The organism is Deinococcus sp. AJ005, from assembly GCF_009017495.1.
Lineage (GTDB): Bacteria > Deinococcota > Deinococci > Deinococcales > Deinococcaceae > Deinococcus.
Genome location: NZ_CP044990.1, coordinates 2670227 through 2724818 on the forward strand (window position 1 = coordinate 2670227; position 54592 = coordinate 2724818).

The 54592-nt window shown below is 63.2% G+C and carries 62 protein-coding genes (2 of these 62 cut by a window edge); 29 read left to right on the plus strand and 33 right to left on the minus strand.

The genetic code is table 11. The features are described 5' to 3' along the window. A protein-coding gene (locus DAAJ005_RS14820; RefSeq protein ID WP_192930789.1) for an alpha/beta fold hydrolase crosses the window boundary here: on the plus strand, positions 1-25 show its end. Its footprint begins 992 nt before the window's first position; 25 of the gene's 1017 nt are visible here — the last part of the coding sequence; its start codon lies beyond the left edge, outside the window; it ends in the stop codon at positions 23-25. 110 nt (positions 26-135) lie between these two features. Here the strand turns inward: DAAJ005_RS14820 and DAAJ005_RS14825 are convergent, their stop codons facing one another. Continuing rightward, positions 136-858: a metal-dependent transcriptional regulator gene (locus DAAJ005_RS14825; protein WP_151847782.1), complete on the minus strand. Its 723-nt coding sequence runs from the start codon at positions 856-858 to the stop codon at positions 136-138. Between the two features lie 79 nt (positions 859-937). Here DAAJ005_RS14825 and DAAJ005_RS14830 point away from each other — a divergent pair, with 79 nt between their 5' ends. The 7 genes from DAAJ005_RS14830 to DAAJ005_RS14860 all read left to right on the plus strand — a co-directional run bounded on the left by DAAJ005_RS14830 (position 938) and on the right by DAAJ005_RS14860 (position 6948). Beyond that, positions 938-1549: an RNA polymerase sigma factor gene (locus DAAJ005_RS14830; RefSeq protein ID WP_370519726.1), complete on the plus strand. Its 612-nt coding sequence runs from the start codon at positions 938-940 to the stop codon at positions 1547-1549. A gap of 34 nt (positions 1550-1583) precedes the next feature. Beyond that, positions 1584-1841 carry a hypothetical protein gene (locus tag DAAJ005_RS14835; protein WP_151847783.1) on the plus strand — a complete coding sequence of 86 codons (258 nt, stop codon included), beginning with the start codon at positions 1584-1586 and terminating at the stop codon, positions 1839-1841. Positions 1842-1849: 8 nt separating this feature from the next. Continuing rightward, entirely contained in the window at positions 1850-2638 is a 789-nt protein-coding gene (locus DAAJ005_RS14840; protein ID WP_226342455.1) for a transcriptional regulator, read from the plus strand. Then, positions 2635-3942: a DUF1800 family protein gene (locus DAAJ005_RS14845; RefSeq protein ID WP_151847784.1), complete on the plus strand. Its 1308-nt coding sequence runs from the start codon at positions 2635-2637 to the stop codon at positions 3940-3942. Before DAAJ005_RS14840 ends, DAAJ005_RS14845 begins: the two co-directional genes overlap by 4 nt. Positions 3943-4048: 106 nt before the next feature. Then, positions 4049-5221: a DUF1501 domain-containing protein gene (locus DAAJ005_RS14850; protein ID WP_151847785.1), complete on the plus strand. Its 1173-nt coding sequence runs from the start codon at positions 4049-4051 to the stop codon at positions 5219-5221. Continuing rightward, positions 5209-5709, plus strand: a complete 501-nt coding sequence (locus DAAJ005_RS14855) for a hypothetical protein (protein WP_226342456.1) — start codon at positions 5209-5211, stop codon at positions 5707-5709. Before DAAJ005_RS14850 ends, DAAJ005_RS14855 begins: the two co-directional genes overlap by 13 nt. 231 nt (positions 5710-5940) lie before the next feature. Continuing rightward, positions 5941-6948: a LacI family DNA-binding transcriptional regulator gene (locus tag DAAJ005_RS14860; RefSeq protein WP_151847786.1), complete on the plus strand. Its 1008-nt coding sequence runs from the start codon at positions 5941-5943 to the stop codon at positions 6946-6948. Between the two features lie 29 nt (positions 6949-6977). Here the strand turns inward: DAAJ005_RS14860 and dinB are convergent, their stop codons facing one another. Continuing rightward, positions 6978-8048 (minus strand): DNA polymerase IV, encoded by a 1071-nt coding sequence (gene dinB, locus DAAJ005_RS14865; protein ID WP_151847787.1) that lies wholly within the window; start codon positions 8046-8048, stop codon positions 6978-6980. Positions 8049-8218: 170 nt separating this feature from the next. Between dinB and DAAJ005_RS14870 the strand changes: the two genes are divergently transcribed. Both DAAJ005_RS14870 and DAAJ005_RS14875 read left to right on the plus strand, forming a co-directional pair. Continuing rightward, positions 8219-8599 carry a helix-turn-helix transcriptional regulator gene (locus DAAJ005_RS14870; RefSeq protein ID WP_151847788.1) on the plus strand — a complete coding sequence of 127 codons (381 nt, stop codon included), beginning with the start codon at positions 8219-8221 and terminating at the stop codon, positions 8597-8599. Next, a complete protein-coding gene (locus DAAJ005_RS14875; RefSeq protein ID WP_151847789.1) occupies positions 8596-9021 on the plus strand; it encodes a type II toxin-antitoxin system VapC family toxin in 426 nt (141 codons plus the stop codon). Before DAAJ005_RS14870 ends, DAAJ005_RS14875 begins: the two co-directional genes overlap by 4 nt. Before the next feature lie 98 nt (positions 9022-9119). On the opposite strand, the gene DAAJ005_RS14880 is transcribed toward DAAJ005_RS14875, so the two are convergent. The 9 genes from DAAJ005_RS14880 to DAAJ005_RS14920 form a co-directional block, all read right to left on the minus strand. Further along, positions 9120-9473, minus strand: a complete 354-nt coding sequence (locus DAAJ005_RS14880) for a PIN domain-containing protein (protein ID WP_151847790.1) — start codon at positions 9471-9473, stop codon at positions 9120-9122. 50 nt (positions 9474-9523) lie between these two features. Continuing rightward, positions 9524-9733, minus strand: a complete 210-nt coding sequence (locus DAAJ005_RS14885) for a type II toxin-antitoxin system VapB family antitoxin (RefSeq protein ID WP_151847791.1) — start codon at positions 9731-9733, stop codon at positions 9524-9526. 118 nt (positions 9734-9851) lie between these two features. Then, positions 9852-10244 (minus strand): PIN domain-containing protein, encoded by a 393-nt coding sequence (locus DAAJ005_RS14890; protein ID WP_151847792.1) that lies wholly within the window; start codon positions 10242-10244, stop codon positions 9852-9854. After that, entirely contained in the window at positions 10244-10501 is a 258-nt protein-coding gene (locus DAAJ005_RS14895; protein WP_151847793.1) for an AbrB/MazE/SpoVT family DNA-binding domain-containing protein, read from the minus strand. The genes DAAJ005_RS14890 and DAAJ005_RS14895 overlap by 1 nt, the downstream gene beginning before the upstream one ends. 128 nt (positions 10502-10629) lie before the next feature. After that, a complete protein-coding gene (locus DAAJ005_RS14900; protein ID WP_151847794.1) occupies positions 10630-11802 on the minus strand; it encodes a DGQHR domain-containing protein in 1173 nt (390 codons plus the stop codon). Next, entirely contained in the window at positions 11802-12335 is a 534-nt protein-coding gene (locus DAAJ005_RS14905) for a hypothetical protein (RefSeq protein WP_151847795.1), read from the minus strand. Before DAAJ005_RS14905 ends, DAAJ005_RS14900 begins: the two co-directional genes overlap by 1 nt. A gap of 74 nt (positions 12336-12409) precedes the next feature. Further along, entirely contained in the window at positions 12410-13204 is a 795-nt protein-coding gene (locus DAAJ005_RS14910) for a Dam family site-specific DNA-(adenine-N6)-methyltransferase (protein ID WP_192930790.1), read from the minus strand. 57 nt (positions 13205-13261) lie between these two features. After that, a complete protein-coding gene (gene carB, locus DAAJ005_RS14915; RefSeq protein WP_151847797.1) occupies positions 13262-16336 on the minus strand; it encodes a carbamoyl-phosphate synthase large subunit in 3075 nt (1024 codons plus the stop codon). A 68-nt stretch (positions 16337-16404) separates the two neighbouring features. Then, positions 16405-16731 carry a hypothetical protein gene (locus tag DAAJ005_RS14920; RefSeq protein ID WP_151847798.1) on the minus strand — a complete coding sequence of 109 codons (327 nt, stop codon included), beginning with the start codon at positions 16729-16731 and terminating at the stop codon, positions 16405-16407. Between the two features lie 94 nt (positions 16732-16825). On the opposite strand from DAAJ005_RS14920, the gene DAAJ005_RS19455 reads away from it, so the two are divergent. Beyond that, entirely contained in the window at positions 16826-17119 is a 294-nt protein-coding gene (locus tag DAAJ005_RS19455) for a PIN domain-containing protein (RefSeq protein ID WP_370519826.1), read from the plus strand. Between the two features lie 13 nt (positions 17120-17132). Here DAAJ005_RS19455 and DAAJ005_RS14925 read toward each other — a convergent pair whose 3' ends face one another. From DAAJ005_RS14925 to DAAJ005_RS14940, 4 genes are all read right to left on the minus strand, one after another. Further along, on the minus strand, positions 17133-18140 hold the full coding sequence (locus DAAJ005_RS14925) for an alpha-ketoacid dehydrogenase subunit beta (RefSeq protein ID WP_151847799.1): 1008 nt from the start codon (positions 18138-18140) through the stop codon (positions 17133-17135). Further along, positions 18137-19186: a pyruvate dehydrogenase (acetyl-transferring) E1 component subunit alpha gene (gene pdhA, locus DAAJ005_RS14930; protein ID WP_151848594.1), complete on the minus strand. Its 1050-nt coding sequence runs from the start codon at positions 19184-19186 to the stop codon at positions 18137-18139. The genes DAAJ005_RS14925 and pdhA overlap by 4 nt, the downstream gene beginning before the upstream one ends. Before the next feature lie 429 nt (positions 19187-19615). After that, entirely contained in the window at positions 19616-20512 is an 897-nt protein-coding gene (locus tag DAAJ005_RS14935) for a DUF4384 domain-containing protein (protein WP_151847800.1), read from the minus strand. 444 nt (positions 20513-20956) lie between these two features. After that, entirely contained in the window at positions 20957-21562 is a 606-nt protein-coding gene (locus tag DAAJ005_RS14940; RefSeq protein ID WP_192930969.1) for a sigma-70 family RNA polymerase sigma factor, read from the minus strand. Positions 21563-21689: 127 nt separating this feature from the next. Here DAAJ005_RS14940 and DAAJ005_RS14945 point away from each other — a divergent pair, with 127 nt between their 5' ends. Further along, positions 21690-22049, plus strand: a complete 360-nt coding sequence (locus tag DAAJ005_RS14945; protein ID WP_151847802.1) for an FUN14 domain-containing protein — start codon at positions 21690-21692, stop codon at positions 22047-22049. 58 nt (positions 22050-22107) lie between these two features. Here the strand turns inward: DAAJ005_RS14945 and pgi are convergent, their stop codons facing one another. Then, complete coding sequence (gene pgi, locus DAAJ005_RS14950; protein ID WP_151847803.1) at positions 22108-23745, minus strand: glucose-6-phosphate isomerase; 1638 nt, start codon at positions 23743-23745, stop codon at positions 22108-22110. 223 nt (positions 23746-23968) lie between these two features. Here pgi and DAAJ005_RS14955 point away from each other — a divergent pair, with 223 nt between their 5' ends. From DAAJ005_RS14955 to DAAJ005_RS14965, 3 genes are all read left to right on the plus strand, one after another. Then, positions 23969-24193: a hypothetical protein gene (locus DAAJ005_RS14955; protein ID WP_151847804.1), complete on the plus strand. Its 225-nt coding sequence runs from the start codon at positions 23969-23971 to the stop codon at positions 24191-24193. A 62-nt stretch (positions 24194-24255) separates the two neighbouring features. Next, entirely contained in the window at positions 24256-24768 is a 513-nt protein-coding gene (locus DAAJ005_RS14960) for an NfeD family protein (protein WP_151847805.1), read from the plus strand. 48 nt (positions 24769-24816) lie between these two features. Beyond that, a complete protein-coding gene (locus DAAJ005_RS14965) occupies positions 24817-26355 on the plus strand; it encodes a carboxypeptidase M32 (RefSeq protein WP_151847806.1) in 1539 nt (512 codons plus the stop codon). Positions 26356-26412: 57 nt separating this feature from the next. Here DAAJ005_RS14965 and DAAJ005_RS14970 read toward each other — a convergent pair whose 3' ends face one another. Then, on the minus strand, positions 26413-26664 hold the full coding sequence (locus DAAJ005_RS14970) for a hypothetical protein (RefSeq protein WP_029477987.1): 252 nt from the start codon (positions 26662-26664) through the stop codon (positions 26413-26415). 347 nt (positions 26665-27011) lie between these two features. On the opposite strand from DAAJ005_RS14970, the gene DAAJ005_RS14975 reads away from it, so the two are divergent. The 3 genes from DAAJ005_RS14975 (at position 27012) to DAAJ005_RS14985 (ending at position 28220) form a co-directional block, all read left to right on the plus strand. Continuing rightward, a complete protein-coding gene (locus DAAJ005_RS14975) occupies positions 27012-27401 on the plus strand; it encodes a helix-turn-helix domain-containing protein (protein WP_029477988.1) in 390 nt (129 codons plus the stop codon). A 113-nt stretch (positions 27402-27514) separates the two neighbouring features. Continuing rightward, on the plus strand, positions 27515-27757 hold the full coding sequence (locus DAAJ005_RS14980) for a hypothetical protein (protein WP_151847807.1): 243 nt from the start codon (positions 27515-27517) through the stop codon (positions 27755-27757). Positions 27758-27866: 109 nt separating this feature from the next. After that, positions 27867-28220: a type II toxin-antitoxin system PemK/MazF family toxin gene (locus DAAJ005_RS14985; RefSeq protein ID WP_151847808.1), complete on the plus strand. Its 354-nt coding sequence runs from the start codon at positions 27867-27869 to the stop codon at positions 28218-28220. A 69-nt stretch (positions 28221-28289) separates the two neighbouring features. Here DAAJ005_RS14985 and DAAJ005_RS14990 read toward each other — a convergent pair whose 3' ends face one another. From DAAJ005_RS14990 to DAAJ005_RS15010, 5 genes are all read right to left on the minus strand, one after another. Further along, positions 28290-29933 (minus strand): polymer-forming cytoskeletal protein, encoded by a 1644-nt coding sequence (locus DAAJ005_RS14990; RefSeq protein WP_226342457.1) that lies wholly within the window; start codon positions 29931-29933, stop codon positions 28290-28292. 68 nt (positions 29934-30001) lie between these two features. Then, a complete protein-coding gene (moaC, locus tag DAAJ005_RS14995) occupies positions 30002-30493 on the minus strand; it encodes a cyclic pyranopterin monophosphate synthase MoaC (RefSeq protein WP_151847810.1) in 492 nt (163 codons plus the stop codon). Between the two features lie 2 nt (positions 30494-30495). Next, positions 30496-31098 (minus strand): DUF177 domain-containing protein, encoded by a 603-nt coding sequence (locus DAAJ005_RS15000; protein ID WP_151847811.1) that lies wholly within the window; start codon positions 31096-31098, stop codon positions 30496-30498. A gap of 70 nt (positions 31099-31168) precedes the next feature. Next, on the minus strand, positions 31169-31759 hold the full coding sequence (locus DAAJ005_RS15005) for a peroxiredoxin (RefSeq protein ID WP_226342458.1): 591 nt from the start codon (positions 31757-31759) through the stop codon (positions 31169-31171). Beyond that, the gene (locus DAAJ005_RS15010) at positions 31756-32814 is read right to left on the minus strand and encodes a glucose-1-phosphate thymidylyltransferase (protein WP_151847812.1); all 1059 of its coding nucleotides are present in this window, start codon (positions 32812-32814) and stop codon (positions 31756-31758) included. The genes DAAJ005_RS15005 and DAAJ005_RS15010 overlap by 4 nt, the downstream gene beginning before the upstream one ends. A 220-nt stretch (positions 32815-33034) precedes the next feature. On the opposite strand from DAAJ005_RS15010, the gene DAAJ005_RS15015 reads away from it, so the two are divergent. Beyond that, the gene (locus tag DAAJ005_RS15015) at positions 33035-34186 is read left to right on the plus strand and encodes a mannose-1-phosphate guanylyltransferase (RefSeq protein ID WP_151847813.1); all 1152 of its coding nucleotides are present in this window, start codon (positions 33035-33037) and stop codon (positions 34184-34186) included. A gap of 9 nt (positions 34187-34195) precedes the next feature. On the opposite strand, the gene DAAJ005_RS15020 is transcribed toward DAAJ005_RS15015, so the two are convergent. The 4 genes from DAAJ005_RS15020 to DAAJ005_RS15035 all read right to left on the minus strand — a co-directional run bounded on the left by DAAJ005_RS15020 (position 34196) and on the right by DAAJ005_RS15035 (position 38130). Continuing rightward, the gene (locus DAAJ005_RS15020) at positions 34196-34975 is read right to left on the minus strand and encodes an HAD family hydrolase (RefSeq protein WP_151847814.1); all 780 of its coding nucleotides are present in this window, start codon (positions 34973-34975) and stop codon (positions 34196-34198) included. After that, positions 34948-36063: a phosphoribosyltransferase domain-containing protein gene (locus tag DAAJ005_RS15025; protein ID WP_151847815.1), complete on the minus strand. Its 1116-nt coding sequence runs from the start codon at positions 36061-36063 to the stop codon at positions 34948-34950. Before DAAJ005_RS15025 ends, DAAJ005_RS15020 begins: the two co-directional genes overlap by 28 nt. After that, a complete protein-coding gene (locus DAAJ005_RS15030) occupies positions 36060-37088 on the minus strand; it encodes an ATP-grasp domain-containing protein (protein WP_151847816.1) in 1029 nt (342 codons plus the stop codon). Before DAAJ005_RS15030 ends, DAAJ005_RS15025 begins: the two co-directional genes overlap by 4 nt. A 301-nt stretch (positions 37089-37389) precedes the next feature. Next, a complete protein-coding gene (locus DAAJ005_RS15035) occupies positions 37390-38130 on the minus strand; it encodes a hypothetical protein (protein WP_226342459.1) in 741 nt (246 codons plus the stop codon). A gap of 396 nt (positions 38131-38526) precedes the next feature. Here DAAJ005_RS15035 and DAAJ005_RS15040 point away from each other — a divergent pair, with 396 nt between their 5' ends. Genes DAAJ005_RS15040 through DAAJ005_RS15055 form a run of 4 tightly spaced genes read left to right on the plus strand, consistent with a single transcriptional unit; the run spans position 38527 to position 41490 of the window. After that, entirely contained in the window at positions 38527-39984 is a 1458-nt protein-coding gene (locus DAAJ005_RS15040; RefSeq protein WP_151847817.1) for a VWA domain-containing protein, read from the plus strand. Position 39985: 1 nt separating this feature from the next. After that, positions 39986-40756 (plus strand): DUF2259 domain-containing protein, encoded by a 771-nt coding sequence (locus tag DAAJ005_RS15045; protein WP_151847818.1) that lies wholly within the window; start codon positions 39986-39988, stop codon positions 40754-40756. Positions 40757-40772: 16 nt separating this feature from the next. Further along, entirely contained in the window at positions 40773-41135 is a 363-nt protein-coding gene (locus DAAJ005_RS15050) for a VOC family protein (protein ID WP_151847819.1), read from the plus strand. Positions 41136-41181: 46 nt separating this feature from the next. Next, complete coding sequence (locus tag DAAJ005_RS15055) at positions 41182-41490, plus strand: hypothetical protein (RefSeq protein ID WP_151847820.1); 309 nt, start codon at positions 41182-41184, stop codon at positions 41488-41490. Positions 41491-41507: 17 nt separating this feature from the next. On the opposite strand, the gene DAAJ005_RS15060 is transcribed toward DAAJ005_RS15055, so the two are convergent. Next, a complete protein-coding gene (locus tag DAAJ005_RS15060) occupies positions 41508-42032 on the minus strand; it encodes a GNAT family N-acetyltransferase (protein ID WP_226342460.1) in 525 nt (174 codons plus the stop codon). 190 nt (positions 42033-42222) lie between these two features. Here DAAJ005_RS15060 and DAAJ005_RS15065 point away from each other — a divergent pair, with 190 nt between their 5' ends. Genes DAAJ005_RS15065 through DAAJ005_RS15075 form a run of 3 tightly spaced genes read left to right on the plus strand, consistent with a single transcriptional unit; the run spans position 42223 to position 43450 of the window. Next, on the plus strand, positions 42223-42717 hold the full coding sequence (locus DAAJ005_RS15065) for a hypothetical protein (RefSeq protein ID WP_226342461.1): 495 nt from the start codon (positions 42223-42225) through the stop codon (positions 42715-42717). Continuing rightward, positions 42714-43109: a DinB family protein gene (locus DAAJ005_RS15070; protein ID WP_151847822.1), complete on the plus strand. Its 396-nt coding sequence runs from the start codon at positions 42714-42716 to the stop codon at positions 43107-43109. The genes DAAJ005_RS15065 and DAAJ005_RS15070 overlap by 4 nt, the downstream gene beginning before the upstream one ends. 26 nt (positions 43110-43135) lie before the next feature. Beyond that, positions 43136-43450 carry a hypothetical protein gene (locus tag DAAJ005_RS15075; RefSeq protein ID WP_151847823.1) on the plus strand — a complete coding sequence of 105 codons (315 nt, stop codon included), beginning with the start codon at positions 43136-43138 and terminating at the stop codon, positions 43448-43450. An 83-nt stretch (positions 43451-43533) separates the two neighbouring features. Here the strand turns inward: DAAJ005_RS15075 and DAAJ005_RS15080 are convergent, their stop codons facing one another. Beyond that, positions 43534-45141 (minus strand): E3 binding domain-containing protein, encoded by a 1608-nt coding sequence (locus tag DAAJ005_RS15080; RefSeq protein WP_151847824.1) that lies wholly within the window; start codon positions 45139-45141, stop codon positions 43534-43536. 356 nt (positions 45142-45497) lie between these two features. Between DAAJ005_RS15080 and DAAJ005_RS15085 the strand changes: the two genes are divergently transcribed. Both DAAJ005_RS15085 and udk read left to right on the plus strand, forming a co-directional pair. After that, positions 45498-46529 (plus strand): Glu/Leu/Phe/Val dehydrogenase dimerization domain-containing protein, encoded by a 1032-nt coding sequence (locus DAAJ005_RS15085; protein ID WP_151847825.1) that lies wholly within the window; start codon positions 45498-45500, stop codon positions 46527-46529. A gap of 40 nt (positions 46530-46569) precedes the next feature. Continuing rightward, positions 46570-47184, plus strand: a complete 615-nt coding sequence (udk, locus tag DAAJ005_RS15090; RefSeq protein ID WP_151847826.1) for a uridine kinase — start codon at positions 46570-46572, stop codon at positions 47182-47184. A 259-nt stretch (positions 47185-47443) separates the two neighbouring features. On the opposite strand, the gene trmFO is transcribed toward udk, so the two are convergent. The 3 genes from trmFO to DAAJ005_RS15105 all read right to left on the minus strand — a co-directional run bounded on the left by trmFO (position 47444) and on the right by DAAJ005_RS15105 (position 50895). Then, positions 47444-48856 (minus strand): methylenetetrahydrofolate--tRNA-(uracil(54)-C(5))-methyltransferase (FADH(2)-oxidizing) TrmFO, encoded by a 1413-nt coding sequence (trmFO, locus tag DAAJ005_RS15095; protein ID WP_151847827.1) that lies wholly within the window; start codon positions 48854-48856, stop codon positions 47444-47446. A gap of 66 nt (positions 48857-48922) precedes the next feature. Continuing rightward, positions 48923-49747, minus strand: coding sequence for a YdcF family protein (locus DAAJ005_RS15100; RefSeq protein WP_370519728.1), 825 nt, complete (start codon positions 49745-49747; stop codon positions 48923-48925). Next, positions 49744-50895: a mechanosensitive ion channel family protein gene (locus DAAJ005_RS15105; protein ID WP_151847828.1), complete on the minus strand. Its 1152-nt coding sequence runs from the start codon at positions 50893-50895 to the stop codon at positions 49744-49746. The genes DAAJ005_RS15100 and DAAJ005_RS15105 overlap by 4 nt, the downstream gene beginning before the upstream one ends. Positions 50896-50954: 59 nt before the next feature. Between DAAJ005_RS15105 and DAAJ005_RS15110 the strand changes: the two genes are divergently transcribed. Then, positions 50955-51590, plus strand: a complete 636-nt coding sequence (locus DAAJ005_RS15110; protein ID WP_192930791.1) for a DUF305 domain-containing protein — start codon at positions 50955-50957, stop codon at positions 51588-51590. 44 nt (positions 51591-51634) lie between these two features. Here DAAJ005_RS15110 and DAAJ005_RS15115 read toward each other — a convergent pair whose 3' ends face one another. Continuing rightward, positions 51635-52444, minus strand: a complete 810-nt coding sequence (locus DAAJ005_RS15115) for a hypothetical protein (protein ID WP_151847829.1) — start codon at positions 52442-52444, stop codon at positions 51635-51637. A 67-nt stretch (positions 52445-52511) separates the two neighbouring features. Then, positions 52512-54592, minus strand: partial view of a DEAD/DEAH box helicase gene (locus DAAJ005_RS15120; RefSeq protein ID WP_151847830.1) — the 3' portion only. 1288 nt of this gene lie beyond the right edge of the window; only the last 2081 of its 3369 coding nucleotides appear in the window; its start codon lies beyond the right edge, outside the window; the stop codon is at positions 52512-52514.

Sequence of the window (54592 nt, forward strand, 5' to 3'; positions counted from 1 at the left end):
GCGGGGCGCGGCAGTAGAGGGCTGAGGCTGGCCAGAACGCCCCTCTCTGGTTCAAGCCCGCTCAGTGTCGGCATTCTCTGAGAAGGGCCTTCTATTTTTTATGACGCCTTCCTGACAGGTTCTACAAAGCAGATTCTATTTCGCCGTGTCGACGGCATGAGCGTGGACACCCACCTGCGCAGCCACACTCAGCGACAGGGTCAGCGCCCTGCCGCCCACCCTCATTCCCAGGGTGCCCAGGGCGACGTCCACGGCCTCCACCACCACCCCCGCGCCGGGGGTCAGGCCCGCGCCAACCAGGGCACGCAGTTGGGCAGCATCGGCATCGGGCACGCGCGCGACCACGCCGCTGTCCCCGGCAGCCAGTTGCGACAGGCGGCGCTCGGCGCGGGCAGGCAGATCGCCGTCCAGCGTGGGAATGGGGTCGCCGTGCGGATCGTGCGTGGGATCCCCCAGCCACGCGGCAATGCGGGCCTCCAGACGCTCGCTCAGGGCATGTTCCAGCCGCTCGGCCTCCTCGTGGACCTCGTCCAGCGGCACGCCCAGGGCGCGGTGGAGGAACAGTTCCAGCAGGCGGTGGTGCCTCAGCACTTCCAGCGCCACACGCTCGCCCTCGGCGGTCAGGGCCGCGCCCTGGTACGGCGCGTGCGACACCAGCCCCTGCTCGGTCAGCTTGCGGAGCATTCCGGTCACGCTGGCGGGGGCCACTTCCAACGCGTCAGCCAGGGCCTGGGTGCTGACTTTCTGGGTGCTGAACTTCTGGCCGCCCTTGCCCAGAACTTTATCGGCGTGGCCCAGCATATAAAGCTGCTTGAGATAATCCTCGGCAGAGCGCGAGAGGGGGGCGCGGGCAGTCATGGCCACAGTGTAACGGGCAGACCCTGGGAAGGGCCGGGAACTTTTTTTCATCTCGCGCCCTCTAAGGTACGAGGTGAGCTTGAATGACCCCCCGGCCTCTAACCCATTCGCCGTCCGCCCGTCCGTACAGGACACGCCGGAATCTTCTGAGCTGCACCCCACCGATCTCCAGCTTGTCCGTCAGGCCGTGCGCGACGACCACGCCTTCGAGGCGCTGGTGAGGCGGCACGCGGCGGGCGTTCACCGGCTGGCTGCCGGAATGGTGGGGCCAGGGGCGGCGGACGATGTGGTACAGGACGTGTTCATCGCCGTCCACAAAGGGCTGAAGGGATTTCGGGGAGATGCGGCCTTCAGCACCTGGCTGCACCGGATCACGCTGAACGCCTGCCATAAAGCGCTGAAAGGCAAGGGCCACCCCACCGTTTCGTTTGCCCAGACTCCCGAACCCGCCGCCCCCCACAATCCCGTCCAGGCTGGGGAACAGGCCGATCTGCGCGCCCGACTGGCCCACGCCCTGCAAACCCTGCCCGAAGACCAGTGCGAGGCCGTTTCATTGCGCGAACTGTCGGGTCTGGAGTACGCCGAGATCGCCGCCATCACGGGGGCCGAACTGGGCACGGTCAAGAGCCGCATCAACCGGGGCCGCGCCGCACTGCGGGAATACCTGATGAAAGTGGGGATCGTGCCGTGAACCCTACTCAACTTTTTCAACCAAGGACACTTCCATGAATGACCACGATCTGGACACGCTGTTTGCCCAGGCCCGCACCCCGACGCCCGCCGACGAGGGGGCCGCCGGGCGGTTTCTGAGCGGGCATCGGCAGAGACGCACCCGGCAACGCCACATCCGCGCGGGCTGGATCAGTACGCTGCTGGCCTCAGCGGCGGCGGTGGCCGGACTGACCGTGCTGCGGCCCGCACCGGAATTGCCCGCCAGCGCGGCGTATGGGGTGTACCAGAGCGCCTGGGGAGACGGCTGGTGAGGGCGCTGGTGCTGGGTCTCCTGGCCCTGTCTGGCATGGCAGGGGCCTCCGACATGGACGATCTGCTCTCGGCGCTGAAGCAGGCGCAGAGGCTGGAAGCGCGCGGCGTGGTAGAGGTCACGGTGCTGTTTCCGCCGCGCGAGTTGCCCACCAAATCAGCAAAAGCACTGCCGCGCGTGCCCTTTCGCCCCGGTCTGCTGGCACGCAATTTTGGCGTCAGCCGGGCCACCGGGGAAGCCGTAGCGGGCCGCCCCACCACCCGATTCGAGCTAACCCCGAACAACACGCAGGCCGCGCACTGGACCCTGTGGATCGATCAGGAGTGGAACATTCCGCTGGGCTACCAGGAAAGTTTCCCGGACGGTACCCTCGCCCGCCGCGCCGTGTTCCAGAAGGTGAATACGCAGCCTGCCCGGATTCAGGTTTCTCTGCCCACCCCTCCTGAGGGTCTGCGCGCCGCGCTCCTATCAGCCCTACCCGGCCTGCGCCTGTCCGCCGGGGTGCAACCGACGGCAGTCAGGAGCAGGCCGAACGGCGGACTGGAAATCAGTCTGACCGACGGCGTGAATGTCTTTGCCCTGGTCACCTCTCCCCGAGGCGTGCGCTCTGCGCCGGGCATCGCCTCACGCCGGGTGGGCACGGGCTTCGTATGGCTGGTGGGCAACCTGCCGCAAAGCGTTCTGGATCAGGCGCTGGCAAAGGTCAGCCGGGTCAATACGGCGGGGCTGGGAACTTTCCTGAAGGTGGACGCCTCTAACGCTCAGAACACCCCCACTTTGCACAAGGAGACCCCGTGAGCCTGCCCCCCTATACCCAGAAACTCAGCCCCGAAGACGCCGCGCATTTCCTGCGGCGCACCGCCTTCGGGGCCACCGACGCACAGATTCGCGCCCTGGTGGGCCAGGACGCCCGCGCCGTGGCCCAAGCTGCGCTGAAGTTCGATGCCCGCACCGCGCCTGCTCATCCTGTTCCGGGCAACCCTTTCGATCCCTCGTCCGGGGCCACGCCCGGCGCGATGCTGCAACTCACGCGCGCCGCGTGGCTGTTTGAACTGATGTACAGCCCGAATCCGCTGCGCGAGAAGCTGGCCCTGACCTGGAGTAACCACTTTGTCATCGGCACCGAGAAGGTCAAGAACCACCCGGCCCTTTCCGCCTATCTGGGGCTGCTGAGGAAGCACGCCGCCGCGCCCAGCTTCGAGGAGTTCACGCTGGCCGTCGCGCAGACCCCGGCCATGCTGCACTACCTGGACAACGACAAGAACAGGAAGGGCAAGCCCAACGAGAACTTTGCCCGCGAACTGATGGAACTGTTCACCCTGGGCATCGGTGCACCCGGCAAGCCCAATTACACCGAGCAGGATGTCCACGAGGGCGCGCGGGCGCTGACCGGCTGGTCCCTGGAGGGTGGGCGCGGTAACCCCAAAAACACCTATCTGGAAGCGGTTAAGGCCAGCTACAACCCCAAGCAGCACGACGACGGCCCGAAAACCTACCTGGGACAGACGGGCAAACTGAGCTTCGAGGACGTGATCCACACCGCCGCCACACACCCGCAGACCGCCGTCTTCGTGTCGCGCAAGCTGCACCGCGCCTTCATGGCTGACGTGCCCAACGAGAAAGGTGTGCAGGGCAGCGCCGAGACCTTCCAGCGGACGAACGGCAACATCGGCGCGGTGCTAGAGGAACTCCTCTCCAGCGCGGCCTTCTACGCCCCGCAAAACCGCGAGGCCATCATCCGGGGGCCAGTGGACTACATCGTGGGCGCAGTTCGCACGCTGGGGCAGCCGAAACTGGAGGTCAAGCAGGTGCTGAACCTGAGCCAGACCGCCGGGAAGATGGGCCAGACCCTGTTGCAACCCGACACGGTGAAGGGCTGGGACGGCGGGCGCGAGTGGATCAACGATTCCACCCTGCTGACACGCATGCAGGTGGCCGCCGCCCTCTCGCTGGGCAAGGCCGCCCCCACGCTGGACAGCGCCCCCGGCGATCTAGCCCTCTTCGGCAGCGAGAACAGTCCGGTGCAGGCGGCATTGAAAGGCTTGAATCCTAAACAACGGGTGTATCTGGCACTGGTCAGCCCCGAATTTCAACTGGCGTGAGGGACAGGTCTGAACGTCTGAAAGCCAGACCGCTTACCGCCTGCCCTATTCAGCCCTTTTAACCCTCAGACCTTTTGACCCTTAGACCCTCCGAAGGAGCTTCCACATGCCCAATAGACGTGATTTTCTGAAACTTTCCGCCCTGGCGGTGGCTGCCACCACGGGGATGCCCGGCTTTCTGGCGCGTGCGGCGGCGCAGGCGGGCGGCGACAAGACGCTGGTGGTGATCCAGTTGACGGGCGGCAACGATGGCCTGAACACCCTGATTCCCTACAGCAACGGCGCGTATTACGCCGCGCGGCCCACCATCGCCATTCCCAAAAAGGACGTGCTGACGCTGACGCCAGACCTGGGCATGCACCCTTCCCTCAAGCCGCTGATGGACCTGTGGGACGGCGGCAAGCTGGCCTGGATGGAAAACGTGGGCTACCCCAATCCCAACCGCTCACATTTCGCCAGCATGGCGATCTGGCACACCGCCGATCCCACGCAGGCGCAGGCCGACGGCTGGATCGGGCGAATGGCCGAGAAGATTGGGGACCCGTTCTGCGCCTCCAACATAGGCTCGTCCACACCACGCGCCCTTCAGGCCGACGCCTTCAGCCTGCCCAGTATCGACGGAATCGACGGTTTTCAGATCAAGCTGCCGCAGGGAGTGGACGGGGCTTTTGAAGCCATGCTCAGCGCCCCGCGCGAGGGCGAGGCCGATTACCTGCTGCGCGCCACCCGTCAGATGATGAAAAACACCGCACGGGTGCAGCAGAACGTCAAGAAGTACAAGGCGGGTGCGAGTTACCCGGACCACAAATTCGGCGCGCAACTGCGCGACACCGCCCGCCTGATCGCCGCCGGGGTGGGCCAACGCATCATCTACCTCACGCTGGGCAGTTTCGACACCCACGCCGGGCAGCGCGGCGAGCAGGACGGGTTGCTGGGCACGCTGGCGGGCGGCCTGAGCGCCTTTTACGCGGACCTTCAGAAGCAGGGGCTGGCTGACAAGGTGGTCGTGATGGGCTTTTCCGAGTTCGGGCGGCGGGTGGCCGAGAACGCCAGCGCCGGGACCGACCACGGCCAGGGCAGCGTGATGTTCGCACTTGGAAATGGCGTGAAGGGCGGCATCCACGGCAGCAGCCCGGACCTCGAAGACCTCTCGATGGGCGACATCAAATACCGCCAGGACTTCCGGGGGGTGTACGCTGAGGGCCTGCAAAAATGGCTGAATCTGGACGCCCGCAGCGTACTGGGCGGGGATTTCACGGGACCGGGATGGGTGGCCTGAGCACCAGTGGCCGCAGCGTTCGTCTGGTGGCAGGTGGGCTGGCAGCGCTGGTGATCCTCAGCCTGCCCGCCGCGCTTGCCATGCCCAGATACCGTTCCCAGGCCATCCAGCAGTTTCATTACGACGAGGGCAATCCGCTGTGGGAGCTGGACCGCCGGGTGATGGCCTGCACCTTCTGCCACGTCAATGTGGGCGGCGGCGCACCCTGGAATCCGTTTGGTGAGGCCATCCGCGCAGGTTTCAAGGCCGACGCCGAAGCGGGCCAGCAGGGCAAATTCCCTGACGTGCTGTACGCGGTGCTAAAAGCGGACGGGGACGCGGACGGCGACGGCTACCCGGACGCGCTGGAGGTCTTTGCCCACACGCTGCCCGGCGACCCAGAGAGTAAGCCCAGCAAACCTCTGGCCGACTTGAAGGCCGAGTTTGCGGTGGCGGGCGGCGTGGCGCAGTACGCGCCGAAAGTGCAGAACTCCCCGGCAACGCGGTGACGCTCAGCGAAAATCTTCATTCGGCCTCCCACCCTGGCGCTGTTCGGGACTGGCTTTTCCAACCGCCGATCCGACTTCAGAAGCGCTGCGGCGCAGTCCAGACTCAGGTTTAAGCAGAGCCGGACTGGTCTTCCCCAAGCTCACAGTCCTCATTCCCAGGGACCATGTCCCATACCCTCACCGACTTTCTGGAATCACTTCCACGTTCCGGGGTATCCTGGCCTCCTAACCATGAAAACCCCCACCATTCAGGATGTCGCCCAGCGCGCTGGCGTGGGCGTCGGTACCGTGTCGCGGGTGCTGAACAACCATGCGGCGGTCAAACCCACGACGCGCGAGACCGTGCTGAAGGCCATCGCGGACCTCGACTACACGCCCAACCCCCACGCCCGGCGCATTGCGGGCGGCAAGAGCTACACCATCAGCGTGCTGCTGCCCGTGCTGACCACCGAGTTCTATGCCCGGCTGCTGGACGGCCTGGAAACGGCCTTTCAGGAAGCGCGCTACGACGTGGCCATCTTTCCGCTGCTGGACCGCTCGCGGCTGGAGCGCTATCTGGCCTCTCACACACTGGCGTATCAGGCCGATGGGCTGGTGATGGCAACCTACAACCTGACCAAAGTGTTCCACGAGCGCAGGCTGCGGACCCAGCAGCCCACCGTGCTGGTGGACGCCTACACCGACGACGCCGACTGCTCGTATATGGACAATCTGGCCGGGGGCGTGCTGGCCGGGGAATACGCCGCCACGCTGCCGGGAACGCTGTATGCCATCTGGGTAGAGACCGAACTGGACCAGCTCTTTACCACCCGCGTTTTCGAGGACCGCCGCACTGGCTTCCATCAGGCGCTGGCCGCTGCCGGGCGCAGGGTGGAGACCGAGTACACCGCCAGTTTCGACACGCTAGCCGCCCGCAACACCGCCGCCGCGCTACTGGACGATGTACAACGCAGGGAGGGTGGTCTGCCCTGCACAGTGTTTGCCTCTGCCGATCTGCTGGCCGGAGCGCTGCTGGACGAGGCGCGGCTGCGCGGGCTGACGCCGGGTCAGGACGTGTACATCATCGGTTTCGACGATCAGCCGTGGGCCGCCGCGCGCGGCCTGACCACCCTGCACCAGCCCGTGGAGGCGATGGGCTACGAGGCTGCCCAGCTTTTGCTGTCACGCCTGAGCGGCTACCGGGGGCCAGCGCGTGCCCGCCGTTTCCAGCCACACCTGATCGTGCGGGACAGCGCGTAGAACAACCCCCCACCCTCTCCGGCAAAGAATCAGTCGAACAGTCCCGGTTGCGCCGGGAGTTCTCCCAAACTGCACAGGCCCGCCGCCGTGATCCCGGCCAGCCGCACGCCCCGGCCCGACAGCAGTTCCGGCGTCAGCGAATGTGCGGCGGCGCGGGCCAGATCGGGGGCTAGGTGAACGGGGGCACCCAGGGTGACGCGGCGGGTGATGATGGCCCGGTCACTGAACTTGAGTTTTAACACCACCGTGCGCCCGGCCAGCCCCGCCCGCTCCAGCCGCCGCTCCACCGCGTCCGCCAGCACGGGCAGACGCTCCAGCACTGGGGCCACCCCCCGCAGATCGTCGCCGTAGGTTTCCTCCGCGCCGATGCTCTTGTGGGGACGGTTTGACTCCACCGGACGGTCATCCAGACCGTGGGCGATGCGCCAGAAATGCTGCCCCACCCTGCCGAACTGGGCGGTCAGCGCTTCCGGCGAGGCGGCACGCAGATCCGCCCCAGTGTGGATTCCCCGCGCGGCCAGTTTGGCGGCGGTAGCCGGGCCGACACCGTGAAAGTCACCCACCGGCAGCGCTGCCAGCAGCCCGTCCACATCGGCAGGCAACAGCACGGTCAGGCCGTCAGGCTTGTTCATGCCGCTGGCGAGCTTGGCGAGAAACTTGTTGACACTGACCCCAGCAGTGGCGGTCAGCCCGGTTTCGGCCCGGATGTCGGCGCGAATGGCCTGCGCGATGCGGGTGGCGCTGGGACCGCCGCGCAGGGGGACCGTGACATCCAGGTACGCCTCGTCCAGCGACAGCGGCTCGATCTGGGCGGTATAGCGGGCAAATACAGCGCGAATCTGGGTGCTGACCTCGCGGTACGCCTCGAAGCGGGGCGGGACCACCAGCAGGTCTGGGCAGCGCTCCAACGCCCGGTACAGCGGCATGGCACTGCGGACGCCATAGGGCCGCGCCTCATAACTGGCGGTTAATACCACGCTGCGCCGCCCACCCCAGGCCACCGCCAGCGGACGCCCCCGCAACCGCGCATCGTCGCGCCTCTCCACTGAGGCGTAGAAGGCGTCCATGTCCACATGAATGATCTTGCGCGTGGCGGACATGACGGTATTTTACGGCAGAGACGTAACGGGATAAGCGATCATTGGCAGGAACATGCCATCCGTTCCCCGCCAGCGGCGAAAGCCGAAGCGGGGAGGCAGAAAAGTAAAAACCAACTTGCGACAGATGCTCTTTACTTCTAGAAGTATTATGCTACCGCTGGGAGGAAACCGTGACTGGACACATGAAAATCGAGTTGGCAGGTTTACTCAGGCGGCACAAAATCACGCAAAAGCAACTGGCACAGGCGGCCAGGATGCGCCCGGCCACGGTCAATGCGCTGTACAACGCCCGTGTGGAACGGGTGGAACTGAGTACGCTGGTCGATCTGGTGATCGGTCTGCGGCGGCTGGGGATTCAGGCCGATGTCGGCGATATCCTTCAGGTGATCGATGTGCCAGATGACGCGGAAGAGGCCGCCCGTGAACGCGCCCTGAGGCTGCTGGGCGGCGAACCCTGGGGCCTGAAAGTTCAAGGCTCCGCCGTGCTGGCCCCGGTGAGCGGCCCACCTATTGAAGATCTGCTGCCGGAGTTTCTGGGACCATCGCTTTGACGTTGCTCTATCTGGATACCTCAGCCCTGGCCCGCCTCTATACCGACGAACCAGACCACGAGAAAGTCCGTCTGGCACAGGTGCAGGCCAGTGGAGACATCACCCATGCCATCACTTACGTGGAGTTGCACTCGGCACTGGCAGGACGCAGGCAGCGCAAGGCCATCAGTGAACGGGCCTACCGCGCGGCCCTGCAAGACATCGGGCGCGACTGGCCGACGATCCGGCACATCAGCGTGGACGAGCAACTGTTACAGGACGCTGCCCAGCTTGCCACCTCCCACACCCTGCGCGCCTCCGACGCCGTACATCTGGCCGCAGCTCAGGCCATCGCACCGCTGGGACTCCAGTTCATGACCTTTGATCTGAAACTGCGGGTTGTGGCTGAACAGGTCTTGCCGGGTCAGGTGTGGCAACCCTGATGTGCGAATCGGACGGCAGAATCTGGCTGCATCTGGCCCTCTGACCCTAGAACCCCATCCCCCACCACGGGCGAAAGCCAAAGCGCAGGGCAGAAGCTCTAAACCTGTACGAGTGTCACCGGAATATATGCGGCATACCGGGCAAAATCCCTGTCTTTGGTCAGTACAGGCAGGCCGGAGGTCACGCTGCACGCACAGATCAGAAAGTCGGTGTTGCTGCCCTGAATCCCATTGCTTCGGCAGATGTTGAAAAACTCTGCGGCCAGTTCGTATTCCAGTGCCGATGTCGGCCAGTCGGCAAAGGGCCGGAGCGTCTGGCGAATGCGTTCAAAGACCTCCTGCCGTTTGATGCCTTGCAGAACTTCCTGACGGATACAGCCCAGCATCTGCACCCGCCCATGCTGAACCAGTTCGGCCAGCATCTGGCGTTCCGGGGAGGGTTCGCCCGTCATTTTGCGAAATGCCTCAGACCATACGTCGCTGTCCACGATTACGGCGGAACTCAAGCGCGTTTGCGTTGTTCGCGCAATTCCTCGTCGCTGAGCATGTCTTGCGGGTCTACCGTGCCGAACAGGTCAAGGATTTTAAGCTGTTCCCGGCGCTGGATGTATTCGGTCAGCGCCTCATTCACCGTCTCGCGCTTGGTGCGTTTGCCGCCCACCTGGAGGGCGCGTTCCAGCAGTTGCGGATCAATCTGAAGATTCGTCGCCATGCCCCAAGTCTACACATGGGCGTGTGTAAGATTGTTCGAGCGCAGCCGCATCCACTACCCAACCCCATTCTCCCCACCCGCTCCCACCACGGCGAAAGCCGAAGCAGGGGCTAAGGTTCTACCGAATCAATTGCACCTGGAATGGCAGGTCTGGAATCACGGCCCAGCCGCGCTCCGCCGTCAGGACGTCCATGCCCAGCGCCTCCGCCGTTCCCAGACAGCAGGCGTCGCCCAGGCTAAGGTCATACGGTGATTTGCGGGCGTAGTAGAACGCGGCTTTTTCGCGGCAAGCTGGGTCAAAGGGAATTTCTCGCAGGAAACCCATCAGAGGACCGAGCTTCATTTGCACCTGAGTTGGGGTTAATTCGCCGCGTCCCACCAGCTTTCCCTGGACTTCGGTCATGGTCACGCTACTGACCTGACAGGGTATGCGGGACACGATGTCCAGCACTTCCGCGCCACCCTCTTCTTTAAGCAGGTAAGCCAGGAGCGCACTGGCATCCAGAAGCATTACCAGCCCTTCTTCGCAGCTTCGGCGCGGCGGTCATCCAGAAGTTCCTGAGTCAGATCCACCCCAGGAGGACTTTTGAGGCTGCCGTACAACTCCAGTGCCAGCGCCCGGCGACTGGTTAGCCGGAAGCCGTGTTCCTCTCTGAGCAGGATCAGGTCATCGCCTTCCTGGACACCCAGTTCTGCGCGAACGTCCACTGGCACGACAACGCGCCCCTGCGCCTGCACTTTTAGATGGTAGGCATGAGTAGAAGTCATGCCTGAGCATAACGCTTGAGGCATGAATATAACGCAACCCCATTCCCCCGCCCGCCCCCACCACGGGCGAAAGCCGAAGCGGGGACGTGACAAAAACATTATTTTATTATCCGAAATTAAGCCGCTGATTATCTGGTATTTGACCTTAAAACCTGATCCTTAAGCGTTCTGTATAGTAAGGCTGATCCACTCGAGCCAGGCTTGAAAGTTTCTACCGTAAAATCGGCGTCATCTAAAGTTAAATTCGAGAGCAAGGTGGAAAATTCGGCTATTCTTGGAGCCAGTTTCACGTCAATCAGATTTCTAGATGATAAACCTAAAACCTCCAGAGCCTCTGGCAAGAATCGCATAAATGCCATAAAAGCATTAGTTTTACTCAAAACTGCTCCCCTAGAAATGTCATTCCAGGCCTCGGGATACCTTTCCCTAATTGAGCTGAAGTAGTTGTTGATAATTTCGGCAATCACAAAGTCCTTTTGCTCTATAAATAATTCTCGAAATATAAGATCATGATCTTTTGACGGATCAAATTTTAATTTTTTCCCACGTTTAAGATCATCTCTATCTTTTAATGGATTACGAGTAATATATTTGAGAATATTTTCGACAAAAGCTGCTTGCGTAAGAGTTTCAATAAAATTTCCATCTGTCGCAGAGCCTAATCTTTTTACTCTTCTAAAGAAAGGCGACTCTGGATCAGAATTTAACGCGACAACAATATTGTGAGCTGCTTTTTGTGGACTTCTTTGCGTTGCGTAATCAAATAAGTCATATGCTAGGCTTTTATTTACTTTTGTCTGTGCTAGATTAACAGTCGAAAAAACATATGCTTGATCAGCAACATCCATGTCTATAAATATTGTAACGGGTATCATAAATTCAGCTCCGCTATACCCTTCCAGCCCGGCCAAGCGATGCTGACCATCAATAATTCTTGCTATTTGGTTGAAATGTATTTCACTAGTATCACTATCTCCTTCATAACTTGATAATGTCATTAAGCCATCTAAAAATTTCGCACAGTTGCCATTTATGGCTATAATTATTGATGTTGGAAATGATGCATCAATAGTTTCTACATATTGCTTAATTTCCTTTACTCGTTTATTGCTTAGTGGGCGTTGAATTCCTAAATAGGTTTCAAAACCCCTTTCTTCTCCCTCTATGCGCCTAACATCAGCGTATGATATTGAGTATAATTGCTGTGCTGGGATAGCTGCGATAAAAAAACTTCCTATTGGCTGACTTATTTCAATAGCGGGAAATTCAATTGATTTTATGTTGTCGGGGTAGAGAAGCATTATTCCGACCTCCTTGATTCTAGATAAAGACTTACAAAGGTGTCTGTGTCTTGTTTGATAGCTTTGCTAGAATCTTCTAATCTTCTTTCGGGAGAGTAGAAATTTTGGAGATAAAATGTTATTAATAGCATTACAAATACCATGATAAAACAAGAAATAGAAATTTGCTTAATAATTTCAACATTTCCCCTGATATTCAATATATCTGTTCCAATGAAAACGCTTGATATCACGCCAATTGCTATACATAGCAGGCCAAAGATTAAGAAAATACCTTGCGTTTTTTTATTATTTCTAGCTTTCCAAATTATGTAAATTATAGGAGCAATTCCAGCCGCAGAGTAGCTGAACAATTCCCCCTTTTGGTAAGTTTCCGGTACATTTTTTAGAAAAGTAGTGAATACGCCAGTATCTTTTAGATTATCATTGACGTTATTAAAAGCAGAAAATAAAATTGCCCCAAGCCACAGCGGCAGAGTCGAAATAAATATATTTATTCCCCACTCTATCAAAGCTTCAAAGGCACTCGACAAATAGATGTGAGTATATTTGAATCTGGCTGTTAATTTTTGGAGTAGCGCACGAATATCCAAGTCTTTTACACTCCTTATTTGAAAATAATGACCATCTCCATGTAACGTCCCCGAAAATCTGAACTAGCTGCCAGTGTATCTCTTCTGCTAACGAGCTTTATATCGGCTATATCTTTGTATAAATATTCTATAGATTCTGTAACTGAGTGAGTCATAATAACATGAGCGCCTTTTAGTCTAGCTTCAATTAATTGACTCCGCAGTCTAAAATGTTCATCCCACCCAAATATAGTATCTTGGTACTTAACAAACTTAGTACTAAGAGAGGAGTTATGATATGGGGGGTCAACAAAGATCAAATCACCATTGTCTGCTAAAGATAGACTGTGGCTAAAATCTTGTTTAACTATATCGACTGCTCCTAAAATTTCACTAACCGCCTTAAAATTGTCTTTCCTCATTATTACGGATGTTTTAGTACCTATAGGTACGTTAAATTCTCCCTTTAGATTGACTCTATACAAGCCGTTCCAGCAAGTTCTGTTTAGGTATATAAACCAAGCGGCTTTGGAATACTTTTCCGTAGGTTTAGTTGCTCTCATCATATAATAATAGTCTTTTGAATGCATATGATGGTGATATTTTAAAATTTCTTCAACAGATTTATAATCTGATCTAATTGCAGTATATGAGTCAATTAGATCTCCATTTAAATCGGAGATTATTCCCGATTTAGGTTTAATATCAAAAAATACTGCTCCACTTCCTAAAAATGGTTCAATATATTTACCGAACTTTGTAGGAAATTGTACATTTATATTATTAACGAGCCAACTTTTCCCGCCAGCCCATTTCAAAAAAGGCGTCACCCTTTCTAGAGTAGTCATCTAACGAATGACCCGTATGTCAAACTGATCATGCTCAATTTACCCCACCCACTCCTGCAAGCTCCTAACCCCCAACTCCCCAACCCCCACCGCGCCTGCAATCGCCTTCGCCGTCCACTCAGCGGCCTCGCGCGTACTCACGATGGGAACGCCCCGTTCCAGCGCCGTTCTCAGCAGGCGGCTTTCGGTGACATCAATCAACAGATCAGGCAACTTGTCGCCGTCCTGCTCACGAATCACGCTCAGGCCCGCGCCCTCCAGCATGGCAGCCACGTTATCCAGACCGTCGCCCAGCAGCAGGGCGGTGCCGCTCAGGGGCAGGTTGTTCTTGGCCCCCAACTGCGCCCGGTAAAACGCCAGATACGGGTCCGCGTCTATGCCCATGCTCTCGCCGGTGCTTTTCATCTCCGGCCCCAGGATGGGCAACACGCCTGCGAATTTCAGAAAGGGCAGGTGAACTTCCTTGACGCTGTACATGGTGGGAACCGGGGTTTCCAGCAGGCCAATCTGCTCCAGCGTGTGGCCCACGGCAATGCGGGCGGCACTCTTGGCAAGCGGGTGGTTCACGGCCTTGCTCACAAACGGGACGGTGCGGCTGGCGCGGGGGTTGGCCTCCAGGATGTACGCCACATCGTCCTTGACCGCCCACTGCACGTTCATGAGGCCCTTCACCCCCAGCGCCAGCGCCAGCCGCTCGGTGTCGGCCTTCACGCGGGCGATCAGTTCCGGGGACAGGCTGACCGGAGGCAGCACGCAGGCGCTGTCGCCGCTGTGAATCCCGGCGGCCTCCACATGCTCCATGATCCCGGCCACCACGGCACGTTCGCCGTCGCACAAAGTATCCACGTCCAGCTCCAGCGCCCCTTCCAGAAACTGATCCAGCAGGATGCTCGGCTGTCCTTCCACGGCGGCGTACACCTCGTCCAGATAGGTGGTCAGCTCGGTCATGCTGCGAACCGTCCGCATGGCGCGGCCCCCCAGCACGTAGCTTGGGCGGGCCATGAGGGGAAAGCCCAGTTGCTCGGCCAGTGCCTGCGCCTCATTGGGAGTCTTTGCCACCAGCCCACGCGGCTGCGGCAGGCCCAGGCGTTCGCACAGCGCGTTGAAGCTGGCGCGGTCCTCGGCCTCGTCAATGGCGTCCGGGCTGGTGCCGATGATGGGTGCGCCCGCCGCTTCCAGCCGCCGCGCCAGCTTCAGCGGGGTCTGCCCGCCCAGTTGCACGATCACGCCCACGGGCTTCTCGTGGTCCACGATGTTCATCACGTCTTCAAAGGTCAGCGGCTCAAAATACAGTCGGTCTGCCGTGTCGTAGTCGGTGCTGACCGTCTCCGGGTTGGAATTGATCATGATCGTCTCGTACCCGGCGTCCTGCAAGGCCCAGACCGCGTGGACGGTGGCGTAATCAAACTCCACCCCCTGCCCGATGCGGTTGGGACCGCTGCCCAGAATGACCACCTTGGGGCGGTCCGTGGGCGTGACCTCGTCCTCCCACTCGTAGGTGCTGTAGTGGTACGGCGTGTGCGCCTCAAATTCGGCGGCGCAGGTGTCCACCGTCTTGTAGACCGGGGTGGCCTTTGCTTCCTTCCGCAGAGCGCGGACTTCCAGCTCACTCAGGCCCACGATCTCGCCGATGCGGGCGTCCGAAAAGCCCAGCCGCTTGACCTCGCGCCAGTATTCGTACTTCCACCCGGCAATCGGCCCCAGCTCCAGAATCTCGCCCTCGGCGGCCACGATCTCGTGAAGCTGGCTCAGGAACCACGGGTCAATTTTGGTGGCGTCAAACAGTTGCTCCTTCGTCTCGCCGCGCCGCAGCAATTCAATGACCGCTTCCAGTCGGCGCGGATTGGGGTAGAGGAGGCCGCGCAGCTCGTCCGGCGATAGGGCCGCGAACACCCCGCGCACATCGCTTTCCACACTTCGCATCGCCTTTTGCAGCGACTCCTTGAAGGTGCGCCCAATCGCCATGACCTCGCCCACGCTCCGCATCTGCGTTCCCAGGTGATCGGAGCTGCCGGGGAATTTCTCAAAGGCAAAGCGCGGAATCTTCGTCACCACGTAATCAATGCTGGGTTCAAAGGCGGCGGGCGTGACGCGGGTGATGTCGTTGGGCAGCTCGTCCAGCGTGTACCCCACCGCCAGCAGCGCGGCGATCTTGGCAATCGGGTAGCCGGTGGCCTTGCTCGCCAGCGCACTGGAGCGGCTCACACGCGGGTTCATCTCAATCACGATCACGCGCCCGTCCACCGGATTGACCGAGAACTGAATGTTGCTGCCGCCCGTCGCCACGCCAATCTCGCGGATAATCGCCAGCGACATATCGCGCAACCGCTGGTATTCCACGTCACTGAGGGTCTGCGCCGGGGCCACCGTGATGCTGTCACCCGTATGCACGCCCATCGGGTCAAAGTTCTCGATGCTGGTGATGATGATGACCGTGTCGGCGGTGTCGCGCATCACCTCCAGCTCGTATTCCTTCCAGCCCAGGATGCTTTCTTCCAGCAACACCGAGGTCACGGGGCTGTCACGCAGGCCGCCCTCGGTGATACTCAGAAATTCCTCGTAGGTGTGCGCGATGCCGCCCCCGGTGCCGCCCAGCGTGAAGGAGGGCCGGATCACGATGGGCAGGCCGATTTCCTTCTGGTATTCGGTGGCCTCGGCCATGCTGTGGACCATCTTGCCCTTGGCCGTGGCAATGCCGATTTTCTTCATGGCGGCCTGAAACAGTTCGCGGTCCTCGCCCTTGTTGATGGCCTCCACGCCCGCGCCAATCAGCTCCACGCCGTATTTTTCCAGCGTGCCGCGCTCATGCAGTTGCATTGCCAGGTTCAGCGCGGTCTGGCCGCCCAGCGTGGGCAGCAGGGCGTCGGGCTTTTCCTTGACGATCACCTTCTCCACAAATTCAGGGGTCAGCGGTTCCAGATACGTCGCGTCGGCCAGATCGGGATCGGTCATGATGGTCGCCGGGTTGCTGTTGACCAGCACCACGCGGTACCCCTCTTTCTTCAGGGCCTTGAGCGCCTGGGTCCCGGAATAGTCGAACTCGGCAGCCTGCCCGATCTGAATGGGGCCGCTGCCGAGAATTAGGATCGTGTGGAGGTCAGTTCGCTTGGGCATTCCAGAGAAGGAGTATGTCACGCCTCCGGGTAAGGCGGGGAGGGCATGGGTAGGTCAGGGCAGACCTTCTAGTGAATGCCCCACATGATGCCCAGCCGCCGGGGCTGCGGATCGAGATCATCGGCGGCGTCGTGCCCGCCGAGAGTGTGCAGACGCTCGATGTGGTGGGCCTGCTGCCGCCAGAGACGGTGAGAATGTCCAGCCACTTCGCTCATGCGCTTGTGGATAGAACCATTGATGGCTTTTCGGGTGGCCTGAATGACTTGTTGCCGTTGAATTTCCCTGCTGCCTGTGGGGGCATTCCACAAACCCATGACCCACCACCCGCCGATGCTGACGCGCCGCCGCGCTTCCCGCCGATCCCAGCGGGCGCGCTCATAACTGTGTTTTGCCATGTGTGGTGCGCTCCAGTCGCACTCACAACCCTGGTCCACCTGTCGTCCTCATGGCCGCAGCATAGGCCCTGTGCCGCAGGAAAGCATCTGTGGAATGGCCCATTTCTTCAGCCAGACTCTGGCTATAGGGAGACGTCCATTGCGTCAATCAGAACCGTGTCCCCAGTGGCCTACGTTCACCTGGAACCCCCGGCCCGTCTCCGTCTTACCGCAGACCCTGGCCCCGGACGACTGGCCGACTACACGTCTAGGGCATCCGCCGTGTTGCCTGACTGCGTTACCTGACTGCGCCATCTGGATCAGGGACAGGGACTTTTTCGGCTGCGGCCTGAGCATGTGGCGAACCGATATGCGATATGGGGTTCTGAACGGGGCAGAAGCGGGTTAGCCTCCGCCCCAGCTCAGTACCCCATGACCGCCTTAATCGCCTTCGCCACCCGCACGGCGTTCGGGCGATACACGTCTTCAATGGCCGTAAAGGGCGGATACGGCGCGTCAAAGCCAGTCACGCGAATGATCGGCGCACGCAGGTATTCAATGGCTTCCTCGGCAATGGTGGCGCTGATCTCGCTGTGAAAGCCTCCAGTTCGCGGAGCCTCGGTCACGACAACGACGCGGCCCGTCTTCTGCACGCTGGCCAGGATGGTATCGGTGTCCAGCGGCACCAGGGTCCGCAGGTCAATGACCTCCACGCCAATTCCGGCACTCTGGGCGGCGGCGGCGGCTTTCTGCGCGACCTCCACCATGCCGCCGTAGCAGATCACGGTCACGTCGTCGCCCTCGGTCACAATGCGTGCCTTGCCCAGCGGAATGCGGTAATCACCGACTGGCACCTCTTCCTTGACGCTGCGGTAGAGCTTGATGGCCTCGAAGAAGAACACCGGATCCGGGTCATGAATGGCCGAGAGCAGCAGGCCCTTTGCGTCGGCGGGGGTGCTGGGAATGACCACCTTGATGCCGGGGGTGTGCGCCAGAATGGCTTCGGGGCTGTCGGCGTGCTGCTCGGGAGTATGCACGCCGCCGCCGTAGGGCGCGCGGACCACCATCGGCAGGTGGTAGCGGCTGCGGGTGCGGTGGCGGTAGCGCCCCAGATGCGACAGAACCTGATCCAGCGCCGGGTACAGAAAGCCCGCGAACTGGATTTCGGCCACCGGCTTCAACCCGGCCAGCCCCATGCCAATGCCCATGCCCACGATGGCGGCCTCGGCCAGCGGGGTGTCAAACACGCGGTCCACGCCGTACTTGGCCTGCAAGCCGTCTGTGGCGCGGAACACGCCGCCCATCACGCCCACGTCCTCACCGAAGATGTGGACGGTGTCGTCCCCCTCCAGCGCCAGATCCAGCGCGTTGGTGATGGCAGCGATCATGGTCATGGTTTTGGTGTCTGTTCTTGGCGCGGTGGCGGTCATGCGTTATCCTTGTTCGAGTCCTGCTCGCTCAGAATCTGCTCGCGCTGCCGCTTCAACTGCGGCGTCGGCTCGGCGAACACATGGTCCAGAATCTCGGCGGGTTCGGGGTCCGGGTAGCTGTCGGCTTCCTTCAGGGCGGCCTCGAATTCGTCGGCCACCTCTTTCAGGAGCGCGGCCTCAGATTCCTTGGTCATCAAGCCCTCGTTCAGCAGGTGAGTCCGTAATCTCAGCACTGGGTCCTTGGCGTCCCAGCCCTCGTTGTCGGCGTCGGTGCGGTAACGGCTGGGATCGTCGGCCACGGTATGCGGCTTGACGCGGTAGGTCACGGTCTCGATCAGGGTTGGCCCATCGCCTCTGCGGGCACGCTCCACGGCCTCGCGGGTCACGTGGTACGTCGCCAGCACGTCATTGCCGTCCACGCGCACGCCGGGAATGCCGTAGCCCTCGGCCCGCTTTGAAAGGTTGGTGGCCTTGGTCTGCGAACGCGTCGGCACGCTGATGGCCCAACCGTTGTTCTGGAGGATGAACACGCACGGAGCTTCCAGCGCCCCGGCGAAGTTCAGCGCCTCGTGAAAGTCGCCCTCGCTGCTGCCGCCGTCGCCGATGTAGGCCATCGCCACGTTTTTCGTTCCCTTGCGCTTCTCGGCCAGCGCCGCGCCCACCGCGTGCGGGTACTGGGTGGCAATCGGGATGTAGAAGGGCAACACTTTCAGGTTCTCGGGCATGGCCCAGCCGTGCGGCGAGGTCCGCCAGTACGCCAGTGCCCGCGCAATGGGCAGGCCGAGGGTCAGGGCCGCGCCCGTATCGCGGTAGGTGGGAAACAGCCAGTCGTCGGCGGTCAGGGCGGCGGCGGTGCCCACCTGACTGGCCTCCATCCCTCCAAAGGGCGGAAAGACACCCAGGCGGCCCTGGCGGTACAGCACCCAGCCGCGCTCGTCAAAATGCCGCGCCCGGCGCATCTCGCGGTACAGGCGCAGGCGGGTTTCGGGGTCCGGCAATTCACCCGCACCTGTGCTGGTGCCGTCCGGGGCGATCAGTTGGAACATGTCCCCGGCCTGCTCGTAGGCGGCGGCAGCAGCGTCAAACGCGGCGTCGGTGGGATTGGGTTCGGGTTGAGGTTTGGGCCTTGACTGTTTTGGTTTGGACTGTTTGGATTCAGATGCGGAACGGGTCATGCAACCTCCGGTGGGGCGTGGGGACGAAGGAGAAAGGCCGCCCGGACATACTGGGGCGGCGCGCACGATAAGCGTTAAGGCGCGCGGCGCTGGTTGAGCAGGCGGCTGAGCTTGTGGGCTGTGGGCTTGGCAGGCGAGTACATCGGCAGAAAGCTCCAGTGGGAAAGACTTCGGTGCGCTCAGCCTAGCAGATGACCCCGGCGGCACCGAATGTTTCAGCGCCCACACGAGGTCAGGAAAAACAGAAAAAGAGACCCCACAGGGCCTCCTCTCAATTTCAATTTCAGATTGTCAGGATGCTCAGTCGCGTTCCAGCTTGATCTCCACGCCCTTGCCCTTGCGCTCTACCTTCAGTGAAGCCTCGTCGTCGCCCCGGCGGTAGTCGCTCTCGATCTTGTCGTTCTTGATCTTCAGCTTGGTCTGCACGTAGCCCTCGGCCTTCAGGCGCGCGGCGTAGCTGTCGTGCAGGGCGCGCAGGTCAGAGGGAGCGCTGACCACGGTCTGCCACTTGCGGGCGTTGCCCCAGGGGTTGCCGGGCTGCGTGGGCAGGGCAGGAACCGCCGCGCCCGTGCGGGCCACCACCTGGTAGAACGCCGTGGCGCTGTCCCAGGTGTTCTGCGGAACGGGGGTCACCACGATGCTCAGCGCCTGCGCCAGCCCCTGCTGACCCTTGACGTTCACGTCCGCAAAGCTGTTCTGCCCGCTCTTGAAGGTGGCGATCTGCTTCAGGTCCAGTTCGGTCTTGCTCGCCAGCGCCAGCACCTTGTTCAGGCCGTAGGGCGCGGCGATGTCGAAGGTGAAGGGATCGCCCGCCGCCGGAAACACCTTGACTGCATTGGCCTTCAGAAAGTTCGCGCCGCCCTGGTATTTGTTGGGCAGAATCAGGTCCACCTGACCGTTCGGGTCCACGTTGAACAGGTACACGTAGGCGTCCTGAGACACGCTGGCGTACAGGCGAATCCGCTCGCCGGGGGCGTAGGACGGCGTGCGTGTGCCGCTGGTGTCGCGGTCCGTCCAGACCTTGACATCCACCGTGGTCTGCACCGGATTGACGATGATGCTCTGCGCGCTGATCTTGGGTGCGGCCAGGGCTGGACCGCTGAGGCCAGCCGCCAGCGCAACGCTGAGGCCGAGGGCGATCTTGACCAGTGTTGACTTAGACAGTGTTGATTTGATGGGCAAGGGGAAAGTTTTCATACCCTGAGTGTCGGACGCGGTGATGATCCGGGGCTGACCTGCGCGGTCATCTGGCGCACACCATGTCGTGGCGGGTCAAAGGGAACGGGGCCAGACAGTGTCGTGAATGCGGCCCGGTTGCTGAAAAGTGGCTTGGCTTTCCACTGACGCGTGCCTCAGCAAAACTCTATGAATGGGTGCGGCAGATCCGCCTCTTGCCCCCGACCTACGGCCCCCGCAGACATGCGCTGGAGATTGATCCAGAATATTTGTCAAAAAAGCTGTTCAATTTTGACCGAACGGGCGGGCAAGCGTCCTCTCTACGAGCTGTAACAGTCATGGTCGTCTGTTCTGCCCAGGACAGTGAGTGAATTTCGCTGAGTATCTGGGACTGGTACAGCTCCGAAGGAGAGAATGGAAGCATCAGGAGTCTCTTTTCCTGGCGCTGTACTTCGGACAGGTGCCCTAATTCACGTCGGCAACGTCGGCCAGCAGTTCGGCCAGTTGTTCCTTGGCGCGGAAGACCCGGCTCTTGGCCGTGCCCACCGCCACACCCTGAATGCGGGCGATGTCCTCGTAGGGCATGTCCTCCACGAAGCGCAGCACCACGGCCTCGCGGTAATCGTCGGGCAGCTTCAGCAGGGCGCGCTGCACGCGGTCCTGGGCGTCGGCACTCTCGGCGGCGCGCACCGGGGAACGCGCCTCAGAGGTGACCTCGAAACCGATGTCCTCGCGCGCCTGCTCCAGACTGAAGCGCTGCAACTGCTTGCGGCGGTGGGACTCGATCTGGGTGTTGCGCGCCACCTGATACAGCCACGGCAGCACCCGCTCGCCGGGCCGGAAGGTGCGGATGCTGCGCCACGCGCGGTAAAAAACTTCCTGCGTCAGGTCCAGGGCGTCGTCGGGATTGCCCTCCAGGCGGTATAGATACCCGTACATGCGGCCCTCGTACTCCTGCACGAAGGCGTACCACGTGGCCTCGTCACCCGCCGTCAGCCGGGAAAGCAACTCCGGCGAGACGACATCAGGGGCGGCGACAGGTGGAGCGGCAGGATCGGGCGGCGAGGTCACGTCCCTCACACCATACCGTCCTGGCGGGCGGCGGCGCGTCCTCCTTCTGGACGGTGTGGCTGCGGGGGCCGCCTCCAAGCCGGGTCCAGGGCATTCGCGCTAGGATGCCGCACTGAAAGGCCCCGTGATGACTGCGACTTCAACCCCCATACCCCCCACCGACCCCGGCTTCCTTGACGCCCTGCGCCCTCTGCTGCCCGAGCTGAGCGTGGGCGCGCTGCTGGGTTTTGCCACCGCGCTGGCCGTGAAAGCCGTGGGGCGTTTTGTGCTGATCATCGTGGGCCTGCTGTTCATCGCACTGCAACTGCTGGCGTATTTCGACATCGTCACCATCAACTGGTTGCACCTGCAATCGGTGGCTGAACCCGCGCTGAAGCAGGGGGGCGAGCAGGGGGCCGCGTGGTTTCAGCGCGTGTTGCTGGCGAACCTGCCTTTCGCCGGGGCGTTCACGGCGGGCTTTTTACTGGGACTGCGAATACGGATTTAGGCGCACGCGCAGTCAGGTTCGGCGCTCACTCCCCATCTGCCGTCCCCACACCGATTGATTAGCGACGGTCCCGATACCGCCGAATCAGCGTGTTGGTGCTGCTGTCATGCTCCAGCTCTGGCTCCACACCTGCTTTCAGTTCCGGCACGATCTTCCCGGCCAGCACCTTGCCCAGTTCAACGCCCCACTGGTCAAAGGAATTGATGTTCCACACGGCCCCCTGCACGAAGACCTTGTGTTCGTACAGGGCAATCAATGCGCCCAGCGTGCGCGGCGTCAGTTTATCGGCCAGCAGGGTATTGGTGGGCCGGTTGCCGTCGAAGACGCGGTGCGGGGCCAGCGCTGGGTCCACGCCCTCGGCCAGCACGGCGTCCAGCGACTTGCCAAAGGCCAGCGCCTCGGTCTGCGCGAAAACATTGGCCATCAGCAGGTCGTGGTGGGGCGGACCATCCGGCGTGGGCAGCGGATTGAGGGTCTGGCAGAAGCCGATGAAGTCGCAGGGAATCAGCTTGGTGCCCTGGTGGATCAACTGGTAAAAGGCGTGCTGGCCATTGGTCCCCGGCTGGCCCCAGATCACCTGCCCAGTCTGGTAATCCACCGCCTGTCCGTCCAGGGTGATGTGCTTGCCGTTGCTCTCCATGTCCAGTTGTTGCAGGTAAGCCGGGAAGAATTGCAGGTACTGGTCATACGGCAGCACGGCATGGGACTGCGCATCGAAGAAATTGTTGTACCAGACGCCCAGCATCCCCATCAGCACCGGGAGATTGCTTTCCAGCGGCGCGGTGCGGAAGTGTTCGTCCATGTCATGGAATCCGGCCAGCAGTTCGGTGAAGCCGTCCGGGCCAATGGCGAGCATCAGACTCAGGCCAATGGCGCTGTCCATGCTGTAGCGCCCGCCCACCCAGTCCCAGAACCCGAACATATTGGCGGTGTCGATGCCGAATTTCTGCACGGCGTCGGCGTTGGTGGAGACGGCTACGAAATGACGGGCGACAGCAGCGTCATCGTTCAGCGCCGCCAGCAGCCACGCGCGGGCCGAGGACGCGTTCGCCATCGTCTCTTGCGTGGTGAAGGTCTTGGAACTGACGATGAACAGCGTCTCGGCAGGGTCCAGATCGCGGGTCTTTTCCACCAGATCGGTGCCGTCCACGTTGGACACGAAGCGCACGGTCAGGTCACGCTGGGCGTAGTGCTTGAGCGCCTCGTAGGCCATCACTGGGCCCAGATCGCTGCCACCGATGCCGATGTTGACGATATTTCTAATCGGCTTGCCTGTGAAGCCTGCCCACTGTCCGCCGCGCACCAAGTCGGCAAACTTCGCCATGCGGTCCAGCACTTCATGTACATCCGGCACGACATTATCTCCGTCCACCATCACGGTTGCGCCGCGTGGCTGGCGCAGAGCGGTGTGCAGCACGGCGCGATTCTCGGTGACGTTGATGCGCTGGCCCGCGAACATGGCGTCGCGTTTGACCTCTACTCCGGTTTCATGCGCCAACGCCAGCAGCAGCTCCAGGGTCTCGTCTGTCACACGGTTCTTGCTGTAATCCAGATAAAGACCCGCGCCCTCGGCATTCAGGCGTTCGCCGCGCCGGTCATCGCCTGCAAACAGGTCAGCCAGCAGGGTGTCTTTCATCATCCGGTAGTGGCTAGTTAAAGCCGTCCAGGCGGGCATTTCGGTCAGGCGGGTGGACATGGAGAACCTCCGTGGGCAGGGGTGGGGGGCGGCAGAAACAGGGCGGTCTGAAACAGTCCACCGGAGCATAGCGCCCACCTCTGGGCCGGGGCCGGGGGCGTTCAGACACCCCAACCTGGCCCCAATCCGGCGCGGACCCCCCCGCTCCCTAAACGGCCCGGCCCTGGCCTGCCGCCGCACGCGCGTCAGAGCGCTGTGCCAGGGCATTTTCTAGACTCCAGCCATGATCAGGTCCTTCGATTCAGGCAGACGGTGGAACCTCCAGAAAAGCACCGTGCTGGGCAGTCCTGAACTGCACGAGTTTCGCCCCGCCCCTCTACAGTCTCAGACCACTCCCCTTCAGTTCTGCCCCGAAAGCCTGAACCGCGCCCTGCTGGCCGAGGAAAACCGCCAGACCCTCAAGCTGGTAGGCCGCCTGCGCTGGGCCACCCAGACCGCAAAGAATTGAGCCGGACCCTGGCAACCTTTCCCCCCCCCGCCGCGTAACAGGCAGCAGAGGGGGACTTTCTTGTGGGCATCTATCTGATCTGTCTGATCGTGGGCGGCGTGCTGTTCGGGCTGTCGTTGCTGGGCGGGCATGATGTTGGTGGGCATGACCTTGCCGCAGATCATCCCGGCTCGGGCGACATCGCCTCGTGGTTCAGCCTGCGGGCACTGGTTAGCTTCGCCACGTTTTTTGGACTGGCGGGGGTGATGGGCGGGCTGATCGGGGCGTCCGTGACGGTGCAGTTCGTGATGGCGCTGGTCAGCGGACTGGCGGTGGGCGGCTTCACGGCGTATCTGTTCCGGCTGGCCCGCACGCGCGGCGAGGTCAGCGGCGGCACAGGACGGCTGGCGGGGCGCACGGGCGAGGTGCTGATCTCGCCCGCACCGGGGCGTCCGGGCCGGGTGGCCGTGACCATTTCCGGGCAGGTCACGCAACTGGCCGCCCACAGCGACGACGCCCTGCATCCCGGCGACGCGGTGATCGTGATCGGTCAGCAGGGCGGCGTGCTGGACGTGAAGCTGTGGGACGGGGCATAGGCGGCTGGACCCCGGCCCCATCTCCCCTTTGCGGCGTTACCCTGAAGCATGACCACAACCCAGTCCAGTTCCACCCCCGACACCACAGCCGAGCTATCCATGACCGAACTGCGCCGCCGTCTGGGCCAGGTTTCTGATCTGGGCGCGGCGGAGGCGCTGATGTCCTGGGAGCAGGAAACCAGCATGCCCGACGAGGCCGCCCGCGTGCGGGGCCTGCAACTGTCCACCCTGGCGGGCCTGACCCACGCGATGTTCACGGATGAAAAAACGGGTGAGCTGCTGGACGCCGCCGCGCCGCAGAACGACACTGATCAGGCCATCGTGCGCGTGGCGCGGCGTGATTTTGAGAAGGCCACCAAATTGCCCACTGAGTTCGTGGAGGAGCGGACCCGCGCCCAGAACGAGGCGCACCACGCCTGGATCGCGGCGCGGAAAGGCAGCGACTTCGCCACGTTCGCGCCGCACCTGACCCAGATGATGGAGCTGGCCCGCCGCGAGGCCGATCTGCGCGGTTACGACGAACACCCCTACGACGCGCTGCTGGACAACTACGAGCCAGGGATGCGGGCAGGGACGGTCAAGACCATCTTCGCGGACCTGCGGGACCGAACGCTACCGCTGCTCAGGCGCATCGCGGCGGCAAAGGACGCGGCGGATTACGGCGTGCTGACGCGGCCCTTTCCCGCCGAGGCGCAGAAAGCCTTCGCGTGGAAAATTGCGGGCGAGGCGTTCGGGCTGAACAGCTCCTTTGCCCGCCAGGACGAGAGCGCGCACCCCTTCATGACCAATTTCAGCCGCTCGGACCTGCGGATCACCACGCGGGTGGAACCGTACTGGCCCGCCTGCCTGTTCGGAACGTGGCACGAGACCGGGCATGCCATGTACGAGCGCGGCGTTTCCGGGCGCTGGGAGCGGACCCCGGTGTCGGGCGGCGCGAGCCTGGGCGTGCATGAAAGCCAGTCGCGGCTGTTCGAGAACCTGCTGGGCCGCAGCCTGCCGTTCTGGGAGCGCTACTTCCCACAGTTTCAGGCAGCCGCGCCGGAGGTCACCGCCGGGCTGGACGCGCAAACCCTCTACCGCACCGTCAACCGCGTCAACCCCAGCATGATCCGGGTGGAGGCCGACGAGGTGACGTACAACTTCCACATCATGCTGCGCTTTGAGCTGGAATTGGCGCTGCTGGAGGGAAACCTGAAGGTCTCGGAGCTGCCCGAGGCGTGGAATGCCAAGATGCAGGAGTACCTGGGCCTAACCCCGCCGAACGACGCGCAGGGCGTGTTGCAGGACGTGCATTGGTCCGCCGGGCTGATCGGCTATTTTCCCACCTACGCGCTGGGCAACCTGCTGAGCGTGCAATTGCTGGAGGCGGCGCAGGCGGACGCGGCGATTGCACAGGGCATTCAGAACGCCGAATACGCGCCGCTGCTGGCATGGCTGACCGAGCATGTCCACCAGTCCGGGCGCAGCCTGACGCCCACGCAGATCACCGAACAGGCCACCGGACGCCCGCTGAGCGCCGATCCATATGTGGCGTATCTGCACAGGAAGTACAGCGAGATTTACGGGCTGGACGGGGCGGAAAGCTAGACACAAGACAAGGGAACGGCCCGGAACTTAACGTCCGGGCCGTTTTCCCTCTTCCTTTCAAACTGCCTGTTTGCGCTCGGCCTGCGTGACCAGATAAGCGCGGGCCGCGCCCAGCCAGCTCTGGGCCAGCGCCGTGTTGGGGTGGCCGCGTTCGCGCAGGGCGTGGGTGCCCAGGCACAACTGGCGCTCCACGCGGCGCACGGCCAGCAGGCCGCCGTCATTTTCCACTTCGATCAGGGTGTTTAAAACGGTGGTGGGGTGAACGTACCCCACGCGGATGCTCTCGGCAATCGTGTCCAGTGCGCGCATAACTGTGGACTCCTTCCAGCCCGAGGGGCCGCGAGGGGAAGTGTTTGGGAAAATCGACTTTGGAGAAAACCTTCTGCTGATTACGACTATAGCAGATCGGCGGGCGGCTCTGCAAGAACTCTACCCCCGTATTCTGTATTGACCGTAGTGGGGAACGGTGTTACACTCCAACCAAGGCTGCCCGATTCTGCCCACAGGCAAACGCCCCCACTTGGGGCCATGCCCGCAGAAAAAGAGCAGTCCCAGGCGGCACGCCGAATCTGTTTTCCCGCGTTCAGTACGCGAAGTCCAGTCATATGGGCAGGGGCAGAGCCAGTGAGGCCAAGCCGCAGCCAAGGAGGTGACACATGAAATTGCACGAAAGACTCCGCGAACTCCGTAGCGAACGCGGGCTGCGGCTCAAAGACGTCGCCGAGACCGCCGGGATCAGCGTCCCGTACCTCAGCGATCTGGAACGTGGCCGCACCAACCCCAGCTTAGAAACCCTGCAAACCCTGGCGGCGTCCTACGCCATCACGGTTCATGATCTGCTGGAGGGCGTCGAATTTTACGGCGCGTCCACCGAGGGATCCATGCCCAAAGGACTGGCCGATCTGGTGGCCGATCCCACGCTGGGGCCGCAGATCACGCCCGACTGGGTGCAGACCCTGTCGCGCATCGAACTGCGTGGCAAGCGCCCGCGCGACAAGGGCGACTGGTACGAGATTTACCTGCACCTCAAGCGCATCCTGAATTAAGGTTGAGGGTGCAAGGAAAGAAGGCCGGAGACGTGGTTCTCTGGCCTTTCTTCTTTGAGTGCATGAAGATAACAGGGACCAGCGCGCAGAAGTATGCATGTTAGTATGCGTCTATGACATACGATACGACGCAGCGCATCACCGCCAGTTTGCCGCCACATCTTGCCACCTTCATCGACGATTATCAGCAACGCACCGGCACCAGCAAGAGCGAGATCATTGCGCTGGGACTGCGGGCCTTGCAGGAACAATTGCTGGCCCAGGAATACGCCGAATACGCCCGCTCTGGCGAGTTCGTTGATCTTGAGACGGGCGACGGGCTGGAAACGGGCGAGGGCGAGAAGCTGTGGCGTTAGAGCAGTTCTCCGAATTATGCCACCGGAATAAAAGACTTCCGGTGACTCCATTCTGCGTCCTACTCGACAAAAGTCACTCGCTCCGCTCAGTCGTAAAAATGGTCTTTTTATGACAACTGCTGTAGGGCTGATCCGGCGCGGCGACATTTTTCTGGTGGATTTCTCGCCAGCCCGCAGCAACGAGGCCGACTTTACCCGTCCTGCGGTGGTGGTCACGAACAACGCTTCCAACGCGCAGAATGTCGTGATTACGGTGGTGCCGCTGACCAGCAACACCGCGCGGGTATATAGCTTTCAACTGCTTCTGCCTAATGAACGCACTGATCTAGATGCCGACAGTAAAGCGCAGGTGGAGCAGCTTCGCAGTGTGGCCCTCAGCCGCGTATTGCGCCGTCTGGGCCACATTCCCGAAGATCTGATGCGCGAATTGGACAGCAGGATTCGGCTGCATCTGGGGCTGTAATTTTGCCCTTGCTCTAGTTTGGGCGGAGAGCGAAGTAGGAGCCTGGAGAGGAGTTGCACTGACTACCCCTCAACCCACCCGCACCCCACCCCTAGCCAGCAACAACGTCCCCGCACCCCACGCCCCCCCAATCAGCGCCAATCCAAAGGCCAGCGGCGGCTCGCTGAGGCTGGCGGCCACGGCGCTGAGGCCCAGCATCGCCCCCACCGCGTCGGGCACTGGCAGGCGCAGGCGGCGGGCCAGGGTGCGGCCCAGGTCATAGGCGCTGACGCTGAGGCCCACGGCCAGGATCACCACGGCCAGCGCGGCGGCCACCAGGGCAGGCCCCAGCAGCCCGGCCAGGGCCAGGGCCAGCGCGGGGCCACCCAGCGCAGTCAGCGCCAGCACGCCCAGCGCCAGCGTCCGCATGGGGGCGTGGCGCTGGCGGCGGGCCAGCGTGGGGGCCAGCCCCGCCACGAACAGCAGCAACAATGCGCCCCCGGTCAGCGTGACGAAAATCTGAGGCCACGCGGCACTGCCCAGCCACCTCAGCAGCGGCCTGAAGGCAGCGGCGGTGGCCATCCCGATGCCCTGTGGCGGGGCCGTTTCCAGCGCGGCCAGATCGCCGGGGGCGTGGCCCAGCAGCGCATTCACGCGCCCGCTGACCTGTGCCCCCGGCTCACGTCGCACGTCGCCCAGCAGCGTGACCACCTCACCGTTGACCCGCGCGCCCGCTTCCAGGCGGATATGCCCGCCCACCGCGATCACATTGCCGTCCACCGGCCCGCTGACCACGATGTTCTGCCCGAAACGCACGTCCCCATGAACGGCCACGCTGTACAGCGCGGGCAGGGTCAGCACCGCGCTGAGGGCAAAGGCCCCCGCCCCGAACCGTTGCATGACTGGGCCGGGCCGCCAACTGACCAGCGCACTGGTGAGCAACAGCAGCGCCAGCCCCACCCCGGCCAGCGGCGACACCTGGGCCAATAGGGTCCGCAACACCAGCGCCCCGGCGGCCAGATTGGGCCACACCGTGGTCACGGCCAGCAGGGTCAGCCCGGCCATCAATGCCACCACCAGCGCCAGCGGGGCCGGGTTGTGCCGGGGCTTGAGGGGAGCCAGGAAGCCGTTTGCGGCGGGTGAAATGGGGGCGAGGCTGGGGAGAGGTGCTAGGACGCTCTCCGCTTCCGGCTGGGCGATGCGGGCCACCACTGCCCCGGCCACCGAACGCGGCAGCACAGGCGCAGGCGTGCCCACCCGCCCGGCCCACGCGATGTCAGAGGCGACGGCGGCGGCCACGCTGGACGGAATGGGAGGCGTCATCAGTTGCCGCGCCGCCCGGATGTCGCCCACCACACCCGCCGCAAGACTGTAGGGAAGTGTTGGGATGGATTGGGCTTGCAGATGACGGGCAGCAGCGATGTCTGCTGTCACAGCGTCCGCCAACGAATGCGGCAGCTCTGGCTGAGATGCGCTTAGGCGTACGCTCCAAGCCACTTCTGCGGCCACATCCTGCGCGCAACTGGCAGGCAGACCGGGCGGTGGCAAAGCGCTCAGATAGGCGGTAGTCGCTGCCAGCCGCAGCCGCCAGCGCGCCACCTCTTCCTGATTGGGCAACGCGTGCAATGCCTCGGTTTCTTCGGGGGTCAGCTCACCCTCAGCCTCGCGGTGGAGCAACTCCAGCCAGTCGGACGGGTCAGCCATTGACCCCTCGCCCCGGTTGTGTCGCTCCATGCCCATATTGTTCCCCTACGATAGAGGATTCCCGAAAGTTCCCGGCGGCTGTCTAGGGTGACTGCATATCAGGGGGCCGGTGGGGCAGAGTAATCACCACTCTTGCCGCCCGTCTTGCTCAGCAACCGGATGCCCGTAATTTCCAGCGCCTTGCTGGCGGCTTTCAGCATGTCGTACACGTTCAGGGCGGCGACGCTGGCGGCGGTCAGGGCCTCCATCTCTACTCCCGTGGGGGCGGTAGTTCGGACGGTGGCCGTGATGTACACGCCCGCGTCTTCCAGCGTGACCTGCACGTCCGCGCCCGTTACAGGGATCGGGTGGCACAGCAGGATCAGGTCCGCCGTGCGCTTGCTGCCCGCCAGCCCCGCCAGCCGCGCCACGGTCAGCGGATCACCCTTGGGGTTGGTCCCGGCCTCCAGCGCCGCGCGGGCCTCTGCGGGCAGGCGCACCCAGGCTTCGGCGGTGGCGGTGCGGGTGGTGGCGGCCTTGTCGGTCACGTCCACCATGCGCGGCAGACCATCACGGAAGTGGGTCAACTCGGGAGTTGCAGGGTCCGCCATGCTCATTCCTCCGGCAGATTCAGGTCACGCAGTGCGGCGAACGGGGTCTGCTTGGCGTGGCTACTGCCCAGGGGAATGCCCAGATCATCGTCGATTTCCTCCACTGGAACTGCCGCCATATGCTCGCAGGGACCATCGTTCAGGTCATGACCGCAGACCTGGCACAGCCCCTTGCATTCGGGATCGTGGACCACGCTCAGGGGCGCGGACATCAGCGTCATCTCGGCCAGATAGCCGCTGAGATCCAGGGTGGAATCGCCAAAAACCAGCACTTCCTCGCCGGTTTCGGCTTCCTCCAGATACGGCGCGTCGGCAGACGGCTCGTAACGCATTAACGTGCCCAGCGTGAGTTCCAGCGGCACCTCTACCTCGCGCAGGCAGCGGGCGCAGTCCATCGTGATGGTGGGTTCAAAGCTGCCTTGCAGGTACATCTCGCTGCCGCTCAGCGAGTTGACGCTGATCTCGTAGGGCGCGGGTTCGGTGAAGGTCAGGGTCTGCGGTTTGCCGCCCTGCTCGTAGTTCAGGTGGTCAAGTTCGCCCTCGGCATGCGCGTCCTCGGAGGACCGCATCAGAGAACCCAGGTGAATCAGGGGAGAATCGCTCATCCTTTAATAATAGGGCGCGTGGGGTCCGGCAACCGCGTTCCACGCACGGTAGGACCGTAAGCAAAGCGGCCTACGAAACGGCGGGGGCAGGGTGGCTTTCCGCCAGCCACGCCAGCACCTGCGCGGCGTTCTGGTCCGGCGGGAAGACGGGATAGAAAACCTTCTGAATCACGCCGTCACGGATGATCAGCGTCACCCGGCGCAGCAGGCTCATTCCGTCCACCTCGAAGGTGGGCAGATTCAGCGCGTGAGCAAACCTCAACTCAGCGTCCGACAGCAGCGGGAAAGGGAGGTGGAGCCGCCCCGCCGCCTCGGCCTGATAAGCCGTGCCCTGCGTGCTGAGGCCAAAGACACGCGCCCCGGCAGCCTGCAACTCGGCGTGATGGTCCCGGAAGGCGCAGGATTGCGGCGTGCAACCCCGCGCCCCCGGAATGGCATCCCAGTCGGTGGGCAGGGGTTGATCCGGCTGTCCTGTGCGTGGGTAGGCATACAGCACGGTCAGGCCGGTGAGAGCGGAGAGGTCAACGGGCGGACCCTCCGTGGCGGGCAGCGCAAGAGCGGGCAGCCTGCGCCCCGGCAGATGGTCACAGGCCCCGTCATCGACTGGGGCCACCAGACCCTCCGGCAGCCGTTCGAGCCTATCCAGCTCAGCCCCGCTCACACCAGTTCGATAATGCTGGCGTCCGAGATGATCATCTTGAGGGTGCGCGGCATTTCGCGGCCCCCACGCACCTGCGCCCGCACGCCGATCAGGCAGTCTTGCAGGCGGCGGTAGGTGTTCTCGATCACCGCCTCGGCGTCGATGACGCTGTGTTCGACTTCGGCGTTGCGAATCACGCTGCCGCGCCCGATGCTGGTGAACGGGCCGATATAGGCGTACTCGATCACCACGTTCTCGGCCAACATGACTGGCCCCACGATCTGGCTGCCCGTCACCCGCGCCGAGGCTGGAATGACCACCCGGCCCGAGATGCGCGAGTTCTCGACGGTGCCCTGAATATCGGTTTCCAGGCCCTCCAGCAGCAGGCGGTTGGCGTCCAGCAGATCGTCCGGGCGTCCAGTGTCCTTCCACCAGCCCACGACGCGCTGGCCCAGCACCGCCTGCCCGGCGTCGATCAATCCCTGGATGCCGTCGGTGATCTCATATTCGCCGCGTGCCGAGGGCGGCATGTGTTCCAGCACCTTAAAAATCTGCGGCGTGAAGCAGTACAGCCCGGCCACCGCCAGATTGCTGGGGGGCACCCTGGGTTTTTCTACCAGCCGCTTGATGTGTTCGCCGTCCAGTTCGGCCACGCCGAAAGCAGTGGGGTCCTCGACTTCTACCAGCGCGATCAGGGCCGCAGGCTTCTCCTGCATAAAACGGTCTACGAAGGGTTTCGCGCCAAATTCGAAGAGGTTGTCTCCCAGATACACGCAGAAGTCCGAGTCGCCCACCCATTCACGGGCGGTCAGGACGGCGTGGCCCAGCCCCAGTTGCTCGTGCTGGTTGATCAGCGTGAGGTTCACGCCCTGCATCTCGCGCACCGCGTGCTGGATTTCCCCGCGCGTGATGTCCGAGACCACGATGCCGATATCGGTGATTCCGGCGGCCATCAGCGTGCGGATGGCGTGGCGGATGATCGGCTGCCCGGCCACCCGCAGCACGGGCTTGGGGCGGGTAAATGTCAGCGGGCGCAGGCGGGTGCCCAGTCCTGCGGCGGGGATGATGGCCTTCATGGCCCGCAGTCTAGGGGCTGCCCTGCCACTTCTTTCTGACAGTTCCTTGGGAGTGCCTGTGGAGAGTCTGACCCGGTCTCAGGGCTTGCGGAACAGTAGACCGCGCTGGAAAGCCTGAAACTGATGAGGCCGCAGACTGGTAAGCGGAGGCCACCTCTCCCCCACCCCCCAGAACCGCAAGACGCGCCGACGCCGTTTTCTGGCACTGTAGAGTCCAGTTATGCAGACTGCCCAGACCAATTTGGTCCAGCCCAGCCCAGGCCAGACCTCTGCTCCAGAGGCCGCCCCATTCGTTCCGGTGATTCTGGCCGGGGGCAGCGGCGAACGCTTCTGGCCGCTGTCGCGCCGCCACCGTCCCAAGCAGTTCCTGACCCTGGACGACTCCGGGCGCAGCCTGCTTCAGGCCACCAGTGACCGGCTGGTGGAACTGTGTGGTGACCTGGAAGGCCTGATGGTGGTCACCGGCAACGACTACCGCTCGCAGGTGCTGGAGCAGTTGCCCGACATGCCGCTGGAAAACCTGCTGGTGGAACCCGCCGCCCGCGACACCGCCCCCGCCGTGCTGTACGCCGCCCTGCGAATCGGACGCACACAGCCTGACGCGGTGATGGGGGTGTTTCCCGCCGATCACCGCATCACCGATACCCAGACCTTTTCACGGGTGGTGCGGCAGGCTATTGCGCTGGCAAGCAGCAGCGGGCGACTGGTCACCATCGGGATCACGCCCACCTTTCCAGCCACCGGCTACGGCTACATCCAGCGCGGCGAGAGCATGGGAGACGGCGAGGAATTCACCGCCTACGCAGTCACACGCTTCACCGAGAAGCCCGACTCGGAGACGGCGCAGGGCTTCCTGGCGGACGGCGGCTACGCCTGGAACAGCGGCATGTTCATCTGGAAGGTCTCGGCCATCCTGGACGCCTTCCGGGAGCATCAGCCGGAAATGTACGGGCAGCTCAGCAACGCGATGAACGCCGACGCACAGGGCCTGACCCACCGTGCCCTGCGCGAAACCTTCCCCACGCTGCCCAAGATCAGCATCGACTACGCCATTCTGGAAAAGTCGGACGCCGTGAGCGTGATTCCCGCCGAGTTCGGGTGGGACGATCTGGGCGACTGGAACGCGCTGGAACGCCTGCTGAAAGGCGAGGGCGAGAACGTCGCGGTGGGCCGCCATGTGGGTCTGGACACCGGGGGGGCGATCCTGTACACCACCAACGGCGACGATCTGATCGCCACGATTGGTCTGGACGACGTGGTGGTGGTGCGTGCCAACGAGGTGACGCTGGTGGTCCGCAAGGACCGCACCCAGGACATCAAACGCGTGGTGCAGCAGCTCAAGGAACACCCAGATCTGGAACGCTTCGCCTGAACAAAGGTGTTAGCGCTGGGGCAATTTCGCGGCAGTCATAGTCCGCAGGAGCTGTCCACCCGGCGGCGTGATCGCCAGATCGCAGGCGTTCATGAAGGCCAGATCGCTGAGGCTGTCGCCCAGGGCCAGGGTCAGTGTGGCGTCTGGGAAATGCTGCCCGCGCAGGTAGCGCACCGCCTCGGCCTTGCCCAGATAACGGGGCAGCACGCTGACATTGTTGGCATTGGCGATGATATGCAACCCAGCGTAAGAGCGTGATTCCAAATGGTTTTCTAGCGCCAATTGCACCCTTTCCAGGCTGCCCGCGTCGGCGTCCGGGTGCTTGAGAACAGTCATGAAGTGGGTGTCGTGGGCGGTGTGACGGCTCAGGCGGCAGCCCAGAGCCTCGGCAAGTTCGGTGACGGCATCGGTGCAGTCATTCAACGGGATTTGCAACGGTTCCAACCCCTCCAGCACCTGCCCGCGCCAGTCGGTATCCACCTCACCGTCTGGCCGCAGCACGGTCAGGCCGTGGTCCAGCACCCGCCAGGATGTGAAGGACAACGTCACACGCGCCATTGCTGCCGGATCGCGGCCCGTCACGGGGATCACGGTGATGCCACTCGCGATGAAGTGCGCCAGCAGGGCCGATTGCGCGGGCGTGCAGAACGAATGCGGCTGACCATCGCGGCCCAGGGTGGCCGGGGTTAACCCTTCCATCCCCAGCGGCAACTTGCGGAGGGTTTGAAACAGCGTGTCGTCCAGATCGGTGAAGGCGACGATCACAAGGAGTGCAGTGGGCTGAGACATACAGCTTGAGCCTTGTCGCCCAGTAGCGTCATCAGGGCCGGATCGGGCAGACAGCGCCCCTCATACGTCACCAGAATGCGGGTGTAAAGGTCCGGGTCCACGTTGTAGAGGTAATTGGGGATGCCGTCCCCCACGTTGTCACTGAAGCTAAGTTTGCGGGCCATCGCCAGCCCCTCCAGCACCGGACTGCGCGTGGTGGCCGAGAAGGCGCAGGAAAACACGTCTGGCTCAAGCCGCTGCGCCAGCGCGAAGGCTGGATACTGATATTCACCCGTTCCCAGCACCAGCACGCGGTCTGTGGATAAAAGGTTCAGTTCGGGCCAGCTCAACTCCACATCCTCTCCGTAGCGCGGCCCACTGGCGGGCAGCAACGCCGATTTATCAGCACCATTTCCAGTCACGGCAGGCAGTGCGGGCGGCTGCCAGTCGGCAGCGGGCATGAATTCATAGCTCCCGCGCGTCAGGCTCACGAAGGTCACGGGGAGGCCCAGCCTCTGCTCAATCTCGGCACGGCACGAACACCAGTCGGTCAGGCTGACCATCACCACGCGGCGCAGGTGGGGGTGCAGGCTGCGCCACTCGCGGGCCAGATTTTCCAGCGTGGTCCCGGTGGAGAGTTCGTCGTCCACCAGCACCAGTTCCGTGGCGGCGCGGGCGGCAGGGCCGGGGTCATACAGCAGATGGGCCGGGGCGTGCGAATGCGGCTCGTCAAAACGCAGCAGGATCGGGTGCCGGGTCTGGTAGCGGGTGGTGTGCTGAAAGGTGGCGGTCTGGTCTGGATGGAGTTTGCGCCACGCCCGGCATACGCCCTCTCCCAACGCGGTGGCCGTTTCCGCCAGCCCGATAAAATGGGGAGCCGTCAGAGGAGGCAGGGCCGCCGCCAACTGTGTATAACTCCGCGCCGCGACTCCTGGGGAGATTGGGATGTGCTTGCCCAGTACCCGGCTGACGAACAGGAAGCCGCGCCGGGGGTTCTGCCTCACCGCGTAATCCAGCAGCGTATCCAGCGGTGGATGTGGGTTTTCCAGCCAGAGCTTGAGGGTGCCGCTGGGCAGATTGATCGTGTGGAAGGTTGAGGCAGAGGTCAAACCGCCACCTCCTGCTCATGGATGACGCGGGCCACCTTGTCCTCCGCGACGCGCAGGCCAGTCTGGACGGGCGGAATGGCGGTGCGGTCCAGCACGCCCGTGGCGGCGTCCAGCAGCAGCAGCGGGAAATTGACGCCCGCCGCCATGCTGTAGCGCAGGCCACCGGAGGCGCGGGCGTTGATCTCCAGCATGTTGGGGGTGCGGTTGCGCCCGTCCGCGTCCGGCCCGTCCTTGGTCTGAAAGTTGAAAATGCCGCTGAGGCCGTAGCGTGCGGTGATCTGGCGGGCAGCTTCTACCAGATCGGGGCGGTCCTCAATCTGCTGACCTTCCCCGCCCTTGCGGCGCACCACGGCCCGCAGCAGTTCGCCCTGCCACGCCACGCAGTCCACGCTACGCTCAGCGCCTTCCAGCGTGTGCATCAGCAGCATGGTGGGCAATTCACCCGAGGCAAACAGTTCGCGTGCCGCCGCGTGGCTCATCTGATACAGCTCGCCGCCCAGGAACGATTTCAGGTCCGGCGTGTCCATCAGCACCCGGAAGCCGCTGGCGTAGATGCCCCGCGCGGGCTTGACGCACAGGCGCACCCCTGGCTCCCGCAACGTCGCCGCCGCGTCATCAAAACTGGCAAGGCTGTCAAAGGTGGTCCAGCGAGGAATAGGCAGAACATCGGTGTGCCAGTCACGCAAAAACTCGTCCTTGCGTTCCAAGTGACGCTGGGTGGTCTCCAAGGCGGGCGTGATCAGGGTGACGCCTGCCGCCGCGAAGCTCTCCTGCCAGCTAGCCAGCCGCTCGCGTTCCTTGCCGGGAATGACCAGATCAATGCCGTGGCGCACGCAGGCGTCCAGCAACCACGCGGCGTAGTCGTCGCCCAGCAATCCGCGCGGTTCCAGAAAGGTGTGGTCCGCCGCCGCCAGCATGCCGTGGCCGGGATCGGTGTGGCTGGCCCAGACCGCATACCGCGAACCTTTCAGAGCGTGAAGCTGGGCGGCGGTGACGCTGAAGTTTTTGGTGAACAGGACATTCATGGTGGCTCCGGGAAGTGGGGTGTGTGGGACAGAGGATCGGCAGGACTTGATGGGAATGCTTCAGAAGGGAGATGGAAAGGAGTGGGCAAGTCGGCTTTCTGGGGTAGCTCCCACGAAAACCCCTCCGTCCCCTCCGGGGGCACCTCCCCTTAAAAGGGAGGCAAGAGTTGCTGGATGGCCCAGCCAGTGGCGTATCTTGGCTCCCCTTGAGGGGAGCTGGCTGCAAAGCAGACTGGCTGGTACAGCTCCGCAGGAGAGGGGTTTGCGTGAGAGCTACGCGGAAAAACAGCCACTCACTCTCCTACCCCCCGCGCCCCACCTCCGCCGCCAGTTCCTCGGCGTGGCGCAAAGCCCCGGCTTTCAGGCGTTCGCCCTGCCCGGCCAGCAGCGCCCGCACGCGGGCCAGTTGATCGGCGTTCAGGTGGGCGCGCACGCCCTCGGCGGTGGCCTCGGCGCGGTGTCCGGTCAGACCGAAGATCAGGCCCAGCAGCACACGCTTTTGCAACTCGTCTGCCGCGCGGATGTTGCGCTCGGGATGCGTGAGCAGATGGTGCTGGTGCAGCGTGGCGGCCAGCAGGCGGTCTGCCAGCGATCCCCGGCCCGCCAGCAGCACGGAGGGCAGCACCCGCCGGGCGGCGCAGCGGTAGTCATCGGCATTTCCGCCGTGGGTGTAGGCCCAGCCGTCGGCGCGCACATCCACCAGCGTCTCGGTGTCCACGGCTTTCAGCAACCGCGCCAGCTCGGTTTCGGTCAGGTCCGTGGCGTCTACTAGGCGGGTTAAGACGTCTTCCTCTCCAGGCTTGCCGATGCGGGCCAGCAGCGCCGCACTTTCGCGCCAGTTGTCCAGATCGGCCAGTTCCTGAGACACGGGCAGGCTGGCATCCAGGTCATACAGGGTCAGGTCCTGGGTCTTCAGGTGGGTCAGCAGCAGGCGTCCGGCGTTGGTACGCTCGCCGCCCACGCCCCGGCGGTACAGGTGCAGCAGCTTGCGCCCCCGCTCCAGATGGGGGTCCAGTTCGCTGGTCTGGTCCGGGGCCGTCACAGCACCTCGCGGGGAATGGGGAAGGAGACGGGCATCAGGGGGCAGTTTAGAGCGTCTAACGCAGACATGACGCTGGAATTGGACGGCTGTCCCCGAGTCTGGTTATAATGTAACTTAACTCCCCCTTAGATGCCTCTTATCCAGCGGAGGCCAGTCGCCGTCTTCACGATCAAATGCAAGCCTTACTGTCCGCCTGGCCCAGCCTGAGTCTGTGCCTCCCAGACCGTCCCTGCGCTGTATCCATCCCGCTGGCCATCACATGCAGCAGACCAGGACATCCGCAAAAAGTACCTGTTCGCCCGTACACAAGTCGTCGGGACAGAAGCCAACTCGCCCACTCCCATCCAGAGCGTCCCGCCCCCAGGACGCCCGCTTCCTCTACCCCAGGAGATCAACATGCATTTACAGATGTCGTCCCGCCGTACTTCCGTGGTTCTGGCCCTCAGCCTGGGTCTTCTTGCTGGCGCAGCGGGCGCACAGACCACCACGAATGTCCAACTGATTCTGGACGCCTCCGGCAGTATGCTGGGCAAACTGCCCGACGGCCAGACCCGCATTGCTTCCGCCAAATCCACCCTGACCCAGTTTCTGACGGGACTGAAAGCCGATCCCAGCCTGAACGTGGGCATGCGGATTTACGGCGCAGGCCTGAAGGCGGGCGCGCAATGCGAGGATTCCGTGCTGGTCACGCCGATGAAAGGCTTTGATAAGGCCGCTCTGCAAAAGCAGGTCAACGACGCCAAGCCCAAGGGGGCCACGCCGATCGTCTATTCCTTAATGCAAGCTGCCGCCGACTTTCCCAAAGACAGCAGCCGCAAAGTCATCGTTCTGGTCACGGACGGCGAGGAATCCTGCGGAGGCAAGCTGAACGACGCGGTCGCCACCTTCAAAAAGCTGGGCATTGAGGTGGACCTCCGCATCATCGGCATTGACCTGAACGACAAGGCCCGCAAGAGTTTTGAAGGCGTGGGAACGTTTGAAAACACCCGCAGCGGCGCGGAACTCGGTGAGGCACTGGGCCGCGCCACCGCCACCGCACAGACGGGCAAATACGCCATCTCGGGACCGAAATCCGCCGGGGCAGGCAGCCAGATTGAGGTCAAGTGGACCGGGCCGAATAACCCCGGCGATTACGTCACCATCGTCAAGAAGGGTGCGCCCATCGGCAATTACAAGGATTACTTCTACACGAAGGCAGGTAATCCCGGCAAGTTGATCGTGCCGCTGGACCCCGGCGAATACGAGCTGCGGTATTCCAGCGAGAAGGCCAATCCCAACCCCACACTTGCCACGGCGCCGATTACGCTGACGCCGCCGACTTACGGCCTGTCGGCCCCAAAATCTGCTGGAGCGGGCAGCCAGATTGAAGTCAAGTGGACCGGGCCGAACAACCCCGGTGATTACGTGACGGTGGTAGAAAAGGGTGCGCCTGTCGGCAAATACACCACTTACTTTTACACGAAGGCAGGCAGTCCCGGCAAACTGATCGTGCCGCTGGCTGCGGGCGAATACGAGCTGCGGTATTCCAGTGAGAAGGCCAATCCCAATCCCACCCTCGCCAGCATTCCCCTTACCCTGATTGCGCCCAAATACGGCCTGAGCGCCCCCGCCAGCGCTAAACCGGGCAGCAGCATTCAGGTGAAATGGACGGGGCCAAACAATCCCGGAGATTACGTGACGGTTGTCGCGAAGGGTGCGCCCGTCGGCGAGTACAAGGATTATTTCTACACCAGAAACGGCAACCCCGGCACCCTCAAGATGCCCACACAGCCCGGCAGCTACGAGATTCGTTACTCCAGCGAGAAGGCCAGCCCCAATCCCACGTTGAGCAGCGTGGCCATAGAGGTTCGCTGAGGTGAAGCGCCTCCTGACGCTGCTGCTGTGCGCCGCGCTGGGGCACGCCGCCGCAGACCGTGCCGATCCAGAGTTCGTCGGTTTCTCGCCGGACGGGCGCTACGCGGCCCTGGCCCAGTCGGGTGCCCAGGAGGGCAGCGGCAGCGTTTACACCGAACTGTGGGTGGTGGACAGCGCTAAAAATTCCCTGCTGGAAAGGTTTTACAGCCAGAGTGACGAAAATCCCAGCGCGGGGCAGGGGAACGTCATCAACCGGCAGGTCTTCAACAAGGCCGCGCCTGCCCTCAAACGCCTGGGCATCAGCGACACGCGGCCTGGCACGGTGGTCTGGAAGCGCACGCCGCAGGACCTGCGCGCCAGACCCAGCAGCCCGGACGTCTTTCCCGCATCGGTGCCGGGCCGCCCGAACATGCCCGCCGCACAGACCTACCCGGTGGAATTTGGCGGCAAGCTGTGGCTGTTCCGGCTGGCACAGCTTCCTTTCGGTCCCAGCAAGGAATGTCCACCCAGCGGCAAATCTCCCGGCTTCTCACGCGGGCTGATGCTCTCGGTCACGTCCAGCCCGAAGCCCGGCACCGAGGTCACCACCACCTTGCAGGAAGACAGCCGCGTGCCTGCCAGTCGCCGCTGCACCTTCCACTACGAACTGGCAGAAGTACGCGTGCAGGGCGACTTTATGGCCCTGACGGTGGCGGTCTACAGCACCTCGGGTTTTGAAGCCAACACGGACATCCGCTACATGCTGGTCACGGCGCGCAGGCCAGACAGGTAAGCCCCTAGACTGACCCATGCTCAAAATTGGTTCCATCGTCTGGGGCGTGCGCGATCTGGCGCGGGCCATCGCCTTCTGGACGGCAGCGCTGGATTACCTGCCGCGTGAGGAACCGGACGAGGACTGGGTGGTCCTGATTCCGCGTGCAGGTTCAGGCGTGCAACTGGCCCTCAAACTCGTTACGTCCGAAAGCGCCCGGCGACACCATCTGGATCTGTACGCCCAGGATCAGGGGGCGGAGGTGGCGCGGCTGCTGGCGCTGGGCGCGGTACGCGTGGACTGGCGGTACGGGCCGGAGGCAGATTACGTGGTGCTGGCCGATCCCGATGGCAACCGCTTTTGCGTGATTCAGAAAAGTATGGACTGGTTCCAACGCTGAGGGACGCTACAGAAGGCCCGCCACGCCCGCGCTAGCCTGCACGTCTATGGGCAAGAAAGACCGCAATACTCCGCGCATGGCCTTCGCATCGCTGCGCGATATGCCCGGCACCCGCGTCATGTTCTGGGTGGTGGACGAGTGCCCGTACTGCAATGAGCGCCACCTGCACATCGCCGGAAACCTGCGGATGGCCGATCCCGGCGAATCGCTGGGCGAGTACCCGGCCCCCTGCGATCCTGCGCGGATGTACGAACTGGCCCTGACTCCCCGCCCAAAGCGCAAGCAGGGCAAGGAAGCCCGCCGCAAGGCCCGCCGCGACGGCAAGGACGAGGTACTGGACGACGACAAGTGGTAGCGACAGGCTAACGCGGACTACCCGCCAATTCGCTTCCAGTACAGCCGCGTTCCCGTTAGCCCCCCGTGCGGTTTGAGGGCGTAGTCGGGCAACTCTCCGGCAAAGGTGTAGCCCAGACTCTCGTACAATCCTGCCGCCCCCTCGTCGGAGGCGGTGTCCAGGACCAGCATGGTGCGCCCGTTTTTCACGGCCAGCGCCTCGGCTTCACGCAGCAGGGCGGAAGCCACGCCCTGACCGCGCCACCGGGGACGGGTCATCATCTTGGCGATCTCGGCGCGGTGCGGCTGGTTGGGCGGGGTGTTCAGAATCAGGGTGACGGTGCCGATGAGCTGTGGGCCGTTCCAGCCGCCCAGAATAATCCGTTCGCCGCGCGAAACAGCAGCCAGCGCGCCGTCCCAGAACGTTGTAGCAGCCTCCGGCGTCAGCGGGTGCATAAAGCCCACCGAGCCACCCCCAGCCACCGTTTCCACCAGCATGGCGGTCAGTTGCGTGCAGGTGTCGGGCGCGGCATTCAGGGGTTTGATCTCCAGCTCAAGTTTCACTGCCGGGCCAGTGCGACGGGGCGGAAGACCGGGGCAATGCGTTTCATCTGCCTGCCATAGTGGCGTTTCCCAGCGTGGATGTGAAGGCCAGTCTCAGTTCGCACGCTTTTCCTCATCGCGCACCATTTCTGCGGCGCTTGTGGCCTAGCATGAGGGTGTGAAAGGACTACGGCTAATTCTCTCTGCCCTAGTGGGGTTCGCCGCGGCGCTGGTGGCCTACAGCGCCGTCTTCGTGCGCGGCGACATGTCCGGGGTCATGGGCTACCTGCGGGCCAGGGGCGCGCTCCGCAGGTTGACCGAGGGCGGCGCAGATGCTGGGGCGGTAGCAGCAGCCCACGACGCGCTGAGGACCCTGGGCGCTCAGGTGGGCGATCCGGTGCTGGCCGCCCGGCTGATCCCACTGGCACTGCTGGTGGGGCTGGCCGTGGGTTACGCGGTGTGGCGCGTCTTCGGGCGCAAGCAGACGCAGGAGGGCCGCCCCGACGTGCAGGAGCGGATGGTCTACCGTCTGGCGTGGCGCAAGGGCGGCGTGTTCACCCTGAACGATCTGGCCGAGAGCAGCCCGCTGGACGAGGCGCAGGCCCGTGCCGTGACCGCCCGCATGCTGGAAGTGGGCCGCCTGACCCGCGACGGCGAGGCGTTCTCAGTGCGCTCTGGTACAACACAGTCGGGAAGCCGCGCATGACTTTCAATGCTGATCAGTTGGCCACCCTGCTGGACGAGGCCAACCATGCCCCCTGGGAAAGCGTGCGTGCCGCTCTGGCCACCATTGACGGGCAGCCACACCCGCGCGTGGGCTGGCTGACCAGCCATCTGACCGCCACCAAGCGCGATTACTGGACCCAGATCGCCGCCGCCACGAACACCCCCGCCCCCGACGACGCGGCAGGATTGACCCGCCTGATGGCCTGGGAGGTGGACGCCGCCCGCGCGCTGAATGCCGGGGCGCTCCAGACCCGGCTGACGCACAGCAACGAGAGCATGACCGTCTCGGAAGTGCTGCGCCTGAATGCCCGCCACACCGTCTGGCACGCCGGGCAGATTGCCGCGCTGGCAAATCCCACCCGACTGGCCTAGCTGCCGCCCTTGCCCGGAGCCTCCCCATGCCTGAAGAACGCCCCTTTCTGACCGAGGCCAGTCCGCAGGGCGAACACGCCGCCGCCGCCGCGCCGCCCGCCCTGTTTGATCTGGCGGTCAACCGGGCCTGGGCGGCGCTACGGGGATTCCCGTCCAGCGACCTAGCGTCGGCGCAGGCATCTACTTTTCTGGGAGGCTGGCACGCCCGCACCCGCTTTGCCCGCCGCGTGCCGCTGGACGCAGTCAAGGCGGCGGTTCAGCAGCATCCGGGCGGCAGCGAATACCACTGGGCCGGGGGGCCAGATGGAGGGTGGAGGGCAGGGAAAGCGCCGTTTCCATAGCTTCCGGCTCTCAGAGCGTCCAGCACACGAGAACAGCCCACCCCCTATCTGCGGGAGTGGGCTGTTGAAACTTTGTGAGGCGCTTACAGCACCAGGGCGATAGGTTTTTCCAGCGACTCGGCCACGCGGGTCAGGAACTGGGCGGCCTGACGGGGGTTCACGTCGCCATTCAGGCTCAGGGCGGCGCGGCCATCCTGCACGCGGCCCAGGCTGAGGGTCAGGGTATGCGGGAAGTGCAGATCGTCCACGCCCAGCGTTCCGGCGTCGGTGACCAGCAGATCGGGGGCACTGGTCTGGCCGCTATGCAGGGCGGTCATGGCGTCGCGCAGCGCACCCCCCCTGATGGGCTGGTCCTGACCGTCTGCGCCTTGTAGGGCCACATGCCCCAGGTCCAGTCCCAGGATGTCGGCGTGGCGCTGCGCGGCGCGGGCCACCAGGAAGGCCAATGAGACGTCCTTGCCCAGGGCGTCGGAGAGTTGGGCGCGCAGATCGTCTGCTGCCGCCACACTGGCGTCGCGGCGCAGATAGGTGCCAAACCACACGGCGCTGGCGGGCATGTCCGTGCTGGCACTGGCGGCCGCGGGCTGGATTTCTGGCTGAGCGGCGGGTTGCTGAACTTCCGTCTCGGCAACAGGCTGAGGTGCAGTTTCCTGCGCTGCCATGACTTCGGGGGCCGCGTCGTATTCGGGGGCCACATAGTCTTCGAGTTCCGGGGCTTCCATTTCCAGGGCTTCCATCTCGGGGGCCTGAACTTCTGCTGGAATCTGAATCTCTTCTGGAACCTGGATTTCGGGAGCATCCACCTCGGCGGCATAGACCTCCGTGGTGCTGGTTTCCTCGACCTGGGGTTCGGCGGCGGCCACTTCAGCCACTGGCATCTGAACAGCCGGGGTCTCCACATCGAATTCCGGCGCGCTCAGCTCGGCGGCGTACCCACTGGCGGCCTCGCTGACGGATACAGGCTGCATGGGCTGAACTTCGGGCGTCGGCGTGGGCGCAGGAACGGACGCGGCGGGCGCGGCCTCGGCCCCCTTATCCTTGCGGTACAGGCGCGAGAGCAGGCCACTCAGGCCCCCGCCCGCTGCCGCCACATCGGTGTGGCTGACACCGGGCGCGCTGGCGGCTGGCACCTGCACGGCGGGCATCTGCACTTCGGGAAGATGAACTTCGTGGGCGGGCACCGGCTCGGGGGCGCTCAGGCTGGGGAAGGCGAGTTCGGGCGCTTCCTGAATGTACGGAGGCTGCTGGGCCGGGGTCTGCGCCGGGGCGAAGGACCAGTCGGTGGCGATGGGCTGCGGTTCGGCGGCCAGTGGGGCGTCCAGATCGGCCATATCGTCGTCCAGCTCGAAATCCATATTGTCGTGGGTGGCGCTGGCCACAGCGTTGAAAGCAGGGACCTCCGGCGCGCGGGACTGCGTGACGAACTCGGCAATGTCGCTGTCGATCCCGGCCTGACTGAGCATGTCGGCGCTGAACATCCCGGCAGGGAGCTGCTCGTCGCCGGTCCAGCCCTCGGGCATTTCATCGACCGGGGTGGACGGCGGTTCTTCCTCGCCGCTCATGATGCGTGACAGATAGTTCAGGATGTCCTGCTCGATAACCGTACCGCCCGAGCCGGACCCCCTCAACTGCTGCCATTCGATGCCGTTCGCTTCTGCCAGAATCTTGGCGAGCGGAGCAATTTGTTCCATTCCCATCCCCCTTTGCTCGCCCACATCCAGCTTCATGGGCGTCCGTGCGGCACGCCCGCCCCGTTCCCATCCAGGGGGAACAGCAGGCCGGGCGCGGGCAAGGTCATGAACGCAGAGTGCCCCGAACGGTCTGACAGCGTTCTTTCACGGTAAAAGCGTTGATATATACAACTCCACTCTGATAGGAGCCACTCCCTGTCCCGATCCCCGGAAAATACCGTCTGATACATGCTTTAAGGCCTTCCAGCGAACAACAGGGGCAAGGCCGGAGAGGGTGCTAGGCTACGGCCCATGTCGCCTTCCCCTTCCCAGTCGTGGGCCATACGGGCCAGTGCGGAGCTGCCCCAGGCGCGGCCATGTTGATCCTTGAAGAGATGCAGGCGCGCGGCCACGAGAGCCTGACCATCCTCCAGCACGCCCCCAGCGGCTTGCGGGCGGCGCTGGCGGTGCATTCCACGGTGCTGGGACCCGCCATCGCGGGCGTGAGACTGCGCGAGCAGGATGAGGAACTGGCGGTGCGCGGTGCGCTGGCCCTGTCTGAGAGCCTGACGTTAAAAGCGGCGCTGGCCGGCCTGAACTACGGCGGTGGGGCCTGCGTCCTGATGATGCCCGAGACCGGGGTGGACGACCCCCACGCCCGCGAGGCGCTGTTCCGGGCGCTGGGCCGTCAGGTCAGGCCGCTGCAAACGCGCGCCGTACTGACCGAGGACATCGGGGTTACGCCCGCCGATATCGCCTTCGTGGCGCAGGAAACCCCGGCCACGCTGGGCATGAACACCGATACCAGCGCGATCACTGGCTACGGCGTCTACCGGGGCATGAAGGCCGCCGCCCGCTTCGCACTGGGCGCGGAGAGCATGCGCGGCGTGCGGGTGGTGATCATGGGCGTCGGCGCGGTGGGCCGCTCGCTGGCCGCCCACCTGCACCGTGAGGGTGCAAAGCTGACGGTTGCCGATGACCGCCCCGAACGCGCCCAGGCGTTGGCCGACAGTCTCAGCGGCGTGGACGTGGTGAGCTGTGGCAGCGCCCTGGACGTGCCTGGTGACATTCTCGCGCCCTGCGGCTTCGGTCACAGCATCCACAGCGCCGACGTGCCCCGCCTCCAGTGCCGTCTGATCGCCGGGGGCGAACACCACCCGCTGACCCGCCGGGGTGAGGAAGCCGTCAAGGAGGCCGGAATCGTGTACATGCCCGACTTCGCCATCAACTCGGCAGGACTGATCGCCGCCGCCACCGGGGCCGACATGAATGCGGCAGCCGAACAGGTCTACCAGATCGTGACCCGCATTACCCATGTGGCCGAGCAGTACAGCAAACCCCCCAGCGTCGTCGCCCGCCGCATGGCCGAACGCCGCATCGAACTGATCGGCAGTCTGGGGCGCGCGTGATACTTACAGTGTTGAACATCGGCCACCCTGGAGAAACGCCATGACTTCCCCCTTCGTGATTGGCGTGGCGGGCGGCTCGGGCAGCGGCAAGACCACTGTGACGCGCCGGGTGATGGAAACGGTGGGCGCTCAGGGCGTGGCGGTGCTGGCCCAGGACAACTATTACCGCAGCCAGGACGAGATTCCCTTCGAGACGCGCCTGACCACCAATTACGATCATCCGGCGGCGTTCGATTGGGCGCTGCTGCGCGAGCATGTAGATGCCCTGCTGGCAGGCGTGCCCATCGACATGCCCGAGTACGACTTCACGCAGCACACCCGCTCGGCCAGAACGACGACGGTTCTGCCCGGCAGCGTGGTGGTGCTGGAGGGCTTTTTTGCGCTATATGACGAGGAACTGCGAAAGCGCATGCACCTCAAAGTCTTCGTGGACGCCGACGCCGACGTGCGCTTTATCCGGCGGCTGCTTCGCGACACGGGCGAACGCGGGCGCACCCCCGAAAGCGTGATCTCGCAATATCTGGAATTCGTGCGCCCCATGCACCTGAGTTTCGTGGAACCCACCAAACGCTACGCCGACGTGATCATTCCCCATGGCGGCATGAACGAACCCGCGCTGGACATGCTGGCCGCGAGGATTCGCACGACGATCTGAAGCAGGGCTGAGACTTGGCAGCCAATATTGGGATTCAATGAGCAGTGAGCTGGATGGCCAAAAGACAACCCCTCAGTCAACTTCGCTGGCAGATGCCTTCAAGAGAGGGAGTCAAGGAGCGCAGAAGTCCGTTCTGCACAGCAATTTCCTTACCTCCCTACTCAGGGGAGGTGCCCCGAAAGGGCGGACTCGCAGAGCTGCGAAGCAGAGGGGTTAAGCGAGCAGGGCCACCTCAGAACCCGATTCCGCATTGCCGTTCTCAGCGCAAAACCGGCTGCACCTGAGCCTCTATACTCTCCTCCCCATGCGGCACGGGCGGCGGCGTCACCGGCAAGCCCGCCTCCTCTCCGGCCCAGGCCATGAACGCGTTCAGGCCGCGCCGGAACAGGATCGGACGCTTTTCCTGCTTGCCCAGCTTGCGGACCTTGCCGTTCGGCCCCGGCTGGGGCGCAGGCAGCTCTGGCACCAGCGCCCAGTTGACGTTCATGGGCTGGAAGTTCTTGGGGTTGGCGCTGGCGAGGTAGCGGACTAAACCGCCCAGCATGGACTCGGCGGGCGGCGTGAGCGGCGTCAGGCCCTGCGCCAGCCGCGCCGCATTCGTTCCGGCCAGCCAGCCCGTCGCGGCACTTTCCAGATAGCCCTCGGTTCCGGCCAGCACGCCCGCCACGAACTTCTGCGGATCGGCACGCAGTTGCAGGGTGGAGTCCAGCACCTGTGGCGCGTTCAGGTAGGTGTTGCGGTGCATCACGCCGTAGCGGACGATCTCTGCATCGTTCAAACCGGGGATCAGTTGCACCACCGCCTTCTGATCGCCCCACTTCAGGCCCGTTTGAAAGCCCACCAGGGACCACAAACGGCCCTCACGGTCTTCCTGACGGAGCTGAGCCACGGCGTAGGGCCAGCGCCCGGTGCGCGGATCGTCCAGACCTTTGGGGGACATGGGGCCAAAGCGGGGGGTATCCACGCCCCGGCGCGCGATTTCCTCGATGGGCATGCAGCCCTCGAAGAATTCCAGCTTTTCCCAGTCGTGCGGGGTATGGGCGCGGGCCTGTTCCAGTGCGCCAAAAAAGGCCAGATACTCGTCCTTGGTAAACGGGCAGTTGATGTAATCGGCGCTCTGGTCATAGCGCCCGGCCCGCCAGCACACGTCCATATCGATGCTGGAAAAGTCGATTACCGGGGCGGCAGCGTCGTAAAAGCTGAGGCGTTCGCTGCCCGTCAGCCGTGCCACGTCGGCGGCCAGGGCGTCGCTGGTCAGGGGGCCGGAGGCGATCACGGCAATACCCTCCGGCACGGCCTCCACCTCGCCTTCAACGACTTCGATCAGCGGGTGTTCGCGCACCGCTTTGGTCACCCGCGCGCTGAATTCGTCGCGTTCCACAGCTAGGGCATTTCCGGCGGGCAGTTTGGAGGCGTCCGCCGCCGTCACGATGCCGCCGCCCACGCTGCGGAGTTCGGCCTGCAACAGCCCCTTGCTCTGGCGCTCGCCCTCGCCGCCCAGAGAGTTGCTGCACACCAGTTCGGCAAAGCCGCCCGAACGGTGCGCGGGGGTCATCTTGACGGGGCGCATCTCGTGCAGTCGCACGCGAACGCCCTGGCTGGCAGCGGCCAGCGCGGCCTCGGACCCGGCCAGGCCCGCGCCGATCACGGTGATGGAAGAAGGAGTGGTCATGTCGGGCAGTTTAGGGGAGGTGGGATGGGAAACGCAGTGCGCGGGAGGGGATTTCCGGGACTCGCCTCACCGTTCTGGCGTACCGCCCACTTCCTTTTTGATGCGCGAGAGCCACTCGTACAGCACCGTTTGCAGGGCATACAGTCGGTCCGAGGGTAGCGGCAGCGTGGAATCGAAGCGCGTCTCAGTTGCAGGGACGCTGATGACGTTCACGCCCTGCAAGGCGAAAATGCCTGCCGCGCGGCGCGAGTGGCTGGGGCTGGTCACCAGAAGAATCTGCTTCCAGCCCCGCGCCGCCGCCAGATCACGCACGCGGGCCGCCTCGTCGGTGGTGGTGGTGACGTTGCTCAGGTTCACGACTTGCGGGCCATTTTGCGGATACAGCCCCCGGATGATCTCGCGCTCGATCACACTCATCTTGGGACAGGTGGCCGAGAACACGTCGGACTGCTCGGAGACGGTCACGACGGGCGCGTATCCGGCCCGCCACAGCTTCAGGCCCGCCATCAAGCGGCTCAGGCTGGGAGATTCCAGCACCCGCGTGCCGCACTGCACGCCGCCGCCCAGCACCACGATGGCGTCGGCCTTCTGCGGCGGCTGAGAAAGCGTCAACGCGTTCAGCGGGCCGCGCAGCACAGGCGTCAGCAGGCACAGCGCGAGCAGCAGCGCCAGCGTTCCAGCGCCGACATACAGAACCCGGCGGCTGGGGGTGAAGGCTCCGGCCACTCCGCCAGCCAGGATAAGCAGCAGCAAAAGCACTTCGGGGGCACGGACCTGTCCCAGAAAGGCGGCTAGAACGCCCAGAGCTGCGCCGATGGTCGCGCCGCCCAGCACGCCGGGCCACATGGCGCGGAAGGCGAGCCGGGAGCGGGCCGGGAGGAGCCGGGTCAATGTTCGTCACGCTGGGGCCGGACCGAGGGTTCCAGCGCGGCGGGCAGAAATGCCTCCAGCCCCTTCGCGCCGTCGATGTGCACTTGCAGGTGCGGAAAGGGCAGACTCATGCCGCCTGCCTGCAAGGCTTCCTTGGCCGCTTCCCTGATCTGCATGGAAATCACCGGATAGGAGGCGATATTGGCCTCGCTGACCCAGAAACGCATGATCACGTCCACGCTCGACGCGCTCAGCTCCCTGACCAGCAGCAGCGGGGCGGGTTCCTTCTCAGTCCTGGGATGCGCGGTCATGACGTCCAGCAGGATGCGGCGCACGTCCTCCACCCGCTCCTTGTACTCCACGCCGATCAGCACGTTCAGGCGCAGCGGGCCGCCCGCCGTCAGGTTGACCACCACGGCCCCGGCCACGTCCTTGTTGGGGATAGACACGAATTCGTTGTCGCGGGTGCGGATGCGGGTGGTCCGCAGGGTCAGGCCGCTGACCTGTCCTTCCTGGTCCTTCACGCGAATCCAGTCGCCGATGCGAAAGGGCCGGTCCAGCAACAGGGTCACGCCGCTGATCAGGTTGGCCAGGATGTCCTGCGCGGCAAACCCCACCGCCAGCCCCAGCACACCCAGCCCGCCCAGGATGGGCAGCAGGTTCACGTTGAACTGCTCGAACACCAGATAGATGCCGCTCATGGCCCAGACCACCCGCACCACGTTTTTCATCAGCAGTTCCAGGCTGCCGTCCAGGCCCCAGCGCAGGGTCTGGCGATGCAACAGGTGTTCCAGCAGGTTCCAGCCCACGTACAGCAGCAGCAGGAGCGCGTAAACCCGGAAGATGGCCGGGCCGTACCTCGCCAGCGGTGGAAACAGAGCCGTAACTGAGATCAGCACCAGCATCAGCAGGGTCAGGCGCAGCACCACGCGCAGGATGCGGTGCGTGACGGACCGGGCGTCAGGCGGCACGACCCGCTTGACCGCACCGTGCAGCACGCGCGAGATGATCCAGAAGACCAACGAATAGAGTGCCACCAGCGCCAGTGCCAGCAGCAGCGTCGGGCCGTACTGTGCAGCGGCCCGCGCCGTGTCGGTCCAGGCCCGGTCCACGATGCCCGAGATGGTATCGACCCCCAGCAGGCGAGAGGTGTCGACTTGGTTTGCCATTGCCCGCAGTCTACGGCGCAGGTCATTCGCCCACAGAGGCCGTTCCTATACTGACCCGCATGTCCCGTTCAACCGCCCACAGAGAAACTGGCCGCCGACTGGCCCTGCCCGCCGTGCTGCTGATGCTGGCCCTGGGACTGGCGGCGCTCTTGCTGCTGCCCCGCCTCAACCAGAGCAGCGGCCCCGCCGAGGGCAGCACCGAGGTCCGCTTCGTGCGCGAGATGATCCAGCATCACGCGCAGGCCGTGGACCTGTCCACCCGTATTCGCGAGAACGGCAGCGATCCCGCCGTCCGCACGCTGGCGCTGGACATCATTCTGTCTCAGCAGGAGCAGATCGGGCAGATGCACGGCTGGCTGACCCTGTGGAACCGTCCGTGGGGCGGCGCGGGCATGACCGCCGAACATGCCCTGAGCATGGGCATGGCGACGCCGCAGCAGGTCAAAAGTCTGGACACCCTACCCCCCGCGCAGGCCGAGGTCACCTTCCTGCAACTGATGACCCGACACCACCAGGGCGCATTGATGATGGCCGAACCTGCTCTGGGCGCGGGCGTTCGCCCAGAGGTGCAGGCGCTGGCCCGCCAGATCGAGGCCAGCCAGAGCGCAGAGATCAGGAGCATGACCGAGATGCTTAAGGAGCGGGGGGCCGAGCCGTTGCCTGCACCGGGGATGGATATGAATCACGAGCATTGATTGGCGAGGGTAATTGACTAATCACAGAGCGAGAGGTTTGGACATTATTGTTCAGAAGAGTTTATAATTTTCGCTGCTTCTACTTCAGCCTTAGCCATGACAGTCGACACCTGTTCTTTCCGAAATATATTTAAGGTTTCTGATTCGTCAAATAAGGTGCCGTTGAATTCTCCTCCAAGATGAAAATTAATAACGGCACGTACCGCCAAGACTGTCATTCGAGCTGTCGTGTTGGCAACATACACTGCTTGCAATATTTCTGGCTTTTCCTGATAAACTTGTGGGCCAACTACTAAAACTCCATTCTCAATAAAACCTCCAGTTGTTTTATTGATCACAGGATTGCCATGTTTTGCATCGCAAAGTAGGCCGTAACTAGAGTAATCCGCTTCGGCCTGCTCTTTTGATTCTTCTTCGGTCATACCCATGGATTTCCAACCTTCAATCATACGCTGCTTTATCAGCCGATTCTGCCGGTTCCACACCTTTTCCCTTGGTCCGACATGCCTGTCCCAGATCTCAGCCTTAGATTCATCGTTGCCTATAAAGAGAAGCTCATAAGTAATTTCGATCATGTTGGCAGCAAGAGACATGGCCTGTGCCGGATAGCCGTGACCTAAAAGCATGCGAATTGCCTGCGCCTCCTGCTTCAGACGAAGCACAGTCATCAAGGCCACGTTCTGAGCTTTCGACGTTTTTGTTTTAATTAAAACGTCAACGACGTTTCCCAGAAGATTATTAGTTGCAACTGGCAACTCTTCAAATAGACCCTTTGATAGATCAACTAGTGCGGCGTTTGCTCGATTATGTATGTCAAGCAGACTATAACGCGGTGACTGCATAGGCTGTTCCATATCGCAGCTTAACCTGTCAATATCCGATAATTTCGTCACCACTAATCCAGAAGCCTATCCGCACAACTCACGCCTCTACGCCTTCCTCTTCATCCTCATTCTCAAGGGGGGCGAACAGGCGGTCCAGATCGTGTGATGTGAGCTGCGTGGCCTCGCTGAGGCCGCCGTCCAGAATCCCGCGCGCCAGACTGGCCTTGCGGGCCTGGAGTTCCAGAATGCGCTCCTCCACGCTGCCCGCTGCGATCAGCTTGTACACGAACACCGGCTTGTCCTGCCCGATGCGGTAGGCGCGGTCCGTGGCCTGATCCTCGGCGGCGGGATTCCACCACGGATCGTAATGGATCACGGTGTCGGCAGCCGTCAGGTTCAGGCCCACTCCCCCGGCCTTCAGCGTGATCAGGAACACATGCGTGTCGCCGCGTTGGAAGGCGTCGATCTGCTTCTGGCGGTCCTGGGTCTGCCCGGTGATCATCGAGTACGGAATGCCCTGTTCCTTGACCCACGTTTCCAAGTGGCCCAGCAGCGTGGCAAAGCCGCTGAAGATCAGCACGCGGCGGCCCTCCTCGATCATCTGTGGCAGATTGCCCTGGAGCCAGTCGAATTTGGCGTTGCCCTGCACCTTCTTGGCCGCCTCCAGCTTGACCAGACGCGGATCGGTGACCGCCTGACGCAGCTTCAACAGGGCGTCAAGGATCGCAATGGTGCTGCGGGCCAGCCCACGCGCCTGCAATTCCTCGCGCACGCGGCTTTCCATCGTCACCCGCACGGTTTCGTAGAGGTCACGCTGATCGCCATCCAGGGTCACGCGCACCGGGATCTCGGTCTTGGGCGGCAGTTCGCGGGCCACGTCACGTTTCTCGCGGCGCAGGATGAAGGGACGCACGCGGGCCGCTAGCGCGGCGCGACGGCCCGCGTCCCCACGTTTCTCGATGGGCGTGCGGTACAGCTCACGGAAGGTCTTCTCATTGTGCAGCAGGCCCGGTGACAAAAAGTTGAACTGGGACCACAGTTCGCCCAGATGGTTTTCAAGGGGCGTCCCCGTCAGGCACAATCGGTGCCGCGCGTCCACGCTGCCCGCTGCCTTGGCCGCCGCCGTCTTGTTGTTCTTGATGTTCTGCGCCTCGTCCAGAATCAGCATGTGGTACTGGTACTTGCGCAGCTCGTCCAGATCGCGCGGCAGCAGCGGATAGGTGCTGAGGATCAGGTCATGGTCTCCGATCTCGCCAAACAGATCGCGGCGGTCCTTGCCGTGCAGGGTCAACACTTTCAGATCGGGCGCAAATTTCGCGGCCTCAGCCTGCCAGTTGCCGATTACCGAAGTGGGCGCGATCACCAGACTGGGGCGGTCTGCGCGGCCCGCATCCTTCTCGATCAGGAGGTGAGCCAAAGTTTGGACCGTTTTGCCTAAACCCATATCGTCCGCCAGAATGCCGCCCAGCTCGTACTCGCGCAGGAATTGCAGCCATGCCAGACCCTGCAATTGATACGGGCGCAACTCGGCGTTCAGGCCAGCGGGAGGTTCCACGGGCTGAATGCCGCCGAAGTCGCGCAGCTTGCGCCCCAGTTCCAGCAGGCGCTCCGCGCCCACCCAGCGGGCCTTCAGCGCCCCTTCCAGCTCGGCCAGACGGGCGGCGTCCAGCAGCGGCAGGCGCAGCGGCCCGGCGGGCAGATCACGCAGGTTCAACTCCACCAGCACGCCCAGAATGGCGCGGATGCGTCCGGCGGGCAAGGCCACGCGGCGGCCATCGCCCAGCGCGGCGAACAGCGTTTCGTCGTCGTCCAGCGCGGCCAGCGCTTCCGGCGAGAACAATTCGGGCTGGCGGGCAATCAGATCGGCCAGCACTGGGATCAGACTGACGCGCTCGCCGTCCACCACGATCCCCAGATCGAGGGTGAACCAACCACCGAAGCTGTCGTCGGCCTCGCCGTACCAGTCGCTGATCTCGGCGAAGTTGAGAGGAAAATCGGGGTGGACGTGGATGGTAAAGCCCCGCTCCTCCAGGTCCGCGCGCCCGCCGCGCATGAAATCCATCCAGGATTCCTCGTCGCCCAGGGTCAGCAGGTCCTGAAGTTCGGGACCGAAGGTGTACTCGTCGAAAGCCTCAGCCACCGTGTCAAAGCCCGCCCGGTCCAGCGCGCGTTCGGCCT

Bases quoted from the DNA above. Each gene is read 5' to 3' on its own strand.
- DAAJ005_RS14925 (WP_151847799.1), bottom strand. From the start codon at position 18,140: ATGACCGCCACCGCGCCAAGAACAGACACCAAAACCATGACCATGATC.
- DAAJ005_RS14990 (WP_226342457.1), bottom strand. From the start codon at position 29,933: ATGGAGCGACACAACCGGGGCGAGGGGTCAATGGCTGACCCGTCCGAC.
- carB (WP_151847797.1), bottom strand. From the start codon at position 16,336: ATGCCCAAGCGAACTGACCTCCACACGATCCTAATTCTCGGCAGCGGC.
- DAAJ005_RS14965 (WP_151847806.1), top strand. From the start codon at position 24,817: ATGACCACAACCCAGTCCAGTTCCACCCCCGACACCACAGCCGAGCTA.
- DAAJ005_RS14900 (WP_151847794.1), bottom strand. From the start codon at position 11,802: ATGCTTCTCTACCCCGACAACATAAAATCAATTGAATTTCCCGCTATT.
- DAAJ005_RS14855 (WP_226342456.1), top strand. From the start codon at position 5,209: ATGGGTGGCCTGAGCACCAGTGGCCGCAGCGTTCGTCTGGTGGCAGGT.
- pgi (WP_151847803.1), bottom strand. From the start codon at position 23,745: ATGTCCACCCGCCTGACCGAAATGCCCGCCTGGACGGCTTTAACTAGC.
- DAAJ005_RS14825 (WP_151847782.1), bottom strand. From the start codon at position 858: ATGACTGCCCGCGCCCCCCTCTCGCGCTCTGCCGAGGATTATCTCAAG.
- DAAJ005_RS15050 (WP_151847819.1), top strand. From the start codon at position 40,773: ATGCTCAAAATTGGTTCCATCGTCTGGGGCGTGCGCGATCTGGCGCGG.
- DAAJ005_RS14920 (WP_151847798.1), bottom strand. From the start codon at position 16,731: ATGGCAAAACACAGTTATGAGCGCGCCCGCTGGGATCGGCGGGAAGCG.
- DAAJ005_RS15020 (WP_151847814.1), bottom strand. From the start codon at position 34,975: ATGTCTCAGCCCACTGCACTCCTTGTGATCGTCGCCTTCACCGATCTG.
- DAAJ005_RS14980 (WP_151847807.1), top strand. From the start codon at position 27,515: ATGACATACGATACGACGCAGCGCATCACCGCCAGTTTGCCGCCACAT.
- DAAJ005_RS14860 (WP_151847786.1), top strand. From the start codon at position 5,941: ATGAAAACCCCCACCATTCAGGATGTCGCCCAGCGCGCTGGCGTGGGC.
- DAAJ005_RS14985 (WP_151847808.1), top strand. From the start codon at position 27,867: ATGACAACTGCTGTAGGGCTGATCCGGCGCGGCGACATTTTTCTGGTG.
- DAAJ005_RS14885 (WP_151847791.1), bottom strand. From the start codon at position 9,733: ATGGCGACGAATCTTCAGATTGATCCGCAACTGCTGGAACGCGCCCTC.
- DAAJ005_RS14890 (WP_151847792.1), bottom strand. From the start codon at position 10,244: ATGCTTCTGGATGCCAGTGCGCTCCTGGCTTACCTGCTTAAAGAAGAG.
- DAAJ005_RS15105 (WP_151847828.1), bottom strand. From the start codon at position 50,895: ATGGCAAACCAAGTCGACACCTCTCGCCTGCTGGGGGTCGATACCATC.
- DAAJ005_RS14970 (WP_029477987.1), bottom strand. From the start codon at position 26,664: ATGCGCGCACTGGACACGATTGCCGAGAGCATCCGCGTGGGGTACGTT.
- moaC (WP_151847810.1), bottom strand. From the start codon at position 30,493: ATGGCGGACCCTGCAACTCCCGAGTTGACCCACTTCCGTGATGGTCTG.
- trmFO (WP_151847827.1), bottom strand. From the start codon at position 48,856: ATGACCACTCCTTCTTCCATCACCGTGATCGGCGCGGGCCTGGCCGGG.
- DAAJ005_RS15110 (WP_192930791.1), top strand. From the start codon at position 50,955: ATGTCCCGTTCAACCGCCCACAGAGAAACTGGCCGCCGACTGGCCCTG.
- DAAJ005_RS15055 (WP_151847820.1), top strand. From the start codon at position 41,182: ATGGGCAAGAAAGACCGCAATACTCCGCGCATGGCCTTCGCATCGCTG.
- DAAJ005_RS19455 (WP_370519826.1), top strand. From the start codon at position 16,826: ATGGCCCATTTCTTCAGCCAGACTCTGGCTATAGGGAGACGTCCATTG.
- pdhA (WP_151848594.1), bottom strand. From the start codon at position 19,186: ATGTTCCAACTGATCGCCCCGGACGGCACCAGCACAGGTGCGGGTGAA.
- DAAJ005_RS15115 (WP_151847829.1), bottom strand. From the start codon at position 52,444: ATGGAACAGCCTATGCAGTCACCGCGTTATAGTCTGCTTGACATACAT.
- DAAJ005_RS15030 (WP_151847816.1), bottom strand. From the start codon at position 37,088: ATGAATGTCCTGTTCACCAAAAACTTCAGCGTCACCGCCGCCCAGCTT.
- udk (WP_151847826.1), top strand. From the start codon at position 46,570: ATGACTTCCCCCTTCGTGATTGGCGTGGCGGGCGGCTCGGGCAGCGGC.
- DAAJ005_RS15085 (WP_151847825.1), top strand. From the start codon at position 45,498: ATGTTGATCCTTGAAGAGATGCAGGCGCGCGGCCACGAGAGCCTGACC.
- DAAJ005_RS15075 (WP_151847823.1), top strand. From the start codon at position 43,136: ATGCCTGAAGAACGCCCCTTTCTGACCGAGGCCAGTCCGCAGGGCGAA.
- DAAJ005_RS15080 (WP_151847824.1), bottom strand. From the start codon at position 45,141: ATGGAACAAATTGCTCCGCTCGCCAAGATTCTGGCAGAAGCGAACGGC.
- DAAJ005_RS15015 (WP_151847813.1), top strand. From the start codon at position 33,035: ATGCAGACTGCCCAGACCAATTTGGTCCAGCCCAGCCCAGGCCAGACC.
- DAAJ005_RS14955 (WP_151847804.1), top strand. From the start codon at position 23,969: ATGATCAGGTCCTTCGATTCAGGCAGACGGTGGAACCTCCAGAAAAGC.
- DAAJ005_RS14895 (WP_151847793.1), bottom strand. From the start codon at position 10,501: ATGACTTCTACTCATGCCTACCATCTAAAAGTGCAGGCGCAGGGGCGC.
- dinB (WP_151847787.1), bottom strand. From the start codon at position 8,048: ATGTCCGCCACGCGCAAGATCATTCATGTGGACATGGACGCCTTCTAC.
- DAAJ005_RS15000 (WP_151847811.1), bottom strand. From the start codon at position 31,098: ATGAGCGATTCTCCCCTGATTCACCTGGGTTCTCTGATGCGGTCCTCC.
- DAAJ005_RS15010 (WP_151847812.1), bottom strand. From the start codon at position 32,814: ATGAAGGCCATCATCCCCGCCGCAGGACTGGGCACCCGCCTGCGCCCG.
- DAAJ005_RS14945 (WP_151847802.1), top strand. From the start codon at position 21,690: ATGACTGCGACTTCAACCCCCATACCCCCCACCGACCCCGGCTTCCTT.
- DAAJ005_RS14880 (WP_151847790.1), bottom strand. From the start codon at position 9,473: ATGACGGGCGAACCCTCCCCGGAACGCCAGATGCTGGCCGAACTGGTT.
- DAAJ005_RS14850 (WP_151847785.1), top strand. From the start codon at position 4,049: ATGCCCAATAGACGTGATTTTCTGAAACTTTCCGCCCTGGCGGTGGCT.
- DAAJ005_RS14975 (WP_029477988.1), top strand. From the start codon at position 27,012: ATGAAATTGCACGAAAGACTCCGCGAACTCCGTAGCGAACGCGGGCTG.
- DAAJ005_RS14835 (WP_151847783.1), top strand. From the start codon at position 1,584: ATGAATGACCACGATCTGGACACGCTGTTTGCCCAGGCCCGCACCCCG.
- DAAJ005_RS15040 (WP_151847817.1), top strand. From the start codon at position 38,527: ATGCATTTACAGATGTCGTCCCGCCGTACTTCCGTGGTTCTGGCCCTC.
- DAAJ005_RS14935 (WP_151847800.1), bottom strand. From the start codon at position 20,512: ATGAAAACTTTCCCCTTGCCCATCAAATCAACACTGTCTAAGTCAACA.
- DAAJ005_RS15070 (WP_151847822.1), top strand. From the start codon at position 42,714: ATGACTTTCAATGCTGATCAGTTGGCCACCCTGCTGGACGAGGCCAAC.